The following is a 57,671-nucleotide window of genomic DNA, read 5'->3' on the forward strand; positions in this document are numbered from 1 at the left end:
GATCCCATAGCCGCACCGTGCGGTCGTCGCCGCTCGAGGCAATCAACGTGTGTCCGTTGCGCAGCACTACCGAAGTCAAGGCCCTTACTGCACCGGTGTGTCCGGTCATCGGTCGGCCGTGTGCCCGGTTGGTGGCCGGATCCCATAGCCGCACCGTGCGGTCGTCGCCGCTCGAGGCAATCAACGTGTGTCCGTTGCGCAGCACTACCGAAGTCAAGGCCCTTACTGCACCGATATGACCAGTCAGGGGTTCCCTGTTTCGCCAGGTGTTGGCTGGATCCCATAGCCGAATCGTACGATCGTCGCCACCAGAGGCGAGCAGCGCACGCCCGTCCGACAACACCACTGACGTAATCGCCCTCACCGCGCCCGTATGACCTCGAAGCGGCCAACTGCGTTCTTGGCTGTTAGATGGCAACCAAAGCCGCACCGTACGGTCTTCACCGCCCGAGGCGAGCAGAGTTTCTCCGTCGGGCAAAATCACCGAGGTCAACGCGCGAACAGAGCCGGTGTGACCGGTCAGCGGCCTGCCGTTGGCTCGGTTGGTGGTCGGATCCCATAGCCGCACGGTGTCGTCGTCGCCGCCGGAGGCAAGCAGAGTGTGTTCGTCGGGCAGGACTACCGAAGTCAACGCACGTACCGAGCCAGTGTGGCCGATCAGAGGTTGGCCATGTGCACGTCCAGTGGCGGGATCCCACAAACGCACGGTGTCGTCGTCGCCGGTGGAGGCGAGCAACGTGCGCCCGTCGGGTATCTCCACAAATGCCAACGCCCGCACCGGATCGGTATGGCCGGTCAGGATCCGGTGTGGTGACGAAGGGGCGTTCGTCGTCGCCTCGACCGTGATGGGTGGGGTCCATGCGGGCGGGGTTTGATGGCGGGTGTGATGGTTCTCGATCTGTATCGGCAGGTAGCGGTCGCGGGGATGGAGAGGCTGTAGGTGCGTGTTCAGGGTGGTTATAGCGGAAATGGTCTCAGGTAGAGGATATCGGCCGGAGGAACTTCGCCACGCGTTGGCGGCGACTGCGCCAGGATCCAGAGTGATCAACAAGGCAGTGTGCCGATTCAGGACGTCCCAACCTTGCTGTCCAGCGGCGGCGGCGTGTGCAGGAAGGTAGTGCGTGTAGTACGGATTAAGCGAGCGAGTACCAGCAAGAACCTCTTCTGTTTGGCGGATGGCGTTGGTGATGAGCGCGTTGGTGATCTCGTTGTGGTGGTCTCGGTCGAAGGCAGTGGGATCGATGTCGTTGGTGAAGTATTCGGTGAAAGTGCGGTGCGCCATGCGGAACACTGTCTGTCCGTGTTCGCGGTCGGCGAGGATGTAGGCAGCAGCCACATGAGTGAGCTGGTCGATGTCGTTGTTGTTGACGGCTGTAGCAGGGTCAGTGTTGAGGGCTTGGGCAGCAAAGAGCCAAATATCGTCGGCGGCTGGTAGTCCACGCCCACGGGCGAAGGCCAGTGCTTTCAACACAGCCATCAGCACGGGACGGTCTGTGGTCAGCCGGGTAACGGCGGTCGCGAAAAGCGAACGATGATTGCCGGCCAGCAGCCGAGTCCAAGCTGCCGCAGTGCGCTGGTGGGGGTCCGCGAGCAATTCATGCACCAACAGGCGGGCAAAAAGGAATTGAGGGGCACGTTTGTGCACTTGGGCGACAAGTGCGTCGAGGTCGATCCTGACGCCAGCGGGATCGATCAACGGTATACGCGAGGATTGGAGGCGAGCCCGAACGTAGTTCGCGACAGCGGTGGCATCAGCGCTGATCTGCACCGTTGTCGAACGCGCGCTTTGCAATGTGTCGAGGATATCGCTGTCGGATGAGGATTGGTCAGGAGCCTCTCGAGTGCTGCCACGGGTACCAACCACTATGCGGACTCGGGGAGTGTTGGCTAGAACCACGAGTATTCGGCTCGCCACCAACAGAGGCTCGACCGCCTCATCGAGCGCGTCGACGAGGATAGTCACTGGCCTTTTCAGTCGACCGATTTCTTCGATCAGGTGGTTCAATGCTTCGTCGAGACCGTGCGCTGACCGTATGAAGGCGGTACTGGTGCGGAGTCCAGTTAGGGCCGATAGGCGGGCCACGACCTCGTCCATCGTAGCGCCAGTTAGGTGCAGAACGGCGTCGAAGACGTTGTCTGGCGGCTGCTCTGTTGCCGGTAGCGGGTGGGTGAGGTTCGCGCGCTGCAGTGCCGTACGCAACGTGGCGTTGGCGTGAACGATGAGGTGGCCCAACAGAGCGGATTTACCGCTGCCCGCGGAGCCGGTGACGATGAGCATGCCGGTCTCGGCTTGGTTCAGCCAGTCGGTGATGCGTCGGGTTTCCTCGTGTCGGCCTTGAAAGTACCAAGATTGTTCGCCGAGCATCGTCTCGGTGAACGGCATCTCCCCGCCGTAAGCTTTCGGTAGGAAGTGACGCAGTTCGTCGTCGTCGAGTGCGTCGAGCGCGGTTAGGAGCTGGTGGCGCGTGTCTAGGTCGAGATTGACCAGCATTGCGTGTCGACGGTGGAGCACAACTTCGTCGATGAGCCATTTCTGTTCGACTTCGGCACCTTGTGTTTGAAAGTGCACAGCCATTCGATGAAGGGGGATGATGAAGTCGGTCGCGCAGACAGTTTCGAGAAAGAACCGCAGTTCCTGGCTGAAGCGCCCCAGCGTCGTTGCCCCTTCGCCAGACAGGCCGCCGATAAGCAGGTAACCGACGCCGAGGCCGGGTGCGCGACGCATCATCTCGGCTTTGAGCTCGCGCACAAACGCCGCCGATCGGCACGCATCGACGACAACAATGATCCACGGTTGCCCACCCGCAACTGCGTCGTCGTTCGCGATATTCGAGCCTCGCGTCGCGATCGTCTTCGCGATTTGCCGTGGCGTGAACCCTTCGGTGTCTACCACGACAGGACTGTCGGTATGAGCTAGTGCGGTATCGCGACCGTCCGACCAACCGTGCCCCACCCAGTACAGGACCGTCTGGGGCACACTCGATTCCGCCCACCGTTTCAGCCGGTTGTTGACAGCTTTGTGACCCCGCTGGTCCGACTCTGTGTCCCACTCGACGGTGTGGATGTCGAAGTCAGCAAGCGCCGCGGCGATCTTGGCGACTTCAGTACCAACGCTCAAGCGCTGAAAACGGGTGTCTGCGTAAGTGGCGATCGCGACCGGGAATAGTTCGAGTCGCTCACTCACGGGACATCTGGCTTGCTCACCGCCAACACCAGGATCGTCACCGCGGTGGTTGCGCCACCGGTGACTGCGATCCGGAACATACCCGGCCGCCACAGCGTGACTGGCACCTCCACCCGGCCCTCGCGCCGCCTCGCGAATGGTCCGTCGACACGCTGACCGTCCTCGGCGTCGTAGACCACGACACCGATCGCGTGCGGGTCCTCGACTCCGGTGACTTCGAGAAGGAATTCCTCTCCGACCTGGACGGCATCGGGTGCGGCGACACCCACGTCACTGTCACCAAGCCGAGCACCGGTGTCGCGGTGCAGTAGCCGGTCAACCACGAACGCGATCGATTCGTCGGTCTGAGCTAACGCGCCGTGCTGTTGGGGCAGCGGTGAAGTGTGGTTGTTCCACGCAGCCGAGTTACGTGGAACTGTGCCGTCTCCGAATCCCGGTAGTCTCTTCAACACCCCATCGGCGTTGCGAACCAGTTCGCCGTCGACGTCGATGGCGAAGGTGTAGTAGCGCGGCTCCACGCGCCCGTCGCATGGGTCGAGGCTGCAGATGGTCGGTTGTGCGACACCTATCAGCGCTCTATGCGCTGGCATGACTACCGATCGACGCGTCTCGGCATGCATCATCGCGCTGGCCGCCAGGTCGCGGTCACCGCCGAAACCTGCAACATCGGCAGGAGTCAGCCGACTGACGTCAGTGCCTTCGTCGACGCATCGGTAGGTGGGCAGCAGGTCGTAGATACCAGGCATGGTGGCCGCCACTGGCCGCAAACCGCGGGAGGGTACGGGTGCGCCGAATCCGGTGCCCAGGATCACGGCGGCTTTTGCGGCGCCCTCGAAAGGTGTGCCCAGCGTTATCACCTGCGCCACATCGTCATACGCACCGGAGATCTCACCCAGTGCTTGGCACAGCAGCCCTCCCATCGAATGCGCGACCAGATGCACTTGTGCCTGCGGGCGATCAGAATACGCACGCCACCACGCCAGGTGCTCGTCGATCGCGTGGGCGAGAAGGCTTGCGTTATGCGCTACCGGCAGTCGCCAGTCGTAGCCGAACTCGAGCACTGCGCCCGGATGCCGCACCACCGTTCGCAGTTTCCGGGACAACCGCGTGTAGGGCTCGACACTGCCCAGGCCGGGCATCAACGCCGGAAATCGCAGCAACCGTCCCGGACGCACCCGGGATGTACTATCGGGATCCACCGCTAGCGGTGCGAGGTTCGCCGTCGGTGCCGTCCACATCCGCGCGAGCAGACCCGGCCGCAATCCCCACAACTGTTTCCCGGTATTGGTGTCGAAGAGTTCGGTGCCCATAATGCCCGGCACAATCACCACCGCGTCCTCAGACATCGGTGCCGAGACCCGCAACCTCTCCGGGAAGCTCAACCGGTCCTGCGGACGCTGCACCACGTCATCAGGTTCCGTGTCAGGGAAGACCCACTCATCCGACATATCCATATCATTGCCGCTCGACGCCGATCATGTTGCCCGACCGGCAATCACGAGCAGACTCAGTACGAACCGCATCGTTTGGACCACGAAGCCAGGTGTCCTTCCCCGTGTGGTCGCCGCCACTCTCGCTCGCGTGGTTTGTCGGAGCAGGGGGCTGGAGCGACCACTGTGCGGGGGGCGATTTCGGCGCCGTGACGCATGCGGTTGCCCTTGGCGTGCTTCGATCGGGTTGCACCCGGCGGGTCGTTGCCGACCACCGACAAGTCGGCGACGGTGTGGTCACCCACTAGACACGCAACCTGTCGAATCGCGCTCAACACAACCCGCCGCGACACTACCCTCGCGACAGCGACCGCACTTACCTGGACTCACACCTGGATCACGGGACCAAGTAGTGCAGGACAAGCTCTACGAACAAGTCAGCGCAGCGAGGACCTCACGCTCGCATAGCTCGGCGCCCTGCTCGCCGGAACTCTGTTGCTAGGCACCGCGTGGGCGTCGGCGCGCTCGCGATACCTCCGAGAGGCCTATGGGTGGGTCGATGCCACCTGCCTCACCGCTCGTCGACTCTGTAGCCGCCCTCCCGCGCCGCCCTGGCCGATCTCAGCGCAGCCGTCATGAATCTCAATCGCTTGGACCCGCTTGAATCTCGCAGCATGCATTGATCGACATGCGCTCGGTGCCCTGCTCACCCTCGACCGCCTAGCCCGCCTGAGGTTGGAGGGAACCGAGGTCCTGCCTGTCTCGCGCCGGGTGGGCCAGCGGTAACAGCACACCCGCCATTGCGGTCGTCACCAGCGCCCTACACGAACGGAGCTCCTGACGTTGGTAGCCGATGAGACACACATTAATCACACAGAAATGACCAGAATCAACAGGAAACGATGGGAAGCAACCAGGAAGCGGTGCGCGCCAAAGGCCTTATCTACCAGTAGTTTTGGGTACTTTGGGGTAGCTTTGGGACGACGTGAACCGTCGTCAGGTGGTCACAGGCTCAAATCCTGTCAGCCCGACAGGCAAAACCCTCTCCGACCTGGGTCAGAGGGGTTTTCTTGTGTTCGAGACAGGCGGCCATGCCGACCGGTCAGAACTTCTCGCTACACTGCGCGAGCAATCGGAATAATCCTACCGAAGCGTATCGAAGCCGTAGTGCTAGACATCAGCCGCCCATAATAGTGCGAAATCTATGACCGCAGGCAACCTCAGATCTTCGGAGACAACGCCTGCCAGAGATCGCGAGGGACTGGCCGCGAACCCGTGCGAGATAGGACCTCTATAGTAATGAGGTCCGGCAGCAGGATCCCCCTGCCTGACGGTCAGTTATTCTGTGCCGGTGCCTATTCCGGTGTTCACCACTAGTCGTAAGGCCTCGTATCCACTCTCGCAGTACCTGTGGCGCCTGGTCGAGAACGCTCAGCTACAGAGTCGATTGGGCAGCATCGACTCGATCGCAGAGCTCGATCGGTTCGAGGCCGAAGCGAAGGACCTCATCGCCTCCATCCGCCCCGTGGCGCCTGTACTGACCGGAGCAGTCCGCCGTGCATCCGTGCAAGCGGGTGAGTGGAGACCCATCCCAGATCAGCCGGGGCACCGTGAACAGACTCGGCGGTACTGGGTTGCTGTGGAGGTTCACGGCGACATCCATCTTCTCAAGCGTTGGCCCGACGGCTCGACCGTCGACCTTCCGGCTGTCGACGCAGCAGTGCAGCTGACATCGGAACCAGAACACGCCGATGAGCTCAGCGAGCTAAATCGGCTCCGAGGCGAAGCCGAGGACACCTGGATCATCGGCATGCACTCGGAGAACCCACCGGTGTGGGCTCTCTACACCCACTTCGACCTCACTCGCGACGAAGAAGCCGAGATCGGTGACGGTCGCCGTGATCTCACCTCGGAAGTCTCACAGCGCATCGACCACATCAAACCCGTTGTCGCCGCAGTTACGGAGCAAGTTGCACATTTCTTCGAATCCGAGCTGCCCCAACGACTAGAGGAACTCATCCACAGCAAACGCAAGAGCTTGGCTGACCGCGACGCTGTCATTGCGAGCCTGAAATTTCCTCGAGAGTGGTCGATCCCGAGTCTACAACTGGATGTCGAAGATCAGCCAGACGTTGCGACCACCGTCGACGGGAGTGCAACGGCAGTCGAAAATCTCACTTTGCCAACGGGTCGCCCCCGCCTGGCCAGAGCATCGTTCGGTGACATCCAGCGGGTTATCCGCACATGGGCAGATGCCGTCGAACGACACCCACGCGCTTACCACCAATTGGTCGAAGACCGGATCAGCGACCTCCTCGCTGCCACACTCAACGCAACCCTCCCCGGTGCGCATCGAGAGGTATACACCCGCCGGGGAAAGTCCGACATCCTCATACAAGCGGACACACTTGCCGCGGGAACTGGTCCCGAGCACATCTTCATCTGCGAAACCAAGTGGGCTGATGGCAATATCGTTGTGGCAGAAGCTCATCCCCAGCTGTTCGGATACCTCACCGCACATGACACATCAGCTGTGCTGCTGCTTCTCATGAAACAGAAAGACTTTGCGAGTGCAGTGAAGAGCCGCCTTAAGGTACTGGAGGAGATCGACGGGTTCCGCGGCGGAGAGTCCGGGCCGGCAGGATGGCCAATTCTGCACTATTCCACCGAAGGGCGCGTTGTCAGGCTCTGCGTTGCGACCATTGCGGTGCCACAGGACTATCCCAGCGACCAGCGCGCACCGGCCCACGACGCAACCGATGCTGAGGTGCTGTAGCGCGACTCAACAGCGGGAATGGCGCGGAGATGGCATTCGGGCGGATCGTTGCGTCCGTCGCCCACGCGCCCGACCGGACATGGATAGCCGATCGTGTGTTGTTTTGCCCATCCGGCCTGGCTGCTACCTATTCGAGGCCGACGGTCGGAAGTGGGGATGGTTCCGCAGACCCCTTCGAGCTTTGGAGTGCGGAACTGGGCGGTCTCCACATCGCCTGGAATCGGACGGATGTGCAGTTCGGCGCTGGCACGAGCGCAGGATCTCCCGCTTCGGGTGAAGACGTAGCACCTGAGGCTGAACCATCGCAACGCAACCAGCTTGAGGTCACGGGTGCGGGCGTAGAAGCAGTTCGGTCGACACGATCCGTCGCACTTTAGCGCGTTCGACGGGGTACTATCGGGCGAATCTGAACCACGCACTTTGTGGTGTATGTTGAGCGCTTTCAGGGTTGACGAGTGGTGGCTGTGTTCGTGTAGGTCCTCTCGCTCGGCCTCATCCGATCCATGTGCTGTGGGGCGTTGACCCGGCCCGTCGAGCCACAGGGCCGCCTGTTATAGCTCGCGCTCTCAGGGCTGACTCCCTACTCAGAGAGCGTGGGGAAGGATGCCGGGTGGAGCGGACCGCCGATGATGAGCTTCGCAATCTGTCCATGGGATACGGGCGGGCTGTAGAGAAAGCCTTGCCCACGGTCGCATCCGAGTTCGATCAAAGCGGTTGCCGCGGCTTCTGTTTCGATTCCCGCCGCGGTTACTTCTAGGCCGAAGCTGTGCGCCATGGCAATGATGGCACTGACAATCGCGACGTCGTCGCCATTTCCGGTCAGTCCCTGCACAAAGCTGCGGTCTATTTCCAGCGAGTCCACCGGCAGTCGCTGGATCATCGACAGGGAGCTGTTGTAGGTCCCGAAACTGTCGATCGCGACTCGCACGCCCAGTTGTTTGAGCGCTCGGACCGTAGTCACGGTTGCCTCGAAGTCCGTGTGTTCACGTTCGACGATCTCGAGACAGATCGACGCGGCCGGCAACCTCGTCTGATGCAGTGTCGCACCGAGATCCTCGACAAAGCCCGGTTGATCGAGCAGTGGCGGAGAGACATTGATACGCAACAACAGGTCCCCTCCTCCCCCGGTGTGCCAGACGGCGAAGTCGGTACACGCCCGCCGAATGACCCACCAGCCCAGACGGTTCGCCAAGCCGGCCCGCTCTGCTATCGGGATGAACTCCATCGCCGACAGCAGGCCCTGGATGGGGTGGTTCCATCGGACGAGTGCTTCGACTCCGATGATCTCACCGGTCCTCAGGTTGATATCGGGCTGGTAATACAGGGTGAGCTGATCTGTCGCGATAGCATCGATCAGCTGTTCCTCCAGCCGTGGTCCTGTCGGTTCGGCACGGTTACGTACCAGCGCGAGATGGTCCAGCAGTGGGTTGAGGTCGGCTTGTGGTTGTCGAAGGCCCGCAGCGACGAGCTCTCGGCACAGCTGGCGGTGCAGCACAGGCAAAGTGAGCAGCGGTCCCGCCGCTGGGATGCCCTCCCGAAGCAACCGTATGAGTCGGTGGGTGTAGGCGGGATAGGTTTCGGCGTCGAGTTTCTTCGAGACACCGTTGGGCGGTGCCGAAGTCAGTACCGCTGTTCCCTCGGCGACGATTTCGTTCAGAATTGCCGCGTCGTCCGGGGACTGGTTGACGCCCAATGCCCGGCCGGAATAGCAGCAATCGAGGATCACGACGCGGGCCGCAGCAGGACTGTCGATGTACAGATCGCGGACTGCGTCGAACGGGATACCTCCCATGCCGGGGCGATGCGGATGGGTATCGGCGACAGCTAGGTGCAGTTCGCCGCGGCGGGCACCGAGCACACCATGGCCGGCGAAGTAGATCAGCAACAGATCATGGGCGTTCTCGGCGGCGTGAGCGATAGCGTCCCCAATCTGGCCGGGGGAAGCATCCGCGGGAAGCAGAGCGCAATGCTCACGTTCAAGACAACCATGCTCTGGATCGGTCAGAACCTCGGCCAACGCCCGGGCCCCGGCATGGACCCCCGTCAAGCACGGAAGACGCTCGTAGCGCTCGATTCCGATCAGCACACCCCACGATGTCGCCCGGTTCGGCAACCGCATCGCCAGGCTCCTTCAGTTCACAGGATCATCCGTCGGTGTCGAGCAATGCTTCGAGCAGAACCTCGACATTGTCGACACGTTTGGCATCGACAACGACCGACCTGCCGTCCGGGTGACGGATCTCGATCCTGGCATCGGATCGCCGAGGCTGCGCAAACCAAGTCCTCAACGACATCGCCAGCACCGACAATGCCCCACCGGCGCCCAACGCCACAGTGGCGACGTCGAGCACAGTCCCCATGTCACCAGCTTCGGGCACCTTTACCAGCGTCTGAACCCTGCCGCGGAGTTCCGGCTCCTGATGCAACCAAGCGATCAGCGATTCCGTACTCGCCATAACACTTTCGTCTGAAACAGCAACAACCACACGGATATCCATGCCCGCGCCCATCATCGCCCCAGCCTACGCGCCAACAGCGCCGGACCACCCGGTATTGACGGCGATTGCAGAACAACCTGAACGCCCAGCGCCAGCACGACCTGCCTTGACAGAGAGCGCCGCCCAGTTTGGCGCCGAATGATCCCGACAGTGAGGAGGTCTCATGACTACCGATGTCAACGAGTGGGCCGTCCTCGACGACCTCCTCGGCCTGGAAACCACCGACCTGGGTAGCACCGTCGAGGAAGAACTCGCCTTCTACGGGCGCTGCTCCACCGAGGACAACCAAGACCCCGAATCCTCCTATCAATGGCAACGCGGCAACGCCGAGAAGTTTGTGAACGCTCGAATCGTCAAGAGCTACTTCGATGTCGGCCAATCACGTTCGGTGCCCTGGCACCGGCGCCGTCACGCCGCGGAACTCCTCGAAGACCTCCGGAATCCGGACCGCGGATGGACCGGCATCGTCGTCGGAGAAGGAACCCGCTGCTGGTTCGGCAACCAGTTCAGCCTCATCGCACCCCGCATCCACGCCTACGGCGTCTCGATCTGGGTCCCTGAACTCGGCGGACGCTACGACCCCCACAACGTCACCCACTCGATCATGATGAACATGCTCGGCGGACTCAGCGAGTCCGAACGCAGGCACGTTCAACAACGCACCCGCGCCAGCATGGACGCCCAAGTCCTCAACGAAGGACGCCACCAAGGCGGCAGACCACCCTACGGATACACCGTCATCGACGGGCCGCCCCACCCGAACCCGAACCGGGCCGCCGACAACCTGAAGCTGCGGATCCTTTCCATCGACGCCGCCGCAGCACCGGTAGTGCAACGAATCTTCCGCGCCTACCTCGACGGCCGCGGCGACAAGGCCATCGCCACAGAACTCAACCGCGACAACATCCCCTGCCCCTCCGCACACCGACCCGAGCAAAACCGGCATCGCTCCGGCGACGGCTGGCAAACCTCCACCATCGCCGCGATCCTGCAGAACCCCCGATACACCGGATACGCGTTCTTCGGACGATGGACCAAGACCGAATCACTCCTCGATCCCGACGACGTCGCCGCCGGCCACATCGTGAAGTTCAAACGTTCACCGGCACAACGCATCGTCCGATCGCGACACCCCGCACACCCGGCGATCATCTCCGTCGAAACGTTCACGCAGGCGACCTTGAAACGGAAGCAACGCGCGGGCATGAGCCGCCGCGCCCGCAGCAAACTCGAACGCACCCGCTCGAACACATCCACACCACCACGCCCGTTCCGTGGGCGCATCCGCTGCGACCTGTGCAACCGGAAAATGCAAGCCGAAATCGTGGGGGGATCCGTCTACTACCGTTGCCGGGCATCCGCCCTCGCACCCGGAAACCCGCAACTAGCCCATCACCCGCGCACCATCAACCTCCGCGAAGACCTCATCACCGGACCCGTCGATACCTGGCTGGGCACCGTCTTTGCCCCCGCGAACATCGACCGCACGGTCGCCGCTCTCCTCGCCGCTGACGACGATGACGACAGCACCACGCGGCTCGAGGCACTGCGCAGGAGGATCAAGCAGGCAGAAGCCAAAATCGACCGCCACCTCGCGGCGATCGAAGCCGGCGTCGACCCACAAGTCGTCGTCGCAGCGCTCAACGCGGCCCAGGCAGACAAGGCCGCTGCCGAAGTCGAAGCCAACAATCTCCCCAAAACCGTCAAGCTGACCGAAACCGAGATACGCAAGCTCATCGAATCACTCGGCGACATCCGTCTCGCCCTGACCAACGGTTCACCCGGACACAAGCAGGAGCTGTACGAGGCTTTGATGCTCCAGGTGCGCTATTCGCATCCTGAGCATCGGCTGTTCATCTCCACAAACCTGACGACAGTCGACACCACAACTCGCAAGAGCGCGCACTCAATCACCACGGAGGTCGCACTCTGCGCTCGTCGCTGAAGCGAGACTCTTTGCGCCGGAACGTTAAACAGCGACCGGAAGCCAGCGCACTGCCAGCCGACCCATAGTTGGCGAGCCCGGAAAGCTACTCCGCCGCACTGCTGGCCCCTGAATAATCAGCCCATTCGCGGGCGTTGCTTGGGGATAGCTCTTGTATCCGCCTCCGGACACGTTCTTTACGCACACGGATGGTATCGCTTCGGCGATCACCATCCGTGTGTTGTCGTTGTAGGTCAGTTTCACGCCGAGCTGCCGATACACCTGATGCTTGTCGGCGGGATCTGACCGGCGCAAAGCATTGAGTAGTCCGCCCATGGAGCTGACTAGGCTTCTGATCTCATTCATGCTCATCGGTGAGTGTCCAGCTGCCTGCTGATTCAGCGCGGCGAGACGACTCTCGGTGACGTGTTTCTCGCTGAGCACCTGACTGGTCCATGAGGCCACTAGTTGTGGATCGGTCCCCGCTTCGAGCGCCTCCCGATAGGTTGCCAGCCCGGCGATATCGACAAGGACCAGCTGATGCCCCGACTACACATCGATGACCGTTTCCACATCCTGGACGAACACGCGCGCACGATCGTCGTCGCCGACGTGTCCGTCCACGACGCGCACGCGAGGCTCGACGAAATCCTCACCGAACAAAGAACACTGATCCGAGCATGCCTATGCATGAGTTCGACGAGATCTTCGGCGCCGACGGTGCCCGCGCCTGTCTGCGTGACCTGCCCGACGCCGAACTGCACCTGCTCGACGCGGGCCACTTCGCCTTGGAGACACACGGTCTCGAGATCGCCGCGCTGATCCGCGACTTCCTCGGCCGGGTCCTGGCCCGACCGGACGCGATGCCGTCTCGTGTTCGCACACCAGGCGGCATCGCAGTGACCGTGGCCGGTTACGAGCTGCGCACTCAGAACGCTTGCGGGCCGATCCGTTCCACCGCGACGAACACCGCCAAGGCCAGCAGCACCACGGTCACCACGACGTTCTGCCATTCGCCCCGGCGACCGTGTGTGACGATCGCGCCCACCATGACGACGGCGAGCCCGATGGCGGCCGCGGGCACCAGCCAGGCGGCGATGTCGAAGACGCCGGGCAGGATCAGGCCGAGCGCACCGGCGACTTCGGCCGCGCCGATGAACTTGATCAGCCCCTCGGGGAAGGGCTCGGCCCACCCCATCTTGGGATCGGCGACGAGCTGTCGCTTGGACTTGGCGAGCTTCATCGAGCCTGCCATGAGAAAGAGCGCGGCCAGCAGGGCGGAAACGATCCAGACGACGATATTCACACCGCGACTCCGGTTCGCAAGGGCAGGCGGGCGCCGACCCGGGCCTCGAACCTGACCGAGTATCAGATTCGTTCCCTCATCGTACTGCGCACCCTGTGAGCACGGTCACAATCTCGGCGATCCGAGATCAGGGCATCCGGCTGTGGGCGCAGTGGGTGTGTCCGGGGCCTCGCGGACCGCCCGAGCCCTGGCTGCGCGTAGATTCGACAGTGCTGCTGATCGTGCGTGTTCCTCGACGAAGGGATCGCTGTCATGAGTAGATCGCCCCGGCATCGTGGCTACCGGAGAGCGGGGGCGCTGCTCGCTGTCGTGCTCGCCCTCGCGACGGGCGGCTGCACTGCGGAGGAGAAATCCGGCGGTTCTCCGTCCTCGCCGATCGAGAGTGCCGAAGCGGCGAAAATCACCGACATCGTTCGCGCCGAGATGACGAAACTCGACCTCACTTCGGCGGTCTACGGCGTGTGGCGGGGTACGGAGCAGATCGCGCTCGGCGCGCTGGGCGGATCACCGCTCGGTGTGCCCGCGACACCGGAGATGCGATTGCGGGTCGGCCAGCCCATGGAACCCATGCTGTCCACAGTGCTGTGGCGACTCGACGGGGAAGGCGTGCTGAAGATCGACGAACCCATCGCGCGCTGGCTGCCGGACTTCCCACGCGCCGACAAGATCACCCCGCGAATGCTGGCCGACAGCACCTCCGGCATCGCCGACTACGTGACCGAACCGGAATTCCTGAAGATCTTCGGCGAGAACCCGATTCGCGAATGGACCGCACCGCAACTGTTCGAGCGCGCCAACGCCCGCCCACCCCTGTTCGAGCCGGGCACCGACTTCGGCTACGCGCACAGCGATCTGGTCGTCCTCGGCGAGGTTCTGCAGAAGGCGGCAGGCAAGCCGCTGGGTGAGCTGATCGCCGAGCACATCACCGACCCGCTGGGGATGCGTGACAGCGAGGTAGTGCTCAACCCGCAGATGGACGAACCGATCCTGCACGGCTACACCAACGAACGGAAGTTCTTCGAGGACTCCACCTTCTGGAACCCCACCGCCTTCCTGCACAGCGGCAACATGAACTCCACGGTCGCCGATGTCGGCCGGTGGGTCCGCGCCCTCGGCACCGGCGAACGCCTGACCCCTGAGCAGTTCCGGCAGATGATGGGCCCGTCGACCGCGGGCCTCGGCCCCTTCACCACCGAGAAGTACTTCGCCTTCGGTGTGGTCCACCTGGCCGGCTGGCTGTTCATGAACCCGTCCTACGGCGGCTACGACGGCGTCGCGTTCTACGACACGAAAACCGAGACGACCGTCGTCGTCTACGGCACCCTCGGCCCCACTTCGAACGCCGATCAGAACAATGCCGTCGGCATCGGCACGGCGATCAGCACGCTGTTGGTCCCGGACCGCCCGCCCGCGGTTCCCTGAGCACGGCCGTGACGCCGCGGCGCTGCGGCGCCGCTGGGCCGCCTCCGCGTTCACCGTGATGCCGACCGGTGATAGGTCGGTGTCTATTCGTTGGATCGACGGCCCTTCCAACCATGGCATGTACGAGTACTGCATGCACGTCGCAGGCTCACGCGGCAGGTTCGACTCCGCCAGATACACACGGATCCTCACCCATCACGGGTGGCAGTCGGGAGTGCTGCACGAGGACGTTCCACCGGGATCGAGCCCGCCCGACAACGAGATCGGCTGGCGCACGGCGCTGACGAACCTCGTCGCCCTCGCCGAACACGGCTCTCTCACCGGGCAACAATGAGTTCACCGCAACACACTGACCGTGCTCGACAGATCACCGTCTTGTACACCATCAGGCTCATGGGCAGTTTTATGGTCGCCGGATAGCGTTCGGTGCCCCAGGGTTTCGCCACACATCGGGCAGCGGCACAAGCAATAGGACCACGTGACACGGTGCGATCGGAGCGGCGCTCGTCGAGCCGAGTCCGGGGCGACTCGAGCTACGACTTTGTCGGTCGACCAGGTTGACGGACGCAGTCGTATAGTGCCTGGCATGGCTCATGTCACCGCGGCCGAGCGCCGCCCTCAGCTCATCAAGGCGGCGATCGACCTCATGACGAGGAAGGGCGTCGCGGCGGGGAGTACGCGGGCCATCGCCACCGAGCTCGGGGTGGCGCAGGCGACGCTGCATTACACCTTCGGGTCGAAAGAGGATCTGTACGCGGCGGTGTTGACTCAGATCACCGAGGACCTCGTGGCGCAGCTCGAGCGAGCAGCCCCGGCGGGCGGCGGATTCGAGGAGACCCTGGCCGCGTTGGCCGGCGAGTTGTGGCGCAGTACGTCGGAACCGGCGACCAACTACCAACTGCTCACCGAGCTCATCATGTTCGCCCTGCGCACGCCAGGTCTGAGCGAGGCCAGAGACAGCCACTACCGTCGAATGCTCGGCGTGACCACGAAACTGGTGGCCGAGACGGCGGAACGGACCGGTTTCGAGCTGAGCCAGCCCGCGGACGTCGTCGCGCGATTCTTTCTCGCCGGATTCGACGGGCTGACGATGCACCGCCTGTGCCTTCCGGACGAGGCCGCCGAGCATGTCGGCCTGCAAGCGATGGTCGCCGCGACGGTGGCACTGGCCAGTGGAGAGCTGCCGTTCACCGACGTACGACTCGGCTGAAGCGCGCCCTTCGCACAACACACAGCTTGCCGAGAGTAACTCCCTCGACAAGCTGTGTTCGGCCGCGTTGTCAGCCGGCCCAGACATCCTCGACATAGTGACCGGACTCGACCAAGCCGGCCAGCCATCTCTCGGCGTCCTCGTCCGAACCACCGGCCCACTGACGATGAATCGACGCGATGGCCTGCCGTACCGCGGGCGCCATGCGCCGTCCGTCACCGCAGACGTAGACGCGCCCACCGGCCGCGAGGATCGACCACACCTCCGCGCCCTCGCGGGCGATGCGGTCCTGGACGAAGCGAGCACCGTCCTCAGGCGCGTGCATGAACGTTGGGCGCATGCTCACGACACCGGCAGCCTCGGCGGCCTCGAACTCCTCGCGGTGCAGGTAGTCCACGTCGGGGTGGTCGCAGCCGAAGTAGCACAACAGAGTCCCGGTCGAACCGGCATGATGTCGGTCCAGGACAGCACCACGGAAGGGCGCCAGCCCGGTGCCCGCGCTGACGAGGATCACCGGCACCGACGGATCGTCCGGTAGGCGGAAGGATTCGCTGCACGGCAACACCCTGGCCTGGACGGTGTCACCGGGCCGTAGGCTCTGCACGTAATGGGAGGCGATGCCGGTGAAGTTGCCGTCCCCACCGCGGTGGGGCGCCGCCAGCAACGAGACCATCAGGTCGACCTCGTCGGGCCAGGCCGCCGAGGACGAGGAAATCGAATAGTGTCTGGGCCGCAGTACGGGAAGCAGCTCGAGGAAGCCCTCGAAGGACAGCTCACATGCCCGGTACCGCTCGAGCAGATCCAGAACACTGAGTCCGGCCCGGGTCACCTGTTCCTCGAAGGTCTCCGGATCCGCGGCGGCGAGGTCGGCCAGCGGCCGCCGCTCGGGTGGGCAACCAGTGTGTTCGGCGAGCACGGCGACCTGTTCCGGCGTGGCCGGATCCTGCAACTCGACGAAGTCGGCGAGCAGACGCCGCAGGGTGAGCGGGCGATCGATGGGCAAGGCATTGCGGCTGCGGCGGCGCGCGCGCAGCTGGACGGTGCGCTCGAGGTCCAACCCGAAGCGCGCGGCGACGCGTTCGACGAGGGCATTCGGGTTGCTCGGTAGCACGGCGAGATGGTCGGCTGTACGGTACGTAACGCCCTCGGGTAGGCGGATCCGCAGGAACCGCTTCGAACGGCCGAGTTCGTGGTCCATATCGACCAGTTCGTAGCTGTCGAGGACCTCCATCGGCTGGACCCCGTGCCGTGCGGTCAAGCCCGCGATGACCGACTCGGAGGCGTCCTGCAGTTCGTAGAGGCCCTGCTCCGCGTCTGCCACGTCGGGAATCTCGGCCGTTCCCTCGATCGGCACGCCGTAGCGGTCGAGCAGCGCGGTCCACAACGCGTCGCTCCACTGGTCGACCGCGCCTGCGAAGTTGCCGGAGGCGTCGGCAACGCCTCGCTCGAGTAGCGACGTGGCGCCCGCAGCCGCCATTCGTTCGTCGATCGTGGTGGGTACACGCTGGTAGGTGGCGGCCCAATTGCGGTCGCCGACACCGAGAATCGCGTAGGTCACGCCGTCGAGCGCGCCGGGCTCCAGCCCGTCCAACCACGTCAGGAATTCGGCGGCGTCGTCGGTCGGTCGGCCGTTGTAGGAGGCGGCCACGATGACTACCGGGCCTTCGATGTCGGCGAGTTTTCCGACATGGGAGTTCAGGGAGTCGACGGTCGGGGTGAAGCCGTTTCCTGCTCCGTCGACGGCGAAGTCGCTCGCGAGGCCGCTGCAGGTGCCGAGATTGGATCCGTGCAGGAAGGTGAGTGCGGTACCCGGCGCGCGTCGGCTTGTGCGTGCCGCGTTCCCGCCGTGCGCGATGGCGGTGGTGGCCGGTGCGGGTCGGCGCCGTTCCTCGCTGGTGCGGCGGGCGAGCTCGAGGGTGAAGTCGTCGGGCTTGATGGTGAGCGAGGACTTGATCTTCAACTGGTAGTCACGATGGTCGATCAACCGGTACCGGTGCACCAGCAGACCGAGTAGCAGCGTCGCTTCGTGGAGCGCGAATTGCCTTCCGATGCAGGCACGTTCGCCGTTGCCGAACGGTTTGAACAGGTGCACGGAGCGAGCGGCCTCGCGCTCGGGCGAGAACCGCTCCGGGTCGAACAGCTCGACATTCTCGCCCCAGGCGGGATCTCGGTGCAGGGCTGGGGTGATCACCATCAGCGTCTCACCCTTGCGGACGGCGAAGCGGCCGCCGATGACGGTGTCCTCGATCGGCTCGAGTGCGAAGGCCGGTGCGGTCGGCCACAGGCGCAGACTCTCGTTGAGGACCTGGCGGATGTAGGAGAGTTTGCCGATATCGGCGTAATCGGGGTCCGGCATGTCGGTATCGCCCCACAAGGCGTCGACTTCGGCTTGGGCCCGCGCGAGCACCGCGGGATGCTTGGTCAAGTAGTGGAGTGCGAAGGACAAAGCGCCACTGGTGGTCTCGTGTCCGGCGATGAGGAACGTGATCACCTGATGACGGATGTTGATGTCGTCCAATGGCTGACCGGTCACCGAGTCAGCGGTGTGCAGCATCATGCCGAGTAGATCGGCGGTCGTGCTGTCGCCGGACGCGCGCCGCTGTCGGATGACCTCGTCGACCAGATCGGTCATGAGGTCGGCGTCCGCGCGGAAACGCAGGGCCTGCTTGCGTTTGAGAAATTCGGTGCCGGGGATGGATTCCCCTTTCTCCTGGGTGAACCCGAGGGCGCGGGCCATCGCCTCCACGAAGGGGTGCAGGTCGTCTCGGCGGAAGGACTCGAAGTCGTAGCCGAAGCCGCACAACCCGATGGTGTCGAAGGTCAGCCGGGTCATGTCGTCGGGGACGTCGACCGCGCGGACTCCAGCGAGCCGGTCCCACTTGCCGATGAGCGATCGGGCCACGTCGAGCATGGTGGCGTGATAGCCGCGCATCGCCCCGAGTGAGAACGCCGGCATCAGGATGTCGTGCGCTTTACGCCAATTCGGCTCGTGATCGAACGCGGTGAACAGCCCGTCGCCGGCGATCTGGCGCACTTCGACCAAGTCGTTGTGCACGTTCTTGCGGAACCGGGTCTCGTCGGACAACTCCTCCACGAGATCGAGACCACCGACAACGACCATCTCGGTGTCGAAGAAGCGCACGCGGTAGATCGGCCCGAGGTCCTTGACCTCCTTCATCATCCGGTAGACCCCGTCCATTCCGCCGGGAAAGGTGAGGGCGTGTCCGACCAGGGGCAGTGCGGGGCGCTGAGGGATCGCCTCGAGCCTGCCTACGGACGTATCGATCATGACCATGCCTTTCGTCGCTCACCAGCAATGCGCTTGCGAGACCGAGCCTACAAGCGACATTGTCAGTCGACCATGTCGAGCGACAGTGTCGATCGACACGGTCCGGACCGGAACCGAAACCGGGGCGAGAACGTTGGCCGCATCACTGCTTGACAGGCAACATTGTCAGTCGACACAGTTGGGTGACTTGTTCGATTGAACAAGCTCTGACGAGAGAATTCGAGGTCCCCCATGAGCACGATGCTCGCCGGCCGACTCCGCCTGGACACCCGTGCCTTCTCAGTCGAGGAGGTCCCCGTTCCGACCCCCGGACCTGGTGAAGTCCTCATCGAAGTGCGGGCTGCGGGCGTCTGTCTGTCCGATGTCCACCTGATCGACGGCAGCCTGAGCCCGTTCTACCCGGAGCCCACCGTCACCGCCGCCGGTGCCGTCATTCTCGGACACGAGGTCTCCGGCGTCATCCACACCCTCGGCCCGGACCTGCGTGGCGACTGGTCGCCCGGGCAGCGCGTGGTGCTCCAAGCCGGGGAAGCCTGCGGTGACTGCACCAACTGCGTGCGGCGGATGATGTGCCAACGTCCACGCACCCGCGGGCTGGACTACGACGGCGGCTGGGCCCAGTACGCGATCGCCCGCGAAGGCACACTGCTCCCCATCCCGGATGATCTGCCCTTCGACCAGGCCGCGATCATCCCGGATGCGGTCTCCACGCCGTACGCCGCCATAGTGAGCACCGGCGCCGTGCGACCAGCCCAGTCGGTCGGGATCTGGGGTGCGGGCGGACTCGGCGCGCACGCCGTGCGGCTGGCCAGGATGGTGGGCGCGGCACCCATCCTCGCGATCGACCCGCTGCCGTCAGCTCGCGACCGCGCCTTGCTCTTCGGGGCCGACGTCGCGCTCGACCCGCTCGCACCGGACTTCGCCGAGGCAGTGCGCGAGGCGACGGCGGGGCGCGGACTCGATGTCGCGTTCGACTTCGCCGGCGTGGGCGCGGCCCGGGCGCAGGCCGCGTCCGTGCTCGGGCCGTTCGGTTCGCTCGTCCTGGCGGGTCTCACCCCGGAGCCGGTCACGATCGACGACAGCATCAACTTCTGCTTCAACGTCAACCAGGTCCGTGGCCACTACGGTTCCGAACCCGAGCACGTGGAACAGCTGGTCGGCCTCGCATCGGCCGGCAGGATCGATCTCGCACCGTCCATCACCGCGCATGTACCCCTTGCCGAGGCGGCCGAGGCAGTCGCTCGACTGGAACGCAAGGTCGGCGATCCGATCCGATTGGTGCTCACTCCCTGAGCCCGCCGACAAGAAGGTGCCGAGCAGGTCGACAAGGATGTCGGCCTGCTCGGCCGCGGTGGCACCGGAGGTAGCGCGTCGTCACCCGTCGCAGGATTTCGTGGGCCGCCGCCGCGAGCCCACCGTCGACGTCGACGCGGACACGCAGCGGGTGCGATGCCCGCCGCACCACGGACGCATCCGGCGTGGCGATCACCTGTGGCTCTAGGGACCGGGCACGTCTCGCACCCGCCGAGAACGTCTGCCGAAATTGGCCGCGACCAGTGGGGCACCGACGCCGTGCACAACGATGCTTCCGCACACGACCACCAACGTCGCTCCGACGACGAGGTTTGCGTCGGGGGTTCCGGCCAGACTGTTGATGGCGAGCAATCCGAAGACGATCGACGCCACACCGCGCGGGCCCAAACAACACAGCATGACCCGTTCCGCTGGGGTGAACCGCGAGCCGACCAGGGTGACCGCTACCGGAACGATGCGGAACGCCGTCAGTGCCAGCAACCCATAGACGATCACGGTCCACTCGAGCCTGGGGACCGCGACCGCGATGGCACCGACGACAAACCACAGTCCGAGACCGAGGAACTGCGCCAATCCCTCGGTGAGATCCAGTGGCTCACCAGGAATGTCGCGATGCGTGGCGCGATACATGATGCCGGCGAGGAAAGCCGCCACGAAACCGTTGCCGTCGATCAGGACACCCACCGCGAAGGACAGCACGGGAATCGCCAGGATTCCGCATCGCACAGTGCGCGGATCTGTCCACCCACGGGCAGCGGCCGCCGAAAGCGCGACACCGGCGATCGCTCCGAGTGGAACGCCGATCAGAACGGACTTGACGACCGCGGTGACGGCGTGGCCCAACGCTCCCACCGCGTCCTCGGAGTCGATGCTGCGCCGATACGCTTCCAAGGCGAACAACATGACAGGCGCCACGAGCCCGTCGTTGAGTCCACTCTCGACGTTGAGGGTGTCGCGCACTCTCTTGGTGATCCGATTGTCACGCAGGATCGACTGAGCAGGAACCAGGTCCGTCGGCATGACGATGCAGGCCAGCACCAACAGCAGTGGCCACGAGTCCAGTTGCAGCACATACTTTCCCACAGCGGTGGCGATGGCCAAGCTGATCACGAAGGCGACAAGCAGCCGGGTAACGCCGGTGTTCTTCGCTATTCGGTCCCTGATCTCGGTCGCATCGCTGAACAAGAACAGGGCCAGCAGAAACTCCACCAGACGGAGTGCGACTTCGGTGTCGATGGCGGGAAAGATCCACTGATCGTCGGTCAACCCGACGGCGGCACCGGCGACGATCATCGCGACCGGCTCGGTGATGCTCCAGCGGCCGAAAGCTCGCGACGTGCACGCCCAGACCAGCACGATCGCCATCACTACCGCGATCGCGAGAAACATGCTCGCTCCTCCCGAGTGTCGAAACGCCGCTATTCGCCGTCGACCCGTGGCCAGGGCAATCTATCAGCTACTCCGTTGTGCGCGGAGGAACGCGTTCGCGGGCGGCACATCGGCCTCTGTTGCCTGTGGGCGCTCGCGATCCGGGACGGTCTGCCATACTCTGAACACTGCCGTATTCAAAGTGGCGAACGACAAACCGGAAGGACCGGACAACGTGGCGAGAGTCGTGTCGGCGGCGGGGCGATACGGTGGCCGCTCGGCGGCGGAAAGGCGCGCCGAGCGCCGCGCGCGTTTCCGGGAAGCCGGGCTGGAGACCTTCGGTGCGGGCGCCGGCTACCGCAACACGCGCCTGGTCGACCTGTGCCAGGCCGCCGGACTGTCGACGCGCCAGTTCTACCAGGAGTACGACACGCTCGAAGATCTGCTGAGCGAGTTGCATCTCCACATCGACGGCATCGTCGAAAAGCACGTCCTCGACGAGGTCGCGCGGGTAGACGACCTGCCGCTCGCCGGACGGGCCGCCGCGATGGTTCGCGCCTATCTGTCGTACATCACCCGCGATCCGCGGTGTGCCCGGATCACCTTTGTCGAGGTCGCCGGAGTCAGCGAACGCATCGACGCCCAACGCCGACAGCGCCGCTCACGCTGGATCGACATGCTGTGCGCTCTGCTCGAGGGTTTCGCCGCCAGAGGCGAACTCCCGTCCCGCGAGTTCCGGCTCACCGCGGCTACCTTCCTCGGTGCTGTCGACGGCCTGATGCGGGACTGGTGCGCGGGCTGGATCGAGGCGTCCATCGACCAGCTCACCGACGAACTCCTCGGCATGCTGCTCGGCAGGCTCGGCGCAGCCGACGCCCCCACGACACCGGTCGCCACCGATGCCGTGCCACCGGTGCGGCGCCGCCCGCCCAACCGCCGCGCGACCATCCTGCAGGCCGCCACCGACGCTTTCGCCGAGCACGGATATCACCGGACGTCGATGGCCGACATCGCCGCCGTCCTCGATATCACCTCCGGCGCGTTGTATCGACACTTCCGGACCAAGCAAGAATTGCTCGGCTGCTGCCTGCGGGAAGGCCTCGACCTCGTCTTGGACCGCGTCGACTCCGCGTGCGACGAGGACGCAGCCTCCGACGCGGCACTGCGCGCCCTGGTCCGCGTCTCGCTGGAGCGGCGCGGCCTCGCGCGGCTGTGGCAGCTCGAGTTCCGTAACCTCACCCCTGCCGATCGGATTGCCGTCCTGGCGCGATCGGTGCGGCTGACACACCGGATCGGAGCGGCTGTCCAGGCGCGGTATTCCGGTGTCGGTGCCGCCGACCGCGACGCCCTCGGCTGGCTCGTCCTGTCGGTGGTGACCAGCCCATCCAACCACCGCACCCGACTCCCCCACGACACGTTCGCCACCGTCCTGGACGCCGCGGTCGACGCGGTCATCGGCACCGGCGTGATCCACGGTGCCGCCGCAGCAGTCGGTCCGCCCGAATCCCGCGGGGCCGACACCGATCAGAACAGCGAACTGCGCACCGAACAGTTGATCGCCGCCGCCGCCCAGCTGTTCAGCGAACGTGGATTCGCGGCGGTCAGCATCGAAGAGATCGGCACCTCCGTCGGTGTCCGAGGCCCCGCCGTCTATCACCATTTCGAGAGCAAGTCCGATCTGCTCGATGAGATCATCGACCGCAACAACCAGTGGATACAGCGCTACACCGAACGCGCTCTCGCCGAGGGGGGAGATCCACGGGAATCGCTGCGCCTCGTGTTGCGCTACTACGTCCATTTCGCCATGGACAGGCCGGATCTCGTCGGCACCGCGGTCGGCGAGGCCCGGTTCCTGCCCGACGACGCGGCTGCCCGATATCGACGGATCCACCGCGAAGGCATCATCGGATGGGCAAGGCTGCTGCAATCGGTGCGTCCCGAGTTGTCCATGCCGACCGCGCGGGTGCTGATCCACACCGTCACCACGATGGTCAACGAAGCGGTCCGCAATCCGCGGCTCACCAGACGGCCCACCCTGGTCAGCGAGCTGTGTTCACTCGGTGAGCGGATCGCGCTTGCCGAACTGCCTGAATCCCGAGTTAGCAACTGATCACTTAAGACCTTAACGATCAGAAATACCCAGTTCAACTGGCAATATACGCACAGAAGTCGACTTATTGCCGAGTTACTTAGACTTGCGTCACTCGTCGCGGTGCGCCATGATGGCCACCGCGGCGCGATCTCGCGCGGTTCAGCACCCGCCCCGTTCGAAGCGGGGTTCAGTCGAGAGGTGACGGTCGGTGGGCCACTACAAGAGCAATGTTCGCGACCTGGAGTTCAACCTGTTCGAGGTCTTCGGCCTCGACAAGGTCCTGGCCGCAGGCGCCTTCGGCGATCTCGACGGCGAGACCGTGCGCACGATGCTGGCCGAGGCGGCCCGGCTGGCCGAAGGCCCGGTCGCCGAACCGTTCGCCGAAACCGACCGCACCCCACCGGTCTTCGACCCTGCCACGCACTCGGTTCGACTGCCCGAGCCGTTCAAGAAGGCGGTCCGCGCCTGGCTCGACGCCGAGTGGCCACGACTGGCCAAGAGCGAACACGTCGGCGGGGTGCCCGCACCGTCGATGGTGGGCTGGGCGATCAACGAGCTGGTACTCGGCGCACAGCCTGCCGCCTACATGTACGCCTCCGGCACACTGATGGCCGACGTGCTCGGCGAAGTCGGCACCGAACAGCAGAAGCAGTGGGCCTCGCAGATCGTCGAGCACGGGTGGGGCGCCACCATGGTGCTCACCGAACCCGACGCCGGGTCCGATGTCGGCGCCGGCCGCACCAAAGCCGTAGCCCGACCCGACGGCACCTGGCACATCGAGGGTGTGAAGCGGTTCATCACCTCCGCCGACTCCGACGACCTGTTCGACAACATCGTCCACCTGGTGCTCGCGCGCCCCGAGGGCGCCGGTCCCGGCACCAAGGGACTGAGCCTGTTCATCGTGCCCAAGTTCCACTTCGACCACGACACCTTCGAACTCGGTGACCGCAACGGCGTATTCGTCACCAACGTCGAACACAAGATGGGACTCAAGGCCTCGGCTACCTGCGAACTCACCTTCGGTGGGCACGGGGTCCCGGCCGTCGGATACCTCGTGGGCGATGTCCACAACGGCATCGCGCAGATGTTCAAGGTCATCGAGGAAGCGCGGATGATGGTCGGCACCAAGGCCATCGCCACCCTGTCCACCGGCTACCTCAACGCCCTCGAATACGCCAAGTCCCGCGTTCAGGGACCGGATCTGACCCAGGCGTCGGACAAGTCCGCAGCCAAAGTCACCATCATCCACCACCCCGACGTCCGCAGGTCGCTGCTGATGCAGAAGGCCTACGCCGAGGGCCTGCGTTCGATCTATCTCTACACCGCCGGTCACCAGGATCCCGTTGTCGCCCAGCATGTCTCCGGCGCCGATGCCGAACTCGCCGCTCGCGTCAACGATCTGCTGCTTCCGATCGTCAAGGGCGTCGGCTCCGAGCGCGCCTATCAGTACCTGACCGAATCTCTGCAAACCTTCGGCGGTTCGGGATTCCTGCAGGACTACCCGATCGAGCAGTACATTCGCGATGCCAAGATCGACTCCCTCTACGAAGGCACCACCGCCATCCAGGCCCAGGACTTCTTCTTCCGCAAGATCGCCCGCGACCGCGGCGTCGCCTTACGGCACCTGCTCGACCAGGTCCGGACCACCGCCCGCTCCGACGAAGACGGCGGCAGCCTGAAGCCCGAGAAGGTTCTCCTCGGCTGTGCCATCGAGGACGTCGAAGAGATGGCAGCGACACTGACCACGCATCTGCTCGCCGCGACCGAACAACCCACCAGGCTCTACCAGATCGGCCTCAACGCCGTCCGATTCCTCCTCGCCGTCGGCGACCTCCTCGTCGCCTGGCGACTGATCTCCGCCGCGGAAATCGCACTCGCCGCCGTCGGCTCCGGAAACGACAGCGAGTTCTACGCGGGCAAGGTCGCCGTGGCCCGCTTCTTCGCCGCCACGGTCCTTCCCCATGTGACCGCCGAGCGTGCCGTGATCAGCGCGTCCGATCCGAATGCGATGGAACTCGCCGAAACCGCCTTCTGACCCCAGTGCGAACCCGAGGTCCCCATGATCGTCTCCACACCGCGGTCGCAGCGCCGCCTCACGCGCCGCAACCAGTTCCTCGACATCGCACATCACGCCTTCGCCACCCGCGGCTACCACGGGGTGACCATGCAGAGGGTCAGCGCATGCGCGGGGGTCACCAAACCTGTTCTCTACCGGCACTTTTCAGGAAAGCTCGAGCTCTACCTCGCCGTCGTCCAACGCTATCTCGATCAACTCACCGATGCCGTACGTGCGGCCTCGGGATCGACTTCGTCTCGCCACCACACCGTCGAGCGCACTGTCGAGGCGTTCTTCGATCTCGTCGAACATGACGCGTCGGGTCTGCACGTCCTGATCTTCGACTCCTCTCTGCCGAGTGAGCCGGCAGTCAGGTTGCGGGTGCGACAGGCGGTGGCCGACTTCACCATCACCGTCGCCAGGATGTTGCACCCGCACAGTGAAACTCCCCTGCGCGCGAACCTGCTCGCCTCCTGGCTGATAGGTGTCGCGATCGCCGCGGCAGGGCAATGGCATCGGGAAGGCCGCACGGTGTCCAAGCGCCGCGCCGTGGCCACCGCAACACACCTGTGCTGCGCGGGCTTGTCGGGCAGCACAGTCAGTGAGCCGCGTGTCGCCGCTCCGACAGCAGCCGTCGCCTGACGCCGGCTCGTCGATCCAGAGGACCAGACCCACGGGTCCGCGCCATCCGGTGGCGGAGCCGACCTTCCGCGAGGTCCTCGGTCATGGGTGCCCCGCTGCCCGGCCCGGGTGCACGATGCACCCTGGCCCGACGAAAGAAGGTGCGCACTGTCGTTGCGGCCCGTCGCGTCGGCTTGTGAAGATTGGGACATCACCAGCGGAAACGATGAGGGAGTTCGCGAACGACCGGCGATCGGGGCCGGTTCTGGGCGACACCACGGATATCGAGCCAGGAAGCGAGTGCACACCGATGGATATTTGCTCGGGTGCGCTGGGACTCCCGTCGAAAGGCAGCGCGTGACGACATGGCGAGCGACCTCGATGTCGCGCGAGGAGATTTCGGCCGCGGCGTTGGCGCAGGTGAAGTACTACAAGCAGCGCTGCGGTATCACCGCGTTCCTTCGGGCAGGCAGCGGCCGGATCTTCGTCCCGGCCGGGATCGTCGGCGCCATCGTGGCGCCCGCCGCGCAGGCCGCCGCCCTGGTGCGGCGGCTACCCCTGGTGGTGCCTGCCATCATCGACCGCGGGTTCGGTCGGCGAACGACCTGGACACTGCTCACCGCGCCCGTTCCCGGCCACCTGCGCCGCAGTGCGCTGACCAGGGAAGTACTGGATCGGTGCGGAGCAGGCCTCGTCGACGAGGGTGATGAGATCTCGCTGCCCTCCCCCGCCGACCCAGCGCTGCGCTGGCACGGTGGCGCCCCGACCGACCGCTACCGTCCCTCGCCGGTGTCGATCATCTCGGCCATGCGCGGCAGGTGAGTCGCCGTGCCCACCCAGCGCTCGCCCCGACCCGGGGAACCCGACACCCACCTCCGGGTCATCGCCGGAACGGTGATCGCCGACTTCCGCGGTTGCCGCACCGCTGTCCGGAACTTCGTGCGCGACTGGCTTTCTCGCCCGCACCCCGGCATCACCGTCGAGGAGATCCGCAACGGGCTGCTCCCCGCCCAGCGAATGCCGTGTGAGAGTCTGTGGATTCACTGACCTGCGCGGTCTCCGGACATCACGCCGGCACGGATCCCGTATCGACCGGCTGGGCGGCGCCAACGATGCTGTCGCACATCGCCGGGATGCCCGCGCAGAAGACGTCGAGATAGGCCTCGACGCGCTCCGGATCCTGATGCGCGGCCCATTGCACGACCAGCGCGTCGCTGGTCGAGATCAGCACCGAGGCGAGCGCTCGAATGTCCTCCGCGCGCGCGGCCGTGCCTGCCGCTCGCTGCAGAATATCGGCCACCGCCCCCTGGTAGACGTCGTAGGACTCAGCCGCGAGGGCGGGCCGGTTGCGGACCATCCACAGGTAGAGGTCGAGCTGGGCCAGCGCGTAGTCGGGTCGCTCGACGACCCAGCGGCCCGAATGCCGGACCAGCTCGACAGCGGTGGCCCGCAGATCGCCCAGCTCGATCTCCGCGAACGGTTCGGTGGCCCGGGCCGCGAGATTCTCGAAGACCGCGCGAAACAGACCGTCCTTGTCCCGGAAGCAGTAGTGCAGCGAAGCCAGTGGCGCATCGGCCGCCTCGGTGATCCGGCGGGTCGTCGCGCTCGCGACGCCGTGCTCGGCGATGACACGCACCGCCGCCTCGAGAATCTGCACGGAACGATCCGCTGTCGGCACGTGAGCCACGGTGGTCCACCCCTTTCGCTCGTCGGCGGTTCGACACGCCGCCAATCTTGACTGAATCAAGCGTACAGGCCCCGCGACACCTTTCGATCATGCCCACCACGGCGCGGCGACCGGCCAAGACACCGCCGGAGACAGACCACATCAACCAATTGAATCAATCGATTTAGTCGAAGCACTTGATCAAGCGCTTAGTCACCTCTATCGTTCGATGTGCCTCAGGTCACACAGATGGCCGTCCGATACGCCATCCATCACGCGGGTGAACCCGATCACGACGGGGCCTGGGCCTGCTCGATTCCACTGAACGAACGGATATGCCGATGACCATCGACGACCCCAATGCCCCACCGGTGCAACAGGATTCGGAGGAAGCCCAGCATCTGCGGGGCAACCTGGGGATCATCCAGCTCGTCTTCACCGTCTTGGCGTTCAACGGCCCGCTGGGGGTGGTGGCCGCGTTCGCTCCCGTGGTCATCGGCTACGGAAACGGGATCGGTGCGCCCGCCGCCTACCTCGCCGCGGCAGGTATCGTCGCCTTGTTCGCCGTCGGCTTTCTCAAGATGTCGCGCCACATCGCCAATCCCGGCGGCTTCTATTCCTTCGTCACCGCCGGACTCGGCAAACAGGTCGGACTCGGCGCGTCCTTCCTCGCCGTCACCTGCTACTACATCCTGCTCCTGGCCGTGTACGCGGTCGCCGGTCTCTATCTCGAGATCGTCGTCGGCGGCCTGCCCTGGTGGATCTGGGCGCTGGTCCTGCAGGGCGTGGTCGGGGCTTTCGGCTACTTCAATCTCGACTTCTCCGCGAAGGCGCTCAGCGTGTGTCTGTGCCTGGAAGTCCTGTTCGTCGCCGTCTACGACATCTTCGTGGTGGCGAAGGGCGGTGCGACGGGACTCAGTGCCGACTCGTTCCTGCCGGAACACGTCTTCTCGGGCAATGTGGGCATCGCGCTGCTCTTCGGGATGCTGTGCATGGGCGGCTTCGAGGTGACCGTCATCTTCCGTGACGAGGTGCGCGATCCCGATCGGAACATCCCCCGCGCGACCTACGCGTTCATCGCCCTGATCGGCCTCGTGTACGCCGTGTCGACCTGGGCCATCATCCAGGCGATCGGTCCCGCCGACGCCGTGGCCCGGACCGCCGCCGACCCGACCGGATCGTTCCTCGGCACGCTGCACACCTTCGTCGGCTCCTTTGCCGAAGACCTCGTCGTCCCCCTGCTCACCACGGCCGGATTCGCCGCGCTGCTCGCCACCCACAACGTGTTGGCGCGGTACGCGTTCAACCTCGGCGTCGACGAAGTGCTGCCCCAGCGCATCGGATTCGCCCACCCGCGCCACGGGTCGCCGCACCGGGCCTCGGTCGGCATCTCGGTCCTCGCGCTGATCGGATTCCTGGCGTTCGTGGTGTGGGGCGCCGAGCCGAAGCTGCTGTACGCGCAGCTTTCCGGCGCGTTCGGCTACGGCCTGATCATGCTGATGCTGATCACCTCCGCCGCCGTCATGGTGTTCCTGACCCGCCGCCGCCCCGACGACACGACCGTCTGGCACCGGCTGATCGCGCCGGGCCTCGCGCTCGGCTGCCTCGTGGTCGTCCTCTGGCTCGCCACGACCAACATCTCCGCGCTGATCACGGCGGGGACCGGCGTCGTGATCGCCGTACTGGCACTGCTCTACGGATCCGTTCTCGTCGGCGCCGCCTACGCCTGGAAACTGCGCGGCAGTCGCCCGGAAACCTACGCCAAGATCGGGCGGCAGTAGCCGCTCCCACCGGCGGGCGCCCACGCTCCACGTGGCTGCCCGCCGCCTTCTCAATATCGAAAACCATTGGAGGAGAACGAATCGTGGAACAGCAACCGACGTTCGACGTAGCCCTGCTCGGCTGCGGGAACATGGGCGCCGCCCTCGGGCGTGCGCTGCTCGGGGTCGGCTACAGCGTGGTCGCCTGGAACAGGACCCCCGAGAAGTCACAGGCCCTCGAGCCGGACGGTGCCCGCTCGGCGGACACCGCGGCCGAGGCCGTGGGATCGGCCCGAACGACCGTCGCCTGTGTGCGGGCCTACGACGACCTCGAAAAGGTCCTCGCCACCGTCGACATGCCCGCCGGACACACGCTGATCAACGTGACGACCGGCGCACCCCACGACGCCGACCGGCTGCGGCAGTGGGCCGAGACCCAGCGGGTGCGCTACCTCGACGGCGCCATTCTGGCCTTTCCCGAGCAGATCGGCGCCCCGACCTGCCAGCTGCTGGTGGCCGGATCGCCGGAGGTCTGGGAATCCCACGGGGACCTCGTCCGCGCCATGGGCGGCGCGTCCCGGCACGTCTCCGCGAACGCGAACGGTGCGAACGTCCTCGATCTGGGCGGTGTCGGCGCGTTCTACGGCGTGAGCGTCCTCGGCTTCATCGAGGCGGCCAGGTACGTGACGGCCTGCGGTGTCTCCGTCGACGAGTTGCTGCTGGTGGCTCGACAGCTGGACCAGATCCTGCATGCCGCGCAACAGCAGTGCGTCGACACCCTCACCTCCGGCGACTACTCGACCGATCAGGCCACCGTGGACGTCTACCACTCGGGGTCGTTGACTTTCCGGGACACGATGGCCGAACGAGTCGGGCCCGCGCCCATGATCGAGGCCGCGGCGGGACTGCTCGCCCGTGGCGTCGACGCGGGCTTCGGCCAGGAATCCCTGTACGCGCTGTACAAGCTCTATCAAGACCGTGGAGCGAATCAGTCTGTCGCACAAGTGCAGTGACACACGGAACGGCCCCGGAGCGCAGACGCTCCGGGGCCGTTCGGTTTCGGCACCGTCAGCGAGGCGGAAGCTGATCGCGGTGTTCCTCGGCCGCCCGGTCTCGCAGCAGAAACTTCTGAGTCTTGCCCGTCGACGTCTTGGGCAGCGGACCGAACACCACCCGGTGGGGCGCCTTGTACCGCGCCAGCTGCCGCTTGACGTGCGCCACGAGCTCGTCCGCCGTCGCGGCGGCGCCGGGCACCAGATGCACGAACGCCACGGGAATCTCGCCCCACCGCGCGTCCGGGGTGCCGACGACGGCCGCCTCTAGCACGGCCGGATGCTCCGCGAGCACGTGCTCGACCTCCACGCTGGCGATGTTCTCACCCCCGCTGATGATCACGTCCTTGCTCCGGTCGCGCAGCTCGATGGAGCCATCGGGATGGCGCACCGCGAGGTCACCGGTGCGGAACCAGCCGTCCGGAACAGCGTCGCCGGTCGCGGCGTCGTCGTGGAGGTAGCCGAGCATGACATTGTTGCCGCGCAGCGCGATCTCACCGATCGTCGCGCCGTCGGCGGGGACGTCGTCGCCCGCGCCGTCGACTACCCGCGGTGGCAGCGACACGAGATTGCCGACGCCCTGGCGCGCCTTCAGCCGGATCACGGTCTCCTCGTCGAGGTCTCGCCACTCGGGTACCGCCTCGCAGAGCAACGCGGGCCCGAAACTCTCGGTCAGGCCGTAGAGATGGGTGACGTCGAATCCGAGCCGTTCCATCCGGCGCAGCACCGCGGGCGCGGGCGGAGCTCCCCCGGTCCCCACCGACACACCGTGGGACAGCGACGCGGCGGACTCGGCGTGCGCGATCGTGTCGAGCACGGCGGGGGCACCGTTGAGACCGGTGACGCCTTCCTGCCGGATCAGCCGCCAGATCTCCGCGGCATCGACCTTAGGCAGGCAGACATGGGTGCCGCCGGCCGCGGTGACGGCCCAGGTGAAACACCAACCGTTGCAGTGGAACATGGGCAGGGTCCACAGATGGACCGAGTCGGGTCCCAGCGCGAAATGACCCGCCATCGCCAGCGCCTGCAGATACGCCCCGCGATGGTGGTACATCACGCCCTTCGGCGCGCCCGTGGTGCCGGAGGTGTAGTTGATCGCCAGCAGCGACCGCTCGTCGGTGACCTCCGCCTGGAACGGCGCGGCGCCCGCGATGAGTGCCTCGTAGCCGGAGTCGGGGTGACCGGCGGCGATCACCACCGGCGGCGTCGCCATCGTGGCGCACACCTCCTCGACGAGGTCGGCGTACCTGGCGTCGCGGATGAGCACCCCGCTGCCGGAATGCGCCAGGATGTAGGACAATTCGCGGACACCGAGCCGGGTGTTGAGCGCCACCAGGGGAACTCCCGCCCACGGCACCCCGTAGTGGGCTTCCAGGAGTTCGTGGGTGTTGGGCGCCATGATCGCCACGGGCCTGCCCGCGGCGAGCTCGCGCAGTCCGCCGGCGAGCCGACTGCACCGGTCCCGGAATTCGCGGTAGGTCCAGCGCAGTTCGCCGTCGACCACCGCCACCCGGGATCCGTGCGCGGCGGCGGCCCGGTCGAGGAACGCCGTGGGTGTCATCGCCGCCCAGGCGTGCGCCGCCTCAGACATAGCGCAGCACTCCGTCGTCGACCGAGTCGAGCAGTCGCAGCGTCTCCTCGTAGTTCTGCGGGTTGAGCCACGGCTCCCGGTCCCCTTGCGCGGGCATCCGATCGGCGGCGCGCTGCATGTAGCCCGAGGTCACCCCGGCGCTGTAGGGCAGCCGGGGCATGGTCTCGCCGCCGGGCGGCAGCGTCGGGGTGACCTGCTTCGCGCCGACCTTGTCCATGTGCTGGAGCACCCGGCACAGGAAGTCGTCGACCACCTCGACCCGCAATGTCCACGACGAGTTCACGAAGCCGAAGGCGTAGGTCATGTTCGGCACGCCGGAGAAGGCCAGGCCCTTGTAGGTCCAGCAGCGGCCGAAGTCGACGATCTCGCCGTCGACGTCGAAGCTCGCCTCGCCGCCCATGACCACGTTGAGCCCGGTCGCCTTCACGATGATGTCGGCGTCGACGTGGGTGCCGTCGCGCATCGCGAGGCCCGTCGGGGTGAGCCGCTCGATGTGCCCGGTGACCACGTCCGCCGATCCGTCCCGGATGGCCTCGAACAGATCGCCACCGGGCACCACGCAGACGCGTTGATCCCACGGCTCGTAGTCCGGCGTGAAGTGCGCCTCGCGGACCTCGGCACCGACGATCTCGTCGATGCCGTCGAAGATCATCTTCTTGAATTCCTCGGGGTATTGCCGAGCCTGACGGTAGGTCTCCTGCTGGGCGTGCAGGTTGCGCAGGCGGATCTGCCGAAACGCGGCCTCGGGGCCGACCTCCGCGCGCAACTGCTCGGCGTCCGGATCGACGGTCGGCGCCACGTAGACGTAGGTGGGCGAGCGCTGCACCATGGTCACCTTCGCGGTCTCGCCCGCGAGGTTGGGGATCAGCGTCACGGCGGTGGCGCCAGATCCGATCACCGCGACATTCTTGTCCTTGTAGTCGAGGTCTTCCGGCCACTCCTGCGGGTGCACCAGCTGCCCCTGGAACGAATCCTCTCCGGGCAGTACAGGATTGAAGCCACCGCGGTAGCTGTAGTAGCCGGTGGCGAGGTGGACGAACCGGCAGCGCAGCCGCGACTCACCGTCCGTGCCGGTGAGCCCGAGGGTCCAGGTGCCGTCGGCGCTGCTCCACGACGCGGTGGTCAGGCGGGTGCCGAACCGGATCTTCGCGGTGATCCCGAATTCGTCGGCGGTCTCGCGCAGATAGTTCTTGATCGCGGCACCGGAGGCGATGGCCTCCGGCTCGGTCCAGGGTTTGAAGCCGAAGCCGAGCGTGAACATGTCGCTGTCGGAGCGAATGCCCGGGTATCGGAACAGATCCCAGGTGCCGCCGACGGATTCGCGCATCTCGAGCACCACGAAGCTCTTGTCGGGGCAGTTGCGCTGCAGATCCGCCGCGGCGGCGATGCCGGAGATACCGGCGCCGACGATGACAACATCGACCTCGGCCAAGTCGTTCAATTCCTTCTCCTAATCCGTTGAGCTCGCCGACGACCCGGCGCTGCTGGGTGAGCGCTACCGCGCCGCGACGATGACGTTCGCCGCGACCACGCGGGCTTGCTCGATCAACCACGGAAAGCACGGCTCCAACTCGACACTGGCCTCGGGATGCCATTGCACGCCGAGGACCGGCCTGCCGGGCAGCTCGATGGCCTCGACCACGCCGTCGGGCGCCCGTCCCGAGACGACCACACCGTCACCGGGGCGATCCACCGCCTGGTGATGCCAGGAGTTCACCCGGGTCCGGGAGCCGTACAGCGCGGCGGCCAGGGTGCCCGTGGCGAAGTCGACCGCGTGTTCGCGGTCCGGGCGCCGGTCCGGGAAGGTGGCGAGCGAATAGTGTCTGATCCCCCGGTGTGGCAGGTCCGGCACCAGCGTTCCGCCCAGCGCGACGTTGAGGACCTGATGTCCGCGACAGACGCCGAGCACCGGGATCCCGCGCTCGAGCGCGTGGTGCACCAGGGCGATCTCGTAATCGTCGCGGCGCCGGTCGATCGTCAGCATCTGTCCGCCGATGGCGGTCGGTTCCGGCGCGGGTCCACCCCAGAGTTCCGGGTCGACGTCCTGCCCACCGGTCACCACCAGCGCGTCGACGCGGGCGATGACCTCGGGTCCGGCGCTCTCGTAGGGCAGTTGCACGGAGATGCCGCCGGCTTCGGCGATCTTCGCGCCGAACTCCGCCCAGAACATGTCGGCCTGGGCCTCGGCCCATCGGCTGTCGAGACCGACGAGGGAGGTGGCGGGGATCCGCCTGCCGGTGACGGCGATGACGGGTTTCACGATCCACTCCTGATGTCGACGACCACGCGGGTACCGCCCGCGGTCTTCATGAACTCGAATCCTTCGTTGATCCGTTCCAGGGGCACGATCGTCGACAGCATGTCGTCGAGATTCAGGCGGCCCTGCTCGTAATACCGGACGTAGCCGGGGATGTCGGTCGGGAACTGGTTCGAGCCCATCAGCGCGCCCTGGAGCCGCTTCTCGAGCAGGAACAGGTCCGAGCCACGGATCGAGATGGGTTGGCTGTCGGGCACCAGCCCGACCACGGTGGCGATGCCACCGGGGCCGAGCATCGCGAAGGCCTGCTCCACGGTGGCGGCGAAACCGACGGCCTCGAACGAGTAGTCGACCCCGCCACCGGTGAGCTCACGCACCGCCGCCACCGCGTCTCCCGTGCCGGCCCGCACGGTCGCCGTGGCGCCGAACATCACGGCATCGGTCAGTCTGGCCTCGACCGCGTCGACGGCGATGATCTCGCGGGCACCGGCCAAACGCGCGCCCTGGATCGCCGCGATGCCGATCCCGCCGCAGCCGATCACCGCGACTGTCGAACCGGGTTCCACGCGGGCGCTGCGAAAGACCGAGCTCAATCCGGTGACGACCGCGCAGCCGAGCACGGCAGCCGGTGCCAGCGGCATGCTGTCCGGGATGCGGACCGCGGAATGTTCGTGCACGACCATCGCCTCGGCGAACGCGCCGAGGCGCGCCGTGGGGTGCACGGACTGCCCGCGCGCGTTGATCAGGACGGGCCGGGTGCGGCTGCCCAGTGACCCACGGCTGGAGCACAGGGTCATCCGGCCGGACAGGCAGAACCGGCATTCCCCGCAATAAGTGCTCAAGCAGGTCACGACGTGATCGCCGGGTCGGAGCGTGCGGACCTGATCGCCCACGGCCCGAACCACCCCGGAGGCCTCGTGACCCAGCAGAGTCGGGCACGTAGCCGGCCAGGTGCCCTCTATTTCATGCAGGTCCGAGCGGCACAACCCGGAGTAGTGGACGTCGATGAGTACCTCGTCCTGGCCTGGATCGTCCAGGACGAGTTCCTCGAGCTCGAGCTTTCCGGGCGCCGTGTTGAGCACGGCCGCGGTGATGGTTGTCGGCATGTGGGTCTCTTTCAGCGATCGCTAGAGCGCGATCCAGGTCGTCTTCAACTGGCTGTACTTGTCGATGGCGTACACGCCCTTGTCGGCGCCGTTGCCCGACAACTTCCGGCCGGCGAAGGGAGTCGACGGCGCACCGCCCTCGTAGGAGTTGACCCACACGTTCCCGGCATCGATGCCACGGGCCACGCGGTGGATTCGCGACACATCGCGGGTCCACACCGATGAGGCCAGGCCGTAGTCGGTGTCGTTGGCGAGCCGTAGGGCCTCTTCTTCGTCACGGAACGGCTGGATACAGACGACCGGACCGAAGATCTCGGCGCGGGTGATCTGCATCGAGGGTTCGGTATCGACGAAGACCACGGGCGCAACGAGGGAGCGCCGCTCGTCGAGTGCGTGTTCGGCACCCGTCAGCAGCGTGGCACCTTCGGCCACACCCGATTTCACGAACTCGAGCACGGTGTCGCACTGGCTGCGGCTGCTCAGTGGTCCGAGATCTGTGCCCGGATCGAGCGGATCGCCGATGCGCAACGCCGAGGCCTGCTCGCACACGCCCTCGACCACCTGGTCGTAGACCGACTGCTCGACGAACAGCCGTGTCCCGGCGGTGCACATCTGCCCGGTGTTGTAGGTGAACGCCCAGACAGCGGTGCGGATGGCAGCGTCGAGATCGGCGTCGGCGAAGATGATGTTCGGCGACTTGCCGCCCAGTTCCAGCGACACGTTCTTGCCGTTGGACACCGCGGAGGCGCCGAGCAACTGCAGGCCCACCTCGGTCGAACCGGTGAAGGACACACAGGCCACGGTGTTGTGCCTGCCAAGTGCCGTGCCGATGACCGCGCCGCGACCGGTCACCACCTGCAGGACGCCGTCGGGAAGCCCTGCGGCGCTGCTCAATTCGGCCATCCGCAGCGACGACGGCGAGGTCTGCAGCGCGGGCTTGAGAATCACGCTGTTGCCTGCCATCAGCGCGGGCGCCAGCTTGGCCATGGCCAGGCTGAGCGGGAAGTTCCACGGGGTGATCGCCGCGACCACACCGAGCGGTTCGCGCGTGACCAGCGCCACCACGTCCTGCAGGCCACGTGGGGAGTCGTCCATGAGTTTGTCCGACAGCTCGCCGTACCAGCGCAGATTCCGCACGGCAGAGGCGATTTCGACGTCGCGGGCCTCACGCGCCGGTTTGCCCATCTCGCGCGAGACCATGACGGCCAGCCGATCGGCGTCGCGCTCGATCAGATCCGCCCACGCGATCAGGACGCGGCCTCGTTCACGCGGTGGGATCCGTGACCAGGAACCACCGTCGAAGACCGCGCGGGCGTTGCCGACCATGCGCTCCACATCGGCGGCCGAGGCGGCCGGCACACGGGTGAACTCCTCGCCCGACCACGGATCGCGCAATGGGAGCGTCTCGGCGTCTGCCGCGTCGGTCCAGGTGCCGCCCTCCCACATCCGGAAATTCGCCGGGATCGCGGCACCCAGCGCACGCAGGTCCTCACCGCGCGAGATCGTGTTCGTCATGCTCGCCACTGCCTTCCGTGAATGATGAATGCCGGTTTCGCGGTCATGCGAGCTCGAAGTAGCGCAGCGACTCCCAGACCGAGATCTGCTCGTCGGTGCGTTCGGCTCCGGTGTGGTAGGAGAACCATTCCCACCGACGCAGGCCCACCCAGTAGTCGACGAACTCGTCGCCCAGGTACCGGCGCAGCTGGTCGTCGGCGGCCAGCGCGGAGATGGCGTCGTAGAGGTTCTTCGGGACCACGGGAACGGTGCCCGGCGCCAGCGCCCAGGCCATCCGGTCGAAGCGCGGCGGCGGTGTCGTCTTCTCGTCGAGTCCGAGCAGGCCACCGGCCAGGAACGCGGCCAGCGTGGAGTACATGTTGGAGTCGGAGGCGGGCAGCCGGTACTCCAGGCGGGTGGCGGACGGGCCTGCCAGCACCGCGCGCACGGCACACGATTTGTTCGCTACGCCCCACGTCTGCGTGGTCGGCGGGCCTTCCAATTCCATCAGTCGCCGGTAGGAGGTGATCGTGGGCAGCGCGAAGCTGGTCGACGCCTCGAGCGTGGCCATCACCCCGCCGAGGAAGTGCAGCATCCGCTCGCTCGGCTCGTTCGGCGCGGACGCGTCGAAGAAGATGTTGCCGTCGGCGTCGCTGACCGAGACGTTGAGATGGGAACCCTGCCCGTACTCCGCGGACCACTTGGACATGAAGGTCACCGACCGGCCGAGGGAGTAGGCGACCTCACGCATGACCTGGCGGGCGCGCGCCCACCGGTCCGCGGCGGTCACCGGGTCGGCCGGGGCGATGTTGAACTCGATCTGACCGGTCGCGGCCTCGTCCGACCACGCCTCCCAGGGCAGGCCGATCTCGTCGAAGCGAGCGACGACCGCCTCCATGTACTCCGTGTGGTCCGGCGACTTCGCGTGGACCAGCGCGGCACCACTCGTGCCGCCGAGCGGCGTGAGGTTCTGGTACTGCTGCGCGCGTGCCTGATCGATGGACTCCTGGAAGACGGTCGCCTCGATCTCGACACACGCCAGCACGTTCAGGCCACGCTCGGCGTACGCGGCCGCGATCCGCTTGAGCGCCTGTCTGGGGTCCGCCGCGACGGGCTCGCCCTGGAGGGTCCAGAGGTCGCCGATCACCGAAGCCATCCCGGGCTTCCATTCGATCAACGTGTCCTCGTCGGGCCGCAGTTCGATATCGGTGATCAGGCCGTTTCGCCGCCATTGCGGGTGGTCGTAGCCGAGCGACGAATTGTTGCCGAGGTCGAGGCCGAGGACCAGATCGGGCACCGCGACGCCCTTGTCGCGACACGAGCGATACTTCGCCGGCGACAGCGTCTTGCCGATCAGCACACCGTCGTGATTGGTCGCCTCGAGCCGCACGCTCGACACGGCGGCCAGGTCACCGAGCTTGTCAGACTTCACCGAACACCACCTTGAGGTTGGCGCCGAACAGCGCCGAGAAACTGGACACAGAGCCGTCGACCGCGAGCTCGCCGCCCGCGAGTTCGTCGGTGATCAGGGAGCGGCCACCGAAAAGGCGCGCGAGCGCCGCGGACGTGCCGAACAGCTGGTAGCCGTTGTCGGCGAGGTCGCCGAAATCGGCGGAGGCGTCCTCGTCGAAGCAGTAGACGCCGAGGCCACCCGGCACGCCGGGCACCGCGTGCACGCGGTCCCAGAAATCCGCCGCCGCCGAGCGCCAGTCGACATCCCGGCCGGACAGCAGGACCTGGACCTCCTTCGCGAAGCCGTCGAGCGCCTCGCCATCGATTTCGGCCGGAGCCGGATCGGACCACCGCACGTCCCAGGAGAGGTCGGGCTCGGATCCGTCGGCTGCGGCGGCGACGGCGATCTGCGCGCCGACGAAGGTGAGGAAGGTCTTTTGCGCGTCGGTCGTCGACGAGAGGGCGACGGTCCGCGGTTCCTCGGTCGCGGTGAACGTCGCACCGTAGGCGATCGCCTCGCGCAACCGCCGTGCCACCGAGAGAACCATCGGTGTCGGGCCGCCAGTCACCGCCACTTCCCCGGTTACCACGTGGCTTGCTGATTCGGGCATATCCGCCTCTCTCCATTGAGATCGCGCTCACATTCACGAGATCGTGTGACAGAATCATGTGATCTAATCAACTGATTTGTCAAGAGCTGCCGATGCTCTTCCCGTGAAGAAGCCGAGGTAGGCGAACCGAAAGGACTCTCGGATGGGCCTGTCCGTAGCCGCCATGATCGACATGCTCGACGCCGACGAAAGGGCGTTCGCTCACGCGTTGCTCGACCACGCGCCCGCTCCCCCCTACTCCCGGTACGGGGTGGACGGCGTGCGCTCCCTCTTCGATTCCACCGAGGCCGCCGCGACCCCGACGCGACCTGTGCACAGCGCCGAAGAGCGGACCGTCGACAGCCCGGCCGGGCCGCTCCGGGTGCGCTGCTACCGCCCCTCCGCCGCACGAGACCTGCCCGCGCTGATCTACATCCACGGCGGCGGCTTCGTCGTGGGAACACTGGCCGGCGTCGACGAACTCTGCAGAACGCTCAGCATCGAGGCGGACTGCGTCGTGGTCTCGGTCGAATACCGGCGCGCGCCCGAACACGTCTTTCCCGGCGCCGCCGACGATTGCCTCCGGACCTACGAGTGGGTCCAGCGCGAGGCAGCTTCGCTGGGGATCGACCCGTCTCGCATCGCACTGGCCGGCGACAGCGCGGGCGGGAATCTCGCGTTGTCGATCTGCACCAGCCTGGCCGCGGCGGATCAACCCGCACCGAGCGCGCTCGTCCTGGCCTATCCCGCGACATCGAACACCCACTCCGGCCCGTCCTGGGAGGCTTTCGAGGACGCGCCGGTCCTCTGCAAGGCCGATGCGATGTGGTTCTGGTCGAACTATGCCGCGGGCACCGGAGCGGATCAGGATCCGCGCGCCGTCCCGCTCCTGTCACCCGCCCTCCACGCCCTGCCGCCGACTCTGGTGATTTCCGCCGAGGTGGATGTCCTGCGGTCGGACTACGAGCATTTCGCCGCCGTGGCCTCGCGCGCAGGCGCCGAGATCGAGATCCGCCGCTACGACGGCGTGTTGCACGGCTTCTTCACCGAGGTGACCACGATCGGCAAGGCCACCCTCGCCGCCTCCGACGCGGCACTCCACCTGCGCAAGCACTTCGGCGACTGAGCGCGCTCGCACACCCTGTCAGCGATACCTCCGCGCCCGAGCGCACCCCAGTGAAGGAATGAGCAGAATGAGTCGAACCGGAATCGCCATCGTCGGACTCGGCGCCGTGGGCAGGGAAGCTGCCCGAACCCTCCTTGCCCGCGACCGCGCGAGCGTGACCGCCGCCGTGGACCGCGACCCCGCGCTCGCCGGCCGAGATCTGGGCGAGCTGCTGGGCCTCGACCCGGTGGGAGTCCTCGTCGCCGGTGACCTCGGCGCCGCGGCGGGCTCCCGCACCGCGCTGGTGGCCACCACCTCACTGCTCGCCGAGCTCGAGCCGATCGTGGCGGAGCTGGCGGCGAGCGGAGTACACGTCGTGTCCATCTGCGAGGAACTCGGCTTCCCGTGGCGTGAGCAACCCGAACGCAGCCACCGGATCGACGAGATCGCCCGGCGGCACGGGATCGTGGTACTCGGCACCGGCGCGAATCCGGGGATGCTCATGGACGTCGTCCCCACCGTTTTGTCCTCGCTCGCGCCGACCGTCGAGGGGGTGGTCGTGCGGCGCACCGCCGAGATGGCCTCCTACGGCGGAATCCTGCAGAAGTTCGGCTTCGGGCTCACCCCTGCGGAATTCACCGCCGCGGTGGCCGAGAGGCGCCTGCCAGGGCACTTCGGTTTCGCCGAATCGATCGGTGCGCTGTCCTGGGCGCTCGGCCTCGAACTGGACGCCGTCGAGGTCGGCACACCGGAGATCGCCGTGCTCGCCGAGCGGGAACGGGTCGGACCGCACGCGCGCATCGCGGCGGGCACGGTCGCCGGGATCACCCATGGCGCGCGCGGTTCGTACCGTGACGATGTCGTCGTGGACCTGAGTATCCATTTCGGGTTCCGCCCAGAACTGGACGCGGTCGAGCTCGGCGATCGATGGACGCTGCGGACACCCGACGGCGACATCACCGTCGGCGCCCCCGGCGGCTTCGCCAGCGCGCCCGCGACGGTCGCCGTCGCCTGCAACGTGGTCGAGGAAGCCGCGACGCTGACGCCCGGCCTGCGCACGATGCTCGACCTGCCCGTTCGATCCCTCGCCGCGAACGGCAGGGCGCGGTGATCATCGCCTCCGCGACGGCGGCCACCTCGCCGGTGATTCCCGGCCGACCCTTGACACATCGTGTCTTCCGTCACACAATCGAATCACTCGATCAGATCATTTGATTCAAACGTTTGGTTTACCGAAATGAGGAGTTCATGAACGCGCCAGTGAAAGCCACCCTGCGGTCGGTGACGGAAACGACCCCCCTCGCCGAAATTCTCGCCATCGTGGCCGAGGACGGCGGCGTGATCATCGAGAACTTCCTGTCGCAGGATCAAATCGCGCGGTTCAACAGCGAGATCGAAGCGCCGTTGACCGCGCTCGCGCCCGGCTCGACCCACGAGATCGAGGCCGTCGCCGATTTCCACGGCAGCAACACCAAGCGGCTGACGAACCTGGTGACGCACAGCAAGACCTTCCGCGAGGAAATTCTCGACAAGGACCTGGTGCACGAACTCTGTGACGCCACCTTCCTCGAGGAGTCCGGCACCTACTGGATGACCACCGCGCAGGTCATCGAGATCGGCCCCGGGAACAAGGCGCAGATCCTGCATCGCGACCTGGAGAACTGGTTCCCGTTCATCGGGATGGGCCCGCAGGGTCCCGAGGTGACCCTCAACTTCCTGATCGCGTTCACCGACTTCACCGAGGAGAACGGCGCGACCCGGGTGATCCCGGGCAGCAACCACTGGCCCGACTTCGAGGATCGCGGCACGCCCGAGGTGACCGTACCCGCGCTCATGCGGGCCGGTGACGTGCTCGTCTTCAGCGGCAAGACCGTCCACGGCGGCGGCGCGAACGTCACCACCGACCAGTACCGCCGTGCCGTCGCCTTCGCGCTGAACCCGGGCTTCCTCACCGGCGAGGAGGCGTATCCGTTCCTCGTCGACATGGCGATCGCCAAGCAGCTCTCCCCCCGGGTGCAGCGCCTGCTCGGCTTCCGTTCCCAGTACCCCACCGGTTCACCCGGCCTCTGGCAGGTGGACTACACCGAGCTCGGCGACTACCTGCAGCTCTGAGGCCCGGTACCTCTGTCACCTCTAGCAAGGAAAACCATGGGAATCGAATCCTCCGTCACCGCATTCGAACGCACCCGGCGCAGCCTGGGCGGTGGCGTCAGCTCCGGCCTGCGGGCCACGATGCGGCCGGTCCCGCTCTTCGTGGAGCGGGCCAGCGGGGCGTACGTGTGGGACCTCGACGGCGACCGCTACGTGGACTACGTCATGGCATGGGGGCCGCTGGTCCACGGCCACAGCCACCCCCACGTCGTCGACGCGGTGACGCGGGTGATCACCTCGATGCAGGTCGTCGGCATGGGGCATCGCCTCGAGTACGAGGCCGCGGAGGCGGTACTCGCCTCGGTCCCGGGCGCGCAGCGGCTGGTGTGGACCAATACCGGGACCGAGGCCGTGCAGGTCGCGTTGAAGTTCGCCCGTGCCGCGACCGGCCGCCACCGCGTCGTCAAGTTCGCGAAGGCCTACCACGGCTGGCACGACAGCGTGTACGCGAGCATGACGGCCGACGACACGGGTGAGGCGGCCGTTCCCGCCGGCCGCGGGCAGAGCCCGCATGCCCACGCCGACCTGATCATCAGCAGGTTCAACGACACCGCGGCCATCGCGGAGATCCTCGCCGCCGCCGAGGAACGGCAGATTGCCGCAGTGCTCATCGACCCGATCATGAGCAACGCGGGCGTCACGAACCCGGCACCCGGCTTTCTCGAGACGATCCGCGAGCTGTGCGACAAGCACGGCGTCGTGCTGATCTTCGACGAGGTCATCGCCGGCTTCCGGATCGCGCGCGGTGGCGCCGCCGAGAAGTTCGGCGTCCACCCCGACCTCTCGGTGTTCGGCAAGGCGATCGCGGGCGGGTTCACCCAGAGCGCGGTCGTCGGACGCGCCGACATCATCGATCTCGTCGACGACGGCCTCACCCACGCCGGCACCTTCAACGGCAATCCGGTCGCGCTCGCGGCGGTGAAGGCCGCGATGGAGCTGTCCGCCGAGCCGGGCGTGTTCGCGAAGCTGGACGAGCTGGGCGCCGCCTTCGAGACAGCGATCACCGACGTGTTGACCGCAGCGGGCGCACCGGCCGGTCTCCGGCGGGTCGGGTCGCTGTTGCAGTTCGCGCCGCACGATCAGCAGACGAGTCTGCACGGCACGGACGGGCTCTGGGCCGAGATCACCGCGGGCATGGTCGAATCCGGCGCCGTCTTCATGCCGTCCGGAAAGATCTTCGTCAGTACCGCCCACACGCTCGCCGACATCGAGGAAACCGCCGCGCTCCTCGAGCGAGTTCTCCAGCGGGTCTCCGCGCGCCCGGCGTAGCGGCGCGGGCCGGACAACAACCCCCTTCGTCTTTCACCTCTCGAAACATCCGACATTCGAGCGGTCGATGCGGCGTACCCGAAATCAGCAACAGAATCAAAGGAGATTCGGATCATCATGAGTTCTCGTAGGGCAAGGACCCGCTCGACCACGGCGCTGGCCGTGGCCGGTATCGCCGCGGTGTCCTGCGCCGTCGCGGCCGCGGCACCCGTCGGCGCCGACGCTTTCGTGCCGCTGCCGGACGGCACCAAGTCGGGTCCGGGCGTCACGCTCACCCGCACCGGCGAACACGCCCTGGTGTCGCCGTCGATGGCGGCCAACGGCGCGGGCCGGGTGGTGTGGGTATCCGGCCGGGCCAGTGCCGACGTCGCCGTCACGCCGGAAGGTGAGGTGGGCCCGACCAACGGCCCGACAGGCAGGCCGGGCAGCAACAACTCCTCGACCCACGGCGCCTCCCAGCTCAACACCGGCTACATCGTCGGCTGCCAGGTGAGCATCGCCGACGACGCCATCGGCGCCGGGGTGTCCGGTGGGATCTCCACCGGCGGGGTGAGCGCGGGCGGATCGATCGGGGTCAACCTCGGTCCCGGCGAGGTGAAGCTCGTACAGATCGACTACAAGGACATCCTCGAACCGGGGGTGTACTCGGTGGAGTACCGCGACGCCGAGATCGAGATCCAGGGCTGCGCGGGCTACGCGCAGGCCCGCGCCTACACCGTGGTCGAGATCATCGGCGACCACTACTCCAAGACCTCGCTCTACGGCGCCCCGTTCAGCATCGGCTGAACCAGCCCGTCCTCCCTCGCTTCGCCCTCGCGAAACCTCAAACCACCAAGGTGAATTCGATGTTCAACCGTCAGTATCTCGCCCGCCTCGGCGTCGGCGCGGTCGCCGCACTCGCGCTCGGCCTTGCCGCCACACCCGCGACCGCGGACACCTTCGTCCCGCTGCCCGGCGGTGAGCTCGTCGAGACCCTGTCCGACGGCACCGTCGTGACCGTCCGGCTGACCGGGGAATCGGCGAATATCAACCCCTCCCTCGGCTCGACGCCGGTGCATCGCAACGCGTGGGTCTCCGGGACCGCGCAGGTCGAACTCGCCGGCACCGGCGCCGAGGCCGGCGGCCTGGTCCTGCCCGGCTACGTCGTCGGCTGCCAGGTGAACATCGCCGGCGGCGGTGTCGGCGGCGGGGTGGAAGGCGCCTCGGATTGGGAGGGCAACGCCAGCGCCGGTGCCAACACCAGCGGTGAGCTCTCCCTCGGTCCCGGCCAGGCCGAGTCGTTCTACATCCTCGACCGGGAGAAGGCCGACGACTTCGGCAACGAGTCGCACAAGGCCTACAACGTGTTCTCCGGTGGCAGCGGATCGGTGGCCTGGTCCGACCAGACCATCGGCCTGTCCGGCTGCGGCGGATACGCCCAGGCCCGCGCCTTCGTCAGCGTCGAGATCGTCACCGAGCGCGTCACCAGCTGGGTGACCCTGTGGGGCCAGCCGTTCAGCCTCGGCTGACACCAGGTCCGCCGGGGGGGCACCCGCCGCCCGGCGTGCCCGTACCAGTCAACCAACCTTCCCGAATGGAGTCGAAACCATGACCGCAGTACAGCCCACCCAAGCCCTGGAATCCGTGTCAGCCGATACACCGGTGGCCGACATCCTCGCGATCATCCGACGCGACGGCGGCGTGATCATCAAGGGTTTTCTGACCAAGGACCAGATCGACCGATTCAACGCCGACGTCGAGACCCCGCTGCAGGCCCTGCGGCCTGGATCGACTCATGACAACGAGATCGTCGCCGCGTTCCACGGCAGCAACACCAAGCGGCTCACCAACCTCGTCACCCACAGCCCGACCTTCCGTAACGAGATCATCGAGAAAGACCTCGTCCACGAGCTGTGCGACGCGGTGTACCTAGAGGAGTCGGGCACCTACTGGATGACCACCGCTCAGGTCATCGAGATCGGTCCGGGCAATGCCGCGCAGATACTGCACCGCGACCTCGGGAACTGGTACCCGTTCATCGGCATGGGTCCGCATGGCCCCGAGGTGACCATCAACTTCCTGATCGCGTTCACCGACTTCACCGAGGAGAACGGCGCGACCCGGGTGATCCCGGGGAGCAACCACTGGGAGAACTTCGAGGACAACGGCACACCGGAGGCGACGATCCCGGCGGTGATGAACGCGGGTGACGCGCTCGTCATCAGCGGCAAGGTGGTCCATGGTGGCGGCGCCAACAAGACGACCGACGAATATCGGCGCGGCGTCGCCTTCGCCTTCAACCCGGGCTTCCTCACTCCGGAGGAGGCGTACCCGTTCCTGGTCGACCGAGAGGTCGCCGAGACACTCCCGCCGCGCGTGCAGCGGCTCCTCGGCTTCCGCTCCCAGTACCCGACCGGCTCCCCCGGCCTGTGGCAGGTCGACTACGCGGACCTCGCCGACCACCTCGGTCTCGATTCCTGACCTCGCCGCACCCGCTCCGATCACCGGTCACTCGAGGTCACCCAGGACGGGGCTACCGAGACGACGGTCGGTAGCCCCGTCGCCCAGTGAGTACTGGCACCCCCGCGGGAGCAGTCCCGGTTCGCGGGGGTGCCGGCGCGTGTTCCCGCCCGTCGACGTCACCTCTGAACGTCGCGATCGACGAATCACGTGTCGGCAGCGGAGGGTCACCGGTCGCGGGACGGCCGCAGAAAGTCCGCGACGCGCGGGGCGAGATCGTCGGCGCGGGTTGTCAACCCGAGATGACCGTCCGGGTAGACGTGCAGGGTCGCGTGCGGCAGCAGCCGCCGCATGATCGGCGCGTTGACCAGTGGGATGATCGGGTTCTCGGAGCCGGCGAGAATCAGGGTCCGCTTCGTCGAGCGTGCCACCGAGATGCTCCTCGAGCCGGCGGATGCGGTGCGCAACGGTGTTCTCGTGACAGTAGAGCAGACGGCCGGCCTTGGCGGCCGATCCGTGCGTGTCGAGCCACGCCCGTGCGGTCGCCGGCAGCATCTCGCGCTCGTGGTGGGACAGCACGAGCACCTCACGCAAGACGCTGACCGCCACCTGCGCCGAGCGCAGTGCGCGCGCCGCGCCGTCGAGGCACGCGAACGCGGGACCGACTATCTGCGCGCCATCGACGTACCGGACGGGGCGCATCATCACCGCGGCCGCTCAGCAGACGATCGGTCTGGGCAAGCGAATTCACGACCGACACCGGCCGACCCACCACGCTGCTGTCGGCGACAGCGTGCACACCGTCGGCGGCCGGCGCTGATGCCCGGTAGGGCGTGCGGTTCCAGGCTCGCGCTGGCGCGGACCCCATCAGGCCACAGTCGAGCACCATGACATCGTGGGATCCAGCGGTGTTCGGCGCAGTGTGGCGAGAGGTGATCCACGACGTCGGAAAGACTTCGACCCGCGGCAAGCTGTCCTTCGCGTGTGCTTGCGCACAGCCTGTCGCGGGCCGACCGGCGAACTGATCAAGCCGTTGTTTCTCGCGCGCTGATACCTTCCGGAGCCGACGTGCGCTCGTCAGTCTGCGTGTTGATCCGTTCGAGTGCGAGGTAGCCGCGCGAGAAGGTCACGATCATCAGTGCCCAGATCGTCAGCGAGATGATGTAGAACAGCGTGTGGTCCGCGTCGTCGCCGGGGATCGGGAAGTAGTCGTAGATGATGGCCACGAAGGCGCCGAGCGCGGCGCCGAGCGCTACCCACGTCGCGTTGCCGCGATCGCCCCCGCGCCACAGCTTCGGCACCATGTAGACGAACACGAACAGTGCGGCGGCCAGGTTCATCACGAGGTAGAAGATCGCCCAGTTCGGTTCCACCGCACGGGGTTCGAGGGCGCGGTTGAGGCCCACCGCGATACCGGCCACGATGGCCAGGGCCTCCACCACCCAGCTCGGGCGGTATCGGTGCGTCACCGCCATCAAACCGACGACGAGGATCACCGTCATACCGAACGACCGGGAGAACGCGTCGAAGAAGACCATGGCGTGGTAACTCAGGCTCTCGTGGTCCACATTGATCGCGGCGAGGAACAGCACGTTCACGCCGGACACCGCCATCACAACCCATTCGAGGCCGAGTAGGAAGTTGCGGTTGCCGCGCAGCAGCTTGATGCCGTAGTAGAAGCCTGCCCAGACCATCGCCAGGTCGGCGAGCAGGACGAGGATCATGCGGGTGGTGCTCATCAGAACTCCTCGAGGCTGGTACGAATAGCGCCGGTGACCCGGTCGAGCGCAGCGCGGGACGTGGGGCTGATGCGGGTCATCGAGAGGTAGCCGTGGACGAGGCCGCTCTCACGGAAGACACGAACCGGGACGCCTGCCTCCTCGAGTCGCGCGGCGTAGGCCAGCGCCTCGTCCCGGAGGGGGTCGAAACCGGCCACGGTGATCAGGGTCGGAGGCGCGCCGGACAGGTCGTCGGCGAGGATCGGCGAGACCCGCGGGTCGAGTGCGTCCGTCCGGTCCGGCAGGTACATGTCGGTCAGCCAGTCGATCTGCTTGGCCGACAGTGCCGTGTTGTCGGCGAACTCCTCGCGCGAGGCGTAGTTTCCGACCGCGTCCACGACCGGGTACATGAGCACCTGCAGGAAGGGCCGGAGCTGCTCGCCCGCCACGATATTGGCCAGCACGGCGCAGAGGTTGCCGCCCGCGCTGTCGCCGAGCAGCACGATCCGTGCGGGATCGATCCCCCACTGGGCGCAGCGCTCGACGGCGAACCGCCAGGCGGTGACCGCGTCGTCGACCGGGCCGGGGAACGGAGAATCCGGCGCCAAACCGTACTCGACCGAGAGCACGTTGACGCGCGCACCGTCGGCGATCATGCGGGCGGGCACGTCGTAGTCCTGCCTGCTGCTCAGGACGAAACCTCCGCCGTGCAGGAACAGGACCAGGGCATTCGAGGGCACCGCCGGCCGATACATGGTCGCGCGTAGGCCGGTCGGCAGCACGATCTCGGGCTCGACACGCACGCCTGCGGGTGCCTTGTCGGCGAACACCCGGGAGTCGTTCGCGACGATCGCGCGCGCCTGTTCAGCAGTGCCGTCGCTGAAGTCCGGTGCGCCTGCGGTGGCCTTAAGCAGCAGCGCGATCTCGGGCGCCATCACGTCGCCGTCGGCGTTGACCACCCGCGGCGCGATCCGGCGGAGCAGACCGCCGGGGAGGCCGCCGAGCGCGGTGAATGCGGCGCGCTGCAGCCGCTCGGCCACGCTCAGCGCGACGGGCGCCTGGATGGGCGCGGAAACCCGCGTGGTCACGGTCATGACCATGCTTCTTCCACGACGGTGCGGCCGCTGAGCTCGCGCTCGAGGCGGGAGCTGAACCGCAGATGCTCATCGATCACGGAGCCGCGATACATCTTCCGGTCATCGAGGAAGACGTTTTCCGTCTTCCAGGGCATCGCATCGCCCTGGCGCGGCAGGTCGTTCTTGGCGCGCCGCATGTAGCCCGACTCGAGGTCGAGCATGGAGCGGGTGCCGACGCCGTCGGGTGCGTGCGGGACGGTGGTGTCGTAACCGTGGGTGTCCATGTGGCGCAGCAGCTCGATGATGCTCCTGCCGAGCAGCCCGATCTTGAGCGTCCAGGACGACTTGGTGTAGCCGATCGCGTTCATCCAATTCGGCACGCCGGACAGCATCATGCCGCGGTACACCACGGTGTTCGGCAGGTCGACGGGACGCCCGTCCACCGTCAGGTCGATGCCGCCGAACAGGCGCAGGTTCAGCCCGGTCGCGGTGATGATGACGTCGGCGTCGAGGTGCTCGCCGGACTCGAGTTCGATGCCGGTGGCGGTGAACCGGCGAATGCGGTCGGTCACCACCGAGGCACCACCGTCGCGGATGGACTCGAAGAAGTCGCCGTCGGGCGCGAGGCACAGGCGCTGTTCCCACGGGTTGTACGGCGGGTTGAAGTGCTTGTCGACGTCGAAACCGGCGGGCAGCTCCTTGACGTTGGCGCTGCGGATGAAGCGGCGGGACGCGTTCGGGAACCGGGTCAGCAGCTGGACAACGGTCCAGTCGGTGAGGATGTTCTTCCACCGGGTGGCCAGGTAGCCGCCGCGCTCGCCGAGCAGGCGGGTGAGCTTCAGACTCAGGGCGTCCACCCGCGGCAGCGTCATGATGTAGGTCGGCGTGCGCTGCAGCATCGTGACGTGCGCGGCCGCTCCGTCGCCCTTCAACATCGATGGGATCAGTGTGATCGCGGTGGCGCCGCTGCCGATCACCACGACCTTTTTCCCGGAGTAGTCATAGCCCTCGGGCCAGTGCTGCGGGTGGATGATGTCGCCGGTGAAGTCCTCGCGACCCGGGAACTCCGGGGTGAAGCCCTTCTCGTAGTCGTAGTAACCGGTGGCGCCGAACACCCAGCCGGCCTTGACGACCTCACGGTGCACGGTGCCGTCGACCTCCGTCACGTCGACGTTGAGCAGCCAGTGGGCGTCATCGCTCGACCAGGCGGCCGAGACCACCTTGTGCCGGTAGCGCACGCGATCGGCGAGGCCGTACTCCTCGACGGTCTCCTCGAGGTAGTCGAGGATCAGCGGGGCGTCGGCGATCGCGTTCTCGTCCTTCCAGCTCTTGAACTCGTACGCGAAGGTGTGCAGGTCCGAATCGGAGCGGACGCCGGGGTATTTGAACAGGTCCCACGTGCCGCCGATGGAATCGCGCCCCTCGAGGAGCACCACCTTTTTGTTCGGGAACTCCCGGGTGATGTATGTCGCGGCGCCGATACCCGAGATTCCGCCGCCGATGATGACGACGTCGAAGTACTCCGGGCCGGGTGCTGTATTGCTCATCCCTCGCTACCTTCCTGTGCCGAGCGCGTCGTGAGGTATCCAGGTTGCCGGTCCCCGTGTGGCGCACACCACATCGAATCTCAACGTCTTGTGGGGCTTCGTGGTGGAAATCGCACCTCCCCCGGTTCGCGCCGCACGACCACCTGGGCTCGGAGTGCAATCTGCACCGCTTCGCCCGGTAACTGGCTGAAACATGCTGTGGCCGATCCGCCCACCGAGCCGTCACAGTGAGATCCACGCCACACCGCTTCAGCAGCCGCTCCGTGCCGGAAAGCGTTGCGGTTTCGCCGATCACATTGCCCCGCAAAGGAGTCGAGTAATGCGCGCCGCATTGTTCACCGACAAGGACACCTCCGTCGAAATCACCGACATCGACCTCGCAGCGCCCTCGCGCAACGAGGTCCGCGTCCAGATCACGGCGGCGGGGGTGTGTCACTCGGAACTGCATCTCGTCCGCGGTGAGTGGCCGGTCCCCGCGCCCCTGGTTCCAGGGCACGAGGGCTCGGGTGTGATCACCGAGGTCGGCCCAGATGTCACGCACCTCGAAGTGGGCGACCACGTCGTGTTGTCGTGGAACCCGTACTGCGGGCAGTGTCGCGAATGCCTCGCCGGGCGCGAGACCCGCTGCCATCAGGTCGCGACGGTCATCAACGCGACCGGCAGCCTGCTCGACGGCACCAGCCGGCTCAGCCGTGGTGGGCAGCGCGTCAACCACTACCTCGGAGTGTCCTCGTGGGCCGAGGAGGTCGTCGTCCCCTCGACCGGCGCGATCAAGATCCGCGAAGACGCGCCGCTCGAATCCGTCGCGCTGGTGGGGTGCGCCGCCGCCACCGGCGTCGGCGCTGTCGTCAACACGGCCAAGGTGACGGCCGGAGCCACCGTCGCGGTGATCGGATGCGGCGGAGTCGGACTCAACATCGTCCAGGGCGCCCGCCTGCAGGGCGCGGAGCGGATCGTCGCCGTCGATCTCTCCCCCGAACGGGCCGCACTCGCGAAGACCTTCGGCGCCACGGACGCCATCGGCCTCGATGGTGCGGACGCGGTCGAGGCGTTGCGCGACCTGATGCCCGACGGCGTGGACTTCGCGTTCGACGCAATCGGGCACGTGAGCACCACCGAGGCCGCGATCCGCGCGCTCGCCCTCGGCGGTGCCGCGGTCGTCGTCGGACTCCCGGCCGCGGGCGCCACGGCCTCCTTCGAGCCGCTCGCGCTCGCCGAGATGGACGCGCGGATCCTCGGTTCCAACTACGGCAGCATCCGGCCGCAGTTCGACATCCCGAAACTCGTCGACCTGTACATGAGCGGCGAACTACTCCTCGACGAACTGATCACCGCCCGCAGGCCGCTCGACGAGGCGGCGCAGGCGCTGTCGGATCTCGCCAGCGGTGCCCAGCTGCGCCAGCTGCTGATCCCCTGACCGCGGCAGCGCGGCGAACCATCGCATGAAGGAAGACATGACCACCAGGACCCACGAGAGCGCTGCGTCGAAGCGTCCGGCCCGCCTGCACGGCAAGCTCGGTGTCCTCTCGATCTCGCTCATCATCATCGCGGGCGCGGCCCCGCTCTGCGTCGTCGGCGGGCCGTTGGCACTCGGGCTGGCGCTCGGCAACGGGGCAGGGCTCCCGGCGGCCTATCTCGCCACGCTCGCCGTGCTCCTTCTCTTCGTCCTCGGATTCACCACCATGACGCCGTTCGTCCGGTCCGCGGGAGCCTTCTACTCCTACGTGCACGCGGGGCTCGGCCGGGTCGCCGGGATCGGCACCGGCTACCTGGCCGTGCTGTCCTACACGTGCATCTACATCGGGCTCTACGTGCTGCTCGGGATCGGCACCGACGCACTGGTGACCACTTACGGCGGACCCTCGATGCCATGGTGGGTCTGGGCCGCGGTCGGGCTGGCGATCATCGCCTTCCTCGGCCACCGCAACGTCGAGGTGTCGGGGAAGGTGCTCGGCGTCCTGCTGGTCGCGGAGGTCGGCCTCGTCGTCGTGCTGAACGCCGCGATCCTCCTGCGCGGCGGCGGCCCGGAGGGCCTGTCCGACGGCGTCGTCTCCCTCGCGGACGCCTTCAGCGGCGCGCCCGGCGTGGCGCTCATCTTCGCCGTCCTCAGCTTCATCGGCATCGAGGCCGCCGCCGTGTTCCGCGACGAGGCGAAGGACCCCGTCCGCACCGTGCGCCGGGCGACCGTCGTCTCCGTGACCGTCGTCGGCCTGTTCTACGCGGTCACCTCGTGGGCGGTGATCAGCGGAATCGGTGACAGTCAGGTCGTCGCCGCCGCTACCGCCGATCCCGAGGGCCTGCTGTCCTCGGTCGCGCTGCAGTACCTCGGCCGGGTCGGCGCGGACCTGATCGTGCCCCTGTTCGTCACCAGCACCTTCGCCGCAGCCCTGACCTGGCACAACATCCTGTCCCGGTACACCCTGTCGTTGTCGTCACGTGAGCTGCTCCCGCACCGCTTGGCGGCGGTCCACCCGGAACACAATTCGCCGCACCGCGGATCGCTCGCGGTGACGGCGGCGGTGGTCGGGGTCGTGGCGCTCGCCGTCGCGATCGGCCTCGATCCGATGAGTCAGCTCTACACCTGGACCTCGGGGCTGGGCTCGGTCGGCTACGTGATCCTGCTGGTGCTCACGTGCTCGGCCGTGCTGGTCTATTTCCGCCGCGAGTCCCACGGGACCTCGGCCTTGCGGACCCTGGTGGCACCCCTGCTCGGCCTCGGCGGACTGCTCGTGATCCTGGCGGCGATGCTGCTCAATCTCGACCTTCTCGCGGGAGCCGAGCAGAGCGTCTCCGTCGCCATCATCGTGCTGCTTCTCGGCTCCCTCGCCCTCGGCCCCGTGGTCGGGCGACTACGACCGACCGCGGGAACCCAGGAATAGCCCAGGCCGACCCGGCAACCAATCTCACTGAAGGACAAGCTCTTTGACGCACACGATCGTCCTGGTCGGCCTCGGCGCCACCGGGCTCGCCATGGCCGAATCCCTCCTGCGACGCACCGACGTGCGGATCGTCGGCGCGGCCGACCGGAATCCCGCCGTCGTCGGCGCCGACCTCGGTACCCTCGCCGGCCTCGGCGCGAGCGGGGTCACCGTCATCGACGAACCCTCCAGCCTTCCCGCGGCCGACCTGGCCGTCGTGGCAACAACCTCGGACCTGAACCTGGTGGTCGACACCCTCGTGCCGTTGCTCGAACGGTCCTACAACGTGATGAGCATCTGCGAAGAATTGTCCTACCCGTGGTCCAGCCACCCGCATCTCGCACGACGCCTGGACCAGGTCGCGAAGGCCAACGGCGTCACCGTCGTCGGTACGGGCGCGAACCCCGGCGTCCTGATGGACACCCTCCCGCTCCTGCTGACGACACTCACCCAGCGCGTGGAGCGGGTCGTCATCCGCCGCCGGACCAACATGTCGCGCTACGGCGCGATCCTGTCCAAGTTCGGCCTCGGGCTCACGCCCGCGCAGTTCGACGAGGCGCAGGCCTGCGGAGCGGTGGTCGGCCACTACGGCTTCGAACAGGCCATCAGCGCGCTCGCCGCCGGCCTCGGCTGGTCACTCGACGAGATCGTCGTCGGCCAGGTCTGCCCCGCGATCGTCAGCGACACCGTCCGGACCGGCGACCACGTCGTCATCGAGCCGGGTCGGATCGCCGCCGTCACCCACGCCGCGCGCGGCACGCTGGGCGGTCGAACGGTGATCGACCTCGAGATCATGTTCGGCTTCTTCGACGGCAGCGATCCGGTGATCGCGGGCGACGACTACCGCATCGAGGGGACCGACCAGGTGATCGAGCTGTCCTCGCCCGTCGGCTTCGAGTCGTTCATGAGCACGATCGCGGCAGCGGTGAACGTCGCGACCGCGGTCGTCGACGCATCCCCCGGGTTCCTTTCCATGGGCGACCTCCCGGTCGCGCGGATCGCGTCGAAAGGCACCCGACTGACTGCGCCTGCTCCGGTGTGACTTCTCGACCGCGCAGGATCCGTCCAACCTCCTCATCTCATCGCATCCGACAACGACCACAGGAGATCACCATGCTCGACCCCAGTTCCTACAGCGCGAAGAACCTCATCGACGGCGAACTCGTCCCCGCCGCATCCGGACGGCTGCTCGATGTCCTCGAACCCGCGACCGGCGAGGTCCTGGCCCAGGTTCCCGCCAGCGGACAGGAGGACGTCGAAGCGGCCGTGACCGCCGCCGAACAGGCGTTCCGCTCGTTCCGGCGCACCACCCCGGGCGAGCGTGCCGAGATGCTCCTGACCCTCGCGTCCAAGATCGAAGAACACGCCGAGCAGATCGCGGTGCTGGAGTCCCGCAACGTCGGCAAACCCCTCCCGGTCGCCCGCGACGAGGTGCCCTTCGCGGTGGACAACCTGCGATTCTTCGCCGGTGCGGCGCGGACGATGGAGGGCCGCGCCGGCGGTGAGTACCTGCGCGGCTACGAGTCCTACGTGCGGCGCGAGCCGATCGGCATCGTCGCGGGCATCGCACCGTGGAACTACCCGCTGCTCATGGCGACCTGGAAGATCGGTCCCGCCTTGGCTGCCGGGAACTGCAGCATCCTCAAGCCCTCGCGTCAGACCCCACTGACCGCCCTCTATGTCGCCGCGCTCGCGCAGGACGTCTTCCCGGCCGGTGTGTTCAACGTGCTGTCGGGATCGGCGGCCGACATCGGCGACCACCTGGTCTCCGATCGCCGCATCGGCCTGGTCTCGCTGACCGGTGACACCAGCACCGGGCGGCACATCGCCGAGGTGGCCGCGGCGAATGTCGCGCAAACGCATCTCGAGCTGGGTGGCAAGGCGCCGGTCATCGTCCTCGACGATGCCGATCTCGACGCGGTCGTCGCGGGCATCGCCGCCGCCGGCTTCGTCAACAGCGGCCAGGACTGCACCGCGGCGTGTCGGGTGATCGCCACCCCGGGCATCTACGACCGGCTGCTCGAGGCGCTGGTACCCGCGGTCGCGGCGATCCGAGTCGGCGATCCCACTACCGGCGGCGACATCGACATGGGTCCCGTCATCTCGGCCGCACACCGGCAGTCCATCCTCGACGTTCTCGCCAAGACCGACGGCACCATCCTGACCGGCGGCAAGGCGCTTCCCGGCAACGGCTTCTTCCTGGATCCCACGGTGGTGGCGAACCCGAGCCAGACGGACGTGCTCGTGCAGTCCGAGCAGTTCGGCCCCGTCGTCACCGTGCAGCGTGCGGCCGATATCGACCAGGCCTTCGAGTGGGCGAACGACGTGGAGTTCGGCCTGGCGTCGTCGATCTGGACGCAGAACCTCAGCCACGCGGCACGCGCGGCACGCGACCTCGACTTCGGCTGCGTCTGGGTGAACGACCACATGCCCATCCTCTCGGAGATGCCCCACGGCGGGTTCAAACAGTCCGGATATGGCAAGGACATGTCGATCTACGCGCTCGAGGAGTACACCCGCATCAAGCACGTGATGACCAAGACGGATTGACAGCCTCAGATCCTGACCAGCAAATCGCCGGGGCGGGCGGCGCATACTCGTTGTCACGGCGAGCGATGGAGGTTCCTGGACAATGACCGTAGAGTTCGGCGAGCTGTGGCCCGTGCCCTCCGACCGGGTGCGCGAGCTCTTCCGCGATGTCGCCGAGACCATGCTCGCCAGGCACAAGGAGATTCTGGCCGACATGGAGGAGGCGACGCTCCGGGACCCCCGTTACCTGGAGATCTCACAGGACCCCGTGCTGGCCGAGGCCAGCGACCGCGTCGGCGTCTCCACCCTCAAGAAGTGGCTGACGTCGAACATCGCCGCGCCCGGCGCGCGGGTCCCGCCGGCGGACAGTGCGGAGACGCGTACCTATGCGCGCAATGTCGTTCTGCGCGGCCTCACCACCGACGAGGTCACCTCGTGGCGGGCCGGACAGTACATCGTGTGGCGGTGGTGGCTGGCCGAATGCTTCAGAGTGGCAGGCGATCTCGAGGAGCTCGAGGAACTCGTGGCGGTCTCCGCCTGCTCGCTGACCACCGCCGTCGACGACGCCATCGCAGCACTGGCACAACAGGTCGACGACGTCCGCGAAGAATTCGCCGGCGGCGCGCAGCTGCAGCGCTACGCCACCGTCGAACTGCTGCTGCAGGGTGCCGACATCGCGCCGGCGCGGGCCGAGGCCCAGCTGGGATACGCGCTGACCGGCTCGCACATCGGCGCTGTGGTGTGGGCGGATTCGGAGCGCGACGCGCACGCACTCGAAGCGGTGAGTGAGCAGTTGATGCGGGCCTGCGGCGCGGAGGGTCGACTCACCGTCGTGGCGGGGACCTCCGCGCAGTGGCTGTGGATTCCGTCGAGAACCGTGCCCTCCGCCGCGGATCTCGAGGAGATGCTCAGTCGCCACCCCCGTGCTCGCGTGGCGCTCGGCCGGGCGGCATCGGGCATCAACGGATTTCGGCGAACCCATCTGGATGCCGCGGCGGCGCAGCGCCTGCTGTCGCGGCTCCGCTCGAATCTGGCCGTGATCCGTTACGAGGATGTCCAGATGATCGACTTGATGTCGGCCGATGTCGGCCAGCTCGATCAGTTCGTCACCGATGTCCTCGGCGACTTCGAGGCCGCGAGCCCGGTCCTGCATCAGACGGTGCTCACCTACGTCGCAGAGGGCCTCAACCGGTCGAGTACCGCGGATCGGCTCTTCACCCACCGCAACACGATCGACCGGCGTCTCGCCCGCGTCGACGAACTCCTCCCCCGCCCCTTCGCCGACCGGCCGACCGAAGTAGCGACGGCGTTGATGGTCCTGCGGATCCGCGGCACGGGCTGACCGCCGCCCGCTCGCGGCGGCAGGGTCGTCTCGCGCTCCAGCTGCCTGAGCGGGAGCGCGGGGCGACCTCACGTCAGCGCTTCGCGCGTCCTCGGCGACGCACCTGCCGACGCGCCAGC

47 protein-coding genes (1 of these 47 cut by a window edge) are annotated in these 57,671 nt (G+C 66.6%); 26 read left to right on the forward strand and 21 right to left on the reverse strand.

Annotation, left to right across the window (positions count from 1 at the left end):
- Nucleotides 1-3,184, reverse strand: a 3,184-nt coding sequence (locus tag ACWEVR_RS28460) for an NACHT and WD repeat domain-containing protein (RefSeq protein ID WP_452469431.1), incomplete at its 3' end; no start/stop codon positions are given.
- The gene (locus ACWEVR_RS28465; RefSeq protein ID WP_452469432.1) at nucleotides 3,181-4,632 is read right to left on the reverse strand and encodes an esterase/lipase family protein; all 1,452 of its coding nucleotides are present in this window, start codon (nucleotides 4,630-4,632) and stop codon (nucleotides 3,181-3,183) included. The genes ACWEVR_RS28460 and ACWEVR_RS28465, both read right to left, overlap by 4 nt.
- 1,333 nt (nucleotides 4,633-5,965) lie before the next feature.
- On the opposite strand from ACWEVR_RS28465, the gene ACWEVR_RS28470 reads away from it, so the two are divergent.
- Nucleotides 5,966-7,390 (forward strand): hypothetical protein, encoded by a 1,425-nt coding sequence (locus ACWEVR_RS28470; RefSeq protein ID WP_452469433.1) that lies wholly within the window; start codon nucleotides 5,966-5,968, stop codon nucleotides 7,388-7,390.
- A 580-nt stretch (nucleotides 7,391-7,970) separates the two neighbouring features.
- Here the strand turns inward: ACWEVR_RS28470 and ACWEVR_RS28475 are convergent.
- Together ACWEVR_RS28475 and ACWEVR_RS28480 are read right to left on the reverse strand one after the other, a co-directional pair.
- The gene (locus ACWEVR_RS28475; protein ID WP_452469434.1) at nucleotides 7,971-9,509 is read right to left on the reverse strand and encodes a caspase, EACC1-associated type; all 1,539 of its coding nucleotides are present in this window, start codon (nucleotides 9,507-9,509) and stop codon (nucleotides 7,971-7,973) included.
- Between the two features lie 25 nt (nucleotides 9,510-9,534).
- Complete coding sequence (locus tag ACWEVR_RS28480; protein ID WP_452469435.1) at nucleotides 9,535-9,903, reverse strand: effector-associated constant component EACC1; 369 nt, start codon at nucleotides 9,901-9,903, stop codon at nucleotides 9,535-9,537.
- Between the two features lie 148 nt (nucleotides 9,904-10,051).
- On the opposite strand from ACWEVR_RS28480, the gene ACWEVR_RS28485 reads away from it, so the two are divergent.
- Nucleotides 10,052-11,833 carry a recombinase family protein gene (locus ACWEVR_RS28485; RefSeq protein WP_452469436.1) on the forward strand — a complete coding sequence of 594 codons (1,782 nt, stop codon included), beginning with the start codon at nucleotides 10,052-10,054 and terminating at the stop codon, nucleotides 11,831-11,833.
- 24 nt (nucleotides 11,834-11,857) lie between these two features.
- On the opposite strand, the gene ACWEVR_RS28490 is transcribed toward ACWEVR_RS28485, so the two are convergent.
- Together ACWEVR_RS28490 and ACWEVR_RS28495 are read right to left on the reverse strand one after the other, a co-directional pair.
- Complete coding sequence (locus tag ACWEVR_RS28490; protein WP_452469437.1) at nucleotides 11,858-12,256, reverse strand: hypothetical protein; 399 nt, start codon at nucleotides 12,254-12,256, stop codon at nucleotides 11,858-11,860.
- A 484-nt stretch (nucleotides 12,257-12,740) separates the two neighbouring features.
- Nucleotides 12,741-13,118, reverse strand: a complete 378-nt coding sequence (locus tag ACWEVR_RS28495) for a DoxX family protein (RefSeq protein ID WP_452469438.1) — start codon at nucleotides 13,116-13,118, stop codon at nucleotides 12,741-12,743.
- A 252-nt stretch (nucleotides 13,119-13,370) separates the two neighbouring features.
- On the opposite strand from ACWEVR_RS28495, the gene ACWEVR_RS28500 reads away from it, so the two are divergent.
- The 3 genes from ACWEVR_RS28500 (at nucleotide 13,371) to ACWEVR_RS28510 (ending at nucleotide 15,750) form a co-directional block, all read left to right on the forward strand.
- Nucleotides 13,371-14,540: a serine hydrolase domain-containing protein gene (locus tag ACWEVR_RS28500; RefSeq protein WP_452469439.1), complete on the forward strand. Its 1,170-nt coding sequence runs from the start codon at nucleotides 13,371-13,373 to the stop codon at nucleotides 14,538-14,540.
- Between the two features lie 79 nt (nucleotides 14,541-14,619).
- Complete coding sequence (locus ACWEVR_RS28505; RefSeq protein ID WP_452469440.1) at nucleotides 14,620-14,874, forward strand: hypothetical protein; 255 nt, start codon at nucleotides 14,620-14,622, stop codon at nucleotides 14,872-14,874.
- A 252-nt stretch (nucleotides 14,875-15,126) separates the two neighbouring features.
- Entirely contained in the window at nucleotides 15,127-15,750 is a 624-nt protein-coding gene (locus tag ACWEVR_RS28510) for a TetR/AcrR family transcriptional regulator (RefSeq protein ID WP_452469441.1), read from the forward strand.
- 70 nt (nucleotides 15,751-15,820) lie between these two features.
- Here the strand turns inward: ACWEVR_RS28510 and ACWEVR_RS28515 are convergent, their stop codons facing one another.
- On the reverse strand, nucleotides 15,821-19,039 hold the full coding sequence (locus ACWEVR_RS28515) for a bifunctional cytochrome P450/NADPH--P450 reductase (protein ID WP_452469442.1): 3,219 nt from the start codon (nucleotides 19,037-19,039) through the stop codon (nucleotides 15,821-15,823).
- A 231-nt stretch (nucleotides 19,040-19,270) separates the two neighbouring features.
- Between ACWEVR_RS28515 and ACWEVR_RS28520 the strand changes: the two genes are divergently transcribed.
- A complete protein-coding gene (locus tag ACWEVR_RS28520) occupies nucleotides 19,271-20,332 on the forward strand; it encodes a zinc-binding dehydrogenase (protein ID WP_452469443.1) in 1,062 nt (353 codons plus the stop codon).
- Between the two features lie 204 nt (nucleotides 20,333-20,536).
- On the opposite strand, the gene ACWEVR_RS28525 is transcribed toward ACWEVR_RS28520, so the two are convergent.
- Entirely contained in the window at nucleotides 20,537-21,742 is a 1,206-nt protein-coding gene (locus ACWEVR_RS28525; RefSeq protein ID WP_452469444.1) for a cation:proton antiporter, read from the reverse strand.
- Between the two features lie 214 nt (nucleotides 21,743-21,956).
- Between ACWEVR_RS28525 and ACWEVR_RS28530 the strand changes: the two genes are divergently transcribed.
- From ACWEVR_RS28530 to ACWEVR_RS28550, 5 genes are all read left to right on the forward strand, one after another.
- A complete protein-coding gene (locus ACWEVR_RS28530; protein ID WP_452469445.1) occupies nucleotides 21,957-23,831 on the forward strand; it encodes a TetR/AcrR family transcriptional regulator in 1,875 nt (624 codons plus the stop codon).
- 190 nt (nucleotides 23,832-24,021) lie between these two features.
- Nucleotides 24,022-25,848, forward strand: coding sequence for an acyl-CoA dehydrogenase (locus ACWEVR_RS28535; RefSeq protein WP_452469446.1), 1,827 nt, complete (start codon nucleotides 24,022-24,024; stop codon nucleotides 25,846-25,848).
- A gap of 24 nt (nucleotides 25,849-25,872) precedes the next feature.
- On the forward strand, nucleotides 25,873-26,511 hold the full coding sequence (locus tag ACWEVR_RS28540; RefSeq protein WP_452469447.1) for a TetR/AcrR family transcriptional regulator: 639 nt from the start codon (nucleotides 25,873-25,875) through the stop codon (nucleotides 26,509-26,511).
- 336 nt (nucleotides 26,512-26,847) lie between these two features.
- The gene (locus ACWEVR_RS28545) at nucleotides 26,848-27,312 is read left to right on the forward strand and encodes a hypothetical protein (RefSeq protein WP_452469448.1); all 465 of its coding nucleotides are present in this window, start codon (nucleotides 26,848-26,850) and stop codon (nucleotides 27,310-27,312) included.
- A gap of 6 nt (nucleotides 27,313-27,318) precedes the next feature.
- A complete protein-coding gene (locus ACWEVR_RS28550; RefSeq protein WP_452469449.1) occupies nucleotides 27,319-27,537 on the forward strand; it encodes a hypothetical protein in 219 nt (72 codons plus the stop codon).
- 19 nt (nucleotides 27,538-27,556) lie between these two features.
- On the opposite strand, the gene ACWEVR_RS28555 is transcribed toward ACWEVR_RS28550, so the two are convergent.
- Entirely contained in the window at nucleotides 27,557-28,147 is a 591-nt protein-coding gene (locus ACWEVR_RS28555) for a TetR/AcrR family transcriptional regulator (protein WP_452469450.1), read from the reverse strand.
- A gap of 350 nt (nucleotides 28,148-28,497) precedes the next feature.
- Between ACWEVR_RS28555 and ACWEVR_RS28560 the strand changes: the two genes are divergently transcribed.
- Both ACWEVR_RS28560 and ACWEVR_RS28565 read left to right on the forward strand, forming a co-directional pair.
- Complete coding sequence (locus ACWEVR_RS28560) at nucleotides 28,498-29,937, forward strand: APC family permease (RefSeq protein WP_452469451.1); 1,440 nt, start codon at nucleotides 28,498-28,500, stop codon at nucleotides 29,935-29,937.
- 83 nt (nucleotides 29,938-30,020) lie between these two features.
- Entirely contained in the window at nucleotides 30,021-30,929 is a 909-nt protein-coding gene (locus tag ACWEVR_RS28565; protein ID WP_452469452.1) for an NAD(P)-dependent oxidoreductase, read from the forward strand.
- A 55-nt stretch (nucleotides 30,930-30,984) separates the two neighbouring features.
- Here the strand turns inward: ACWEVR_RS28565 and ACWEVR_RS28570 are convergent, their stop codons facing one another.
- The 7 genes from ACWEVR_RS28570 to ACWEVR_RS28600 are packed head-to-tail and all read right to left on the reverse strand — an operon-like array spanning nucleotide 30,985 to nucleotide 39,479.
- A complete protein-coding gene (locus tag ACWEVR_RS28570) occupies nucleotides 30,985-32,559 on the reverse strand; it encodes an AMP-binding protein (RefSeq protein WP_452469453.1) in 1,575 nt (524 codons plus the stop codon).
- Nucleotides 32,552-34,000: a flavin-containing monooxygenase gene (locus ACWEVR_RS28575; RefSeq protein ID WP_452469454.1), complete on the reverse strand. Its 1,449-nt coding sequence runs from the start codon at nucleotides 33,998-34,000 to the stop codon at nucleotides 32,552-32,554. Before ACWEVR_RS28575 ends, ACWEVR_RS28570 begins: the two co-directional genes overlap by 8 nt.
- Nucleotides 34,001-34,054: 54 nt before the next feature.
- Nucleotides 34,055-34,819, reverse strand: coding sequence for a gamma-glutamyl-gamma-aminobutyrate hydrolase family protein (locus ACWEVR_RS28580; protein ID WP_452469455.1), 765 nt, complete (start codon nucleotides 34,817-34,819; stop codon nucleotides 34,055-34,057).
- Nucleotides 34,816-35,922: a Zn-dependent alcohol dehydrogenase gene (locus tag ACWEVR_RS28585; protein ID WP_452469456.1), complete on the reverse strand. Its 1,107-nt coding sequence runs from the start codon at nucleotides 35,920-35,922 to the stop codon at nucleotides 34,816-34,818. The genes ACWEVR_RS28580 and ACWEVR_RS28585 overlap by 4 nt, the downstream gene beginning before the upstream one ends.
- 21 nt (nucleotides 35,923-35,943) lie before the next feature.
- Complete coding sequence (locus ACWEVR_RS28590) at nucleotides 35,944-37,437, reverse strand: aldehyde dehydrogenase family protein (RefSeq protein ID WP_452469457.1); 1,494 nt, start codon at nucleotides 37,435-37,437, stop codon at nucleotides 35,944-35,946.
- Nucleotides 37,438-37,480: 43 nt separating this feature from the next.
- Entirely contained in the window at nucleotides 37,481-38,848 is a 1,368-nt protein-coding gene (locus ACWEVR_RS28595) for a glutamine synthetase family protein (protein ID WP_452469458.1), read from the reverse strand.
- Nucleotides 38,838-39,479 (reverse strand): hypothetical protein, encoded by a 642-nt coding sequence (locus tag ACWEVR_RS28600; RefSeq protein ID WP_452469459.1) that lies wholly within the window; start codon nucleotides 39,477-39,479, stop codon nucleotides 38,838-38,840. The genes ACWEVR_RS28595 and ACWEVR_RS28600 overlap by 11 nt, the downstream gene beginning before the upstream one ends.
- 142 nt (nucleotides 39,480-39,621) lie before the next feature.
- Here ACWEVR_RS28600 and ACWEVR_RS28605 point away from each other — a divergent pair, with 142 nt between their 5' ends.
- From ACWEVR_RS28605 to ACWEVR_RS28635, 7 genes are all read left to right on the forward strand, one after another.
- Nucleotides 39,622-40,584: an alpha/beta hydrolase gene (locus ACWEVR_RS28605; protein ID WP_452469460.1), complete on the forward strand. Its 963-nt coding sequence runs from the start codon at nucleotides 39,622-39,624 to the stop codon at nucleotides 40,582-40,584.
- 67 nt (nucleotides 40,585-40,651) lie between these two features.
- Entirely contained in the window at nucleotides 40,652-41,674 is a 1,023-nt protein-coding gene (locus tag ACWEVR_RS28610; RefSeq protein WP_452469461.1) for a dihydrodipicolinate reductase, read from the forward strand.
- 137 nt (nucleotides 41,675-41,811) lie between these two features.
- Nucleotides 41,812-42,675, forward strand: coding sequence for a phytanoyl-CoA dioxygenase family protein (locus ACWEVR_RS28615; protein ID WP_452469462.1), 864 nt, complete (start codon nucleotides 41,812-41,814; stop codon nucleotides 42,673-42,675).
- A gap of 36 nt (nucleotides 42,676-42,711) precedes the next feature.
- Entirely contained in the window at nucleotides 42,712-43,983 is a 1,272-nt protein-coding gene (locus ACWEVR_RS28620; protein ID WP_452469463.1) for an aspartate aminotransferase family protein, read from the forward strand.
- A 117-nt stretch (nucleotides 43,984-44,100) separates the two neighbouring features.
- Entirely contained in the window at nucleotides 44,101-44,769 is a 669-nt protein-coding gene (locus ACWEVR_RS28625; RefSeq protein WP_452469464.1) for an MspA family porin, read from the forward strand.
- Between the two features lie 59 nt (nucleotides 44,770-44,828).
- Nucleotides 44,829-45,491 carry an MspA family porin gene (locus ACWEVR_RS28630; protein ID WP_452469465.1) on the forward strand — a complete coding sequence of 221 codons (663 nt, stop codon included), beginning with the start codon at nucleotides 44,829-44,831 and terminating at the stop codon, nucleotides 45,489-45,491.
- Between the two features lie 79 nt (nucleotides 45,492-45,570).
- The gene (locus ACWEVR_RS28635; RefSeq protein ID WP_452469466.1) at nucleotides 45,571-46,443 is read left to right on the forward strand and encodes a phytanoyl-CoA dioxygenase family protein; all 873 of its coding nucleotides are present in this window, start codon (nucleotides 45,571-45,573) and stop codon (nucleotides 46,441-46,443) included.
- Between the two features lie 206 nt (nucleotides 46,444-46,649).
- Here the strand turns inward: ACWEVR_RS28635 and ACWEVR_RS28640 are convergent, their stop codons facing one another.
- A complete protein-coding gene (locus ACWEVR_RS28640) occupies nucleotides 46,650-46,853 on the reverse strand; it encodes an alpha/beta fold hydrolase (protein WP_452469501.1) in 204 nt (67 codons plus the stop codon).
- 71 nt (nucleotides 46,854-46,924) lie between these two features.
- Between ACWEVR_RS28640 and ACWEVR_RS28645 the strand changes: the two genes are divergently transcribed.
- Nucleotides 46,925-47,242, forward strand: a complete 318-nt coding sequence (locus tag ACWEVR_RS28645; RefSeq protein ID WP_452469502.1) for a hypothetical protein — start codon at nucleotides 46,925-46,927, stop codon at nucleotides 47,240-47,242.
- A 205-nt stretch (nucleotides 47,243-47,447) separates the two neighbouring features.
- On the opposite strand, the gene ACWEVR_RS28650 is transcribed toward ACWEVR_RS28645, so the two are convergent.
- The 3 genes from ACWEVR_RS28650 to ACWEVR_RS28660 are packed head-to-tail and all read right to left on the reverse strand — an operon-like array spanning nucleotide 47,448 to nucleotide 50,763.
- Nucleotides 47,448-48,161, reverse strand: a complete 714-nt coding sequence (locus ACWEVR_RS28650; RefSeq protein WP_452469467.1) for a hypothetical protein — start codon at nucleotides 48,159-48,161, stop codon at nucleotides 47,448-47,450.
- Nucleotides 48,161-49,234: an alpha/beta hydrolase fold domain-containing protein gene (locus ACWEVR_RS28655; RefSeq protein ID WP_452469468.1), complete on the reverse strand. Its 1,074-nt coding sequence runs from the start codon at nucleotides 49,232-49,234 to the stop codon at nucleotides 48,161-48,163. Before ACWEVR_RS28655 ends, ACWEVR_RS28650 begins: the two co-directional genes overlap by 1 nt.
- On the reverse strand, nucleotides 49,231-50,763 hold the full coding sequence (locus tag ACWEVR_RS28660) for a flavin-containing monooxygenase (RefSeq protein ID WP_452469469.1): 1,533 nt from the start codon (nucleotides 50,761-50,763) through the stop codon (nucleotides 49,231-49,233). The genes ACWEVR_RS28655 and ACWEVR_RS28660 overlap by 4 nt, the downstream gene beginning before the upstream one ends.
- A 319-nt stretch (nucleotides 50,764-51,082) precedes the next feature.
- Between ACWEVR_RS28660 and ACWEVR_RS28665 the strand changes: the two genes are divergently transcribed.
- From ACWEVR_RS28665 to ACWEVR_RS28685, 5 genes are all read left to right on the forward strand, one after another.
- On the forward strand, nucleotides 51,083-52,180 hold the full coding sequence (locus ACWEVR_RS28665; protein ID WP_452469470.1) for a zinc-binding dehydrogenase: 1,098 nt from the start codon (nucleotides 51,083-51,085) through the stop codon (nucleotides 52,178-52,180).
- A 37-nt stretch (nucleotides 52,181-52,217) separates the two neighbouring features.
- Nucleotides 52,218-53,642, forward strand: coding sequence for an APC family permease (locus tag ACWEVR_RS28670; RefSeq protein WP_452469471.1), 1,425 nt, complete (start codon nucleotides 52,218-52,220; stop codon nucleotides 53,640-53,642).
- A gap of 43 nt (nucleotides 53,643-53,685) precedes the next feature.
- The gene (locus ACWEVR_RS28675; protein ID WP_452469472.1) at nucleotides 53,686-54,723 is read left to right on the forward strand and encodes a dihydrodipicolinate reductase; all 1,038 of its coding nucleotides are present in this window, start codon (nucleotides 53,686-53,688) and stop codon (nucleotides 54,721-54,723) included.
- A 71-nt stretch (nucleotides 54,724-54,794) separates the two neighbouring features.
- A complete protein-coding gene (locus tag ACWEVR_RS28680) occupies nucleotides 54,795-56,231 on the forward strand; it encodes a gamma-aminobutyraldehyde dehydrogenase (RefSeq protein ID WP_452469473.1) in 1,437 nt (478 codons plus the stop codon).
- A gap of 82 nt (nucleotides 56,232-56,313) precedes the next feature.
- Entirely contained in the window at nucleotides 56,314-57,552 is a 1,239-nt protein-coding gene (locus tag ACWEVR_RS28685; protein WP_452469474.1) for a PucR family transcriptional regulator, read from the forward strand.
- A 73-nt stretch (nucleotides 57,553-57,625) separates the two neighbouring features.
- On the opposite strand, the gene ACWEVR_RS28690 is transcribed toward ACWEVR_RS28685, so the two are convergent.
- Nucleotides 57,626-57,671, reverse strand: partial view of an NAD(P)/FAD-dependent oxidoreductase gene (locus ACWEVR_RS28690; protein WP_452469475.1) — the end only. It continues 1,319 nt past the right edge of the window; 46 of the gene's 1,365 nt are visible here — the last part of the coding sequence; its start codon lies off the right edge, out of view; it ends in the stop codon at nucleotides 57,626-57,628.

This window comes from Nocardia sp. NPDC003979, from assembly GCF_053605015.1.

What these genes read in the sequence shown, in the direction of transcription:
- ACWEVR_RS28465 (WP_452469432.1), bottom strand. Translation starts at nt 4,632, where the DNA reads ATGTCGGATGAGTGGGTCTTCCCTGACACGGAACCTGATGACGTGGTG.
- ACWEVR_RS28475 (WP_452469434.1), bottom strand. Translation starts at nt 9,509, where the DNA reads ATGCGGTTGCCGAACCGGGCGACATCGTGGGGTGTGCTGATCGGAATC.
- ACWEVR_RS28480 (WP_452469435.1), bottom strand. Translation starts at nt 9,903, where the DNA reads ATGATGGGCGCGGGCATGGATATCCGTGTGGTTGTTGCTGTTTCAGAC.
- ACWEVR_RS28485 (WP_452469436.1), top strand. Translation starts at nt 10,052, where the DNA reads ATGACTACCGATGTCAACGAGTGGGCCGTCCTCGACGACCTCCTCGGC.
- ACWEVR_RS28500 (WP_452469439.1), top strand. Translation starts at nt 13,371, where the DNA reads ATGAGTAGATCGCCCCGGCATCGTGGCTACCGGAGAGCGGGGGCGCTG.
- ACWEVR_RS28510 (WP_452469441.1), top strand. Translation starts at nt 15,127, where the DNA reads ATGGCTCATGTCACCGCGGCCGAGCGCCGCCCTCAGCTCATCAAGGCG.
- ACWEVR_RS28515 (WP_452469442.1), bottom strand. Translation starts at nt 19,039, where the DNA reads ATGATCGATACGTCCGTAGGCAGGCTCGAGGCGATCCCTCAGCGCCCC.
- ACWEVR_RS28520 (WP_452469443.1), top strand. Translation starts at nt 19,271, where the DNA reads ATGAGCACGATGCTCGCCGGCCGACTCCGCCTGGACACCCGTGCCTTC.
- ACWEVR_RS28525 (WP_452469444.1), bottom strand. Translation starts at nt 21,742, where the DNA reads ATGTTTCTCGCGATCGCGGTAGTGATGGCGATCGTGCTGGTCTGGGCG.
- ACWEVR_RS28540 (WP_452469447.1), top strand. Translation starts at nt 25,873, where the DNA reads ATGATCGTCTCCACACCGCGGTCGCAGCGCCGCCTCACGCGCCGCAAC.
- ACWEVR_RS28560 (WP_452469451.1), top strand. Translation starts at nt 28,498, where the DNA reads ATGACCATCGACGACCCCAATGCCCCACCGGTGCAACAGGATTCGGAG.
- ACWEVR_RS28570 (WP_452469453.1), bottom strand. Translation starts at nt 32,559, where the DNA reads ATGTCTGAGGCGGCGCACGCCTGGGCGGCGATGACACCCACGGCGTTC.
- ACWEVR_RS28585 (WP_452469456.1), bottom strand. Translation starts at nt 35,922, where the DNA reads ATGCCGACAACCATCACCGCGGCCGTGCTCAACACGGCGCCCGGAAAG.
- ACWEVR_RS28590 (WP_452469457.1), bottom strand. Translation starts at nt 37,437, where the DNA reads ATGACGAACACGATCTCGCGCGGTGAGGACCTGCGTGCGCTGGGTGCC.
- ACWEVR_RS28600 (WP_452469459.1), bottom strand. Translation starts at nt 39,479, where the DNA reads ATGCCCGAATCAGCAAGCCACGTGGTAACCGGGGAAGTGGCGGTGACT.
- ACWEVR_RS28605 (WP_452469460.1), top strand. Translation starts at nt 39,622, where the DNA reads ATGGGCCTGTCCGTAGCCGCCATGATCGACATGCTCGACGCCGACGAA.
- ACWEVR_RS28610 (WP_452469461.1), top strand. Translation starts at nt 40,652, where the DNA reads ATGAGTCGAACCGGAATCGCCATCGTCGGACTCGGCGCCGTGGGCAGG.
- ACWEVR_RS28615 (WP_452469462.1), top strand. Translation starts at nt 41,812, where the DNA reads ATGAACGCGCCAGTGAAAGCCACCCTGCGGTCGGTGACGGAAACGACC.
- ACWEVR_RS28620 (WP_452469463.1), top strand. Translation starts at nt 42,712, where the DNA reads ATGGGAATCGAATCCTCCGTCACCGCATTCGAACGCACCCGGCGCAGC.
- ACWEVR_RS28625 (WP_452469464.1), top strand. Translation starts at nt 44,101, where the DNA reads ATGAGTTCTCGTAGGGCAAGGACCCGCTCGACCACGGCGCTGGCCGTG.
- ACWEVR_RS28630 (WP_452469465.1), top strand. Translation starts at nt 44,829, where the DNA reads ATGTTCAACCGTCAGTATCTCGCCCGCCTCGGCGTCGGCGCGGTCGCC.
- ACWEVR_RS28635 (WP_452469466.1), top strand. Translation starts at nt 45,571, where the DNA reads ATGACCGCAGTACAGCCCACCCAAGCCCTGGAATCCGTGTCAGCCGAT.
- ACWEVR_RS28650 (WP_452469467.1), bottom strand. Translation starts at nt 48,161, where the DNA reads ATGAGCACCACCCGCATGATCCTCGTCCTGCTCGCCGACCTGGCGATG.
- ACWEVR_RS28655 (WP_452469468.1), bottom strand. Translation starts at nt 49,234, where the DNA reads ATGACCGTGACCACGCGGGTTTCCGCGCCCATCCAGGCGCCCGTCGCG.
- ACWEVR_RS28660 (WP_452469469.1), bottom strand. Translation starts at nt 50,763, where the DNA reads ATGAGCAATACAGCACCCGGCCCGGAGTACTTCGACGTCGTCATCATC.
- ACWEVR_RS28665 (WP_452469470.1), top strand. Translation starts at nt 51,083, where the DNA reads ATGCGCGCCGCATTGTTCACCGACAAGGACACCTCCGTCGAAATCACC.
- ACWEVR_RS28670 (WP_452469471.1), top strand. Translation starts at nt 52,218, where the DNA reads ATGACCACCAGGACCCACGAGAGCGCTGCGTCGAAGCGTCCGGCCCGC.
- ACWEVR_RS28680 (WP_452469473.1), top strand. Translation starts at nt 54,795, where the DNA reads ATGCTCGACCCCAGTTCCTACAGCGCGAAGAACCTCATCGACGGCGAA.
- ACWEVR_RS28685 (WP_452469474.1), top strand. Translation starts at nt 56,314, where the DNA reads ATGACCGTAGAGTTCGGCGAGCTGTGGCCCGTGCCCTCCGACCGGGTG.